The 56,064-nt window shown below is 48.6% G+C and carries 58 protein-coding genes, 4 tRNA genes and 1 pseudogene (1 of these 63 only partly in view); 34 read left to right on the forward strand and 29 right to left on the reverse strand.

Annotated features, from left to right (window positions below; all coding sequences use genetic code 11):
- Window positions 1-125: 125 nt before the first annotated feature.
- The 3 genes from DU002_RS00005 to DU002_RS00015 all read left to right on the forward strand — a co-directional run bounded on the left by DU002_RS00005 (window position 126) and on the right by DU002_RS00015 (window position 1,467).
- Window positions 126-449 (forward strand): YrhB domain-containing protein, encoded by a 324-nt coding sequence (locus tag DU002_RS00005; protein WP_199405127.1) that lies wholly within the window; start codon window positions 126-128, stop codon window positions 447-449.
- A gap of 86 nt (window positions 450-535) precedes the next feature.
- On the forward strand, window positions 536-925 hold the full coding sequence (locus DU002_RS00010; protein ID WP_147271749.1) for a hypothetical protein: 390 nt from the start codon (window positions 536-538) through the stop codon (window positions 923-925).
- Between the two features lie 110 nt (window positions 926-1,035).
- Entirely contained in the window at window positions 1,036-1,467 is a 432-nt protein-coding gene (locus DU002_RS00015) for a flavin reductase (RefSeq protein ID WP_114336307.1), read from the forward strand.
- A 319-nt stretch (window positions 1,468-1,786) separates the two neighbouring features.
- Here the strand turns inward: DU002_RS00015 and DU002_RS00020 are convergent, their stop codons facing one another.
- Window positions 1,787-2,440, reverse strand: coding sequence for a hypothetical protein (locus DU002_RS00020; RefSeq protein WP_114336308.1), 654 nt, complete (start codon window positions 2,438-2,440; stop codon window positions 1,787-1,789).
- A gap of 158 nt (window positions 2,441-2,598) precedes the next feature.
- Here DU002_RS00020 and DU002_RS00025 point away from each other — a divergent pair, with 158 nt between their 5' ends.
- The 3 genes from DU002_RS00025 (at window position 2,599) to DU002_RS00035 (ending at window position 5,653) form a co-directional block, all read left to right on the forward strand.
- On the forward strand, window positions 2,599-2,865 hold the full coding sequence (locus DU002_RS00025) for a hypothetical protein (protein ID WP_114336309.1): 267 nt from the start codon (window positions 2,599-2,601) through the stop codon (window positions 2,863-2,865).
- A 347-nt stretch (window positions 2,866-3,212) separates the two neighbouring features.
- Entirely contained in the window at window positions 3,213-5,087 is a 1,875-nt protein-coding gene (locus tag DU002_RS00030; RefSeq protein WP_147271750.1) for a GGDEF domain-containing protein, read from the forward strand.
- Between the two features lie 215 nt (window positions 5,088-5,302).
- Window positions 5,303-5,653 (forward strand): hypothetical protein, encoded by a 351-nt coding sequence (locus tag DU002_RS00035; RefSeq protein WP_114336311.1) that lies wholly within the window; start codon window positions 5,303-5,305, stop codon window positions 5,651-5,653.
- Between the two features lie 79 nt (window positions 5,654-5,732).
- On the opposite strand, the pseudogene DU002_RS00040 reads toward DU002_RS00035, so the two are convergent.
- Both DU002_RS00040 and DU002_RS00045 read right to left on the reverse strand, forming a co-directional pair.
- Window positions 5,733-5,906 (reverse strand): annotated as a pseudogene (locus DU002_RS00040) (IS30 family transposase); the annotation flags it as partial.
- A 575-nt stretch (window positions 5,907-6,481) separates the two neighbouring features.
- Window positions 6,482-7,156 carry a glutathione S-transferase gene (locus DU002_RS00045; RefSeq protein ID WP_114336312.1) on the reverse strand — a complete coding sequence of 225 codons (675 nt, stop codon included), beginning with the start codon at window positions 7,154-7,156 and terminating at the stop codon, window positions 6,482-6,484.
- 130 nt (window positions 7,157-7,286) lie between these two features.
- On the opposite strand from DU002_RS00045, the gene DU002_RS00050 reads away from it, so the two are divergent.
- Window positions 7,287-9,617 carry a peptidase U32 family protein gene (locus tag DU002_RS00050; RefSeq protein WP_114336313.1) on the forward strand — a complete coding sequence of 777 codons (2,331 nt, stop codon included), beginning with the start codon at window positions 7,287-7,289 and terminating at the stop codon, window positions 9,615-9,617.
- Window positions 9,618-9,660: 43 nt separating this feature from the next.
- On the opposite strand, the gene DU002_RS00055 is transcribed toward DU002_RS00050, so the two are convergent.
- From DU002_RS00055 to DU002_RS00065, 3 genes are all read right to left on the reverse strand, one after another.
- A complete protein-coding gene (locus DU002_RS00055; protein ID WP_114336314.1) occupies window positions 9,661-9,843 on the reverse strand; it encodes a hypothetical protein in 183 nt (60 codons plus the stop codon).
- Window positions 9,844-9,848: 5 nt separating this feature from the next.
- Entirely contained in the window at window positions 9,849-10,973 is a 1,125-nt protein-coding gene (locus DU002_RS00060) for a sterol desaturase family protein (RefSeq protein ID WP_114336315.1), read from the reverse strand.
- Window positions 10,974-11,283: 310 nt separating this feature from the next.
- On the reverse strand, window positions 11,284-13,320 hold the full coding sequence (locus DU002_RS00065) for a carbohydrate-binding module family 20 domain-containing protein (RefSeq protein WP_233496348.1): 2,037 nt from the start codon (window positions 13,318-13,320) through the stop codon (window positions 11,284-11,286).
- 365 nt (window positions 13,321-13,685) lie between these two features.
- On the opposite strand from DU002_RS00065, the gene DU002_RS00070 reads away from it, so the two are divergent.
- The 5 genes from DU002_RS00070 (at window position 13,686) to DU002_RS00090 (ending at window position 17,216) form a co-directional block, all read left to right on the forward strand.
- Window positions 13,686-14,240, forward strand: a complete 555-nt coding sequence (locus DU002_RS00070; RefSeq protein WP_114336316.1) for a hypothetical protein — start codon at window positions 13,686-13,688, stop codon at window positions 14,238-14,240.
- Between the two features lie 53 nt (window positions 14,241-14,293).
- Window positions 14,294-14,845 carry a GNAT family N-acetyltransferase gene (locus DU002_RS00075; RefSeq protein WP_114336317.1) on the forward strand — a complete coding sequence of 184 codons (552 nt, stop codon included), beginning with the start codon at window positions 14,294-14,296 and terminating at the stop codon, window positions 14,843-14,845.
- Between the two features lie 83 nt (window positions 14,846-14,928).
- Window positions 14,929-15,459, forward strand: a complete 531-nt coding sequence (locus DU002_RS00080) for a hypothetical protein (RefSeq protein WP_114336318.1) — start codon at window positions 14,929-14,931, stop codon at window positions 15,457-15,459.
- Entirely contained in the window at window positions 15,449-16,003 is a 555-nt protein-coding gene (locus DU002_RS00085; protein WP_114336319.1) for an NUDIX domain-containing protein, read from the forward strand. The genes DU002_RS00080 and DU002_RS00085 overlap by 11 nt, the downstream gene beginning before the upstream one ends.
- Before the next feature lie 97 nt (window positions 16,004-16,100).
- Window positions 16,101-17,216, forward strand: a complete 1,116-nt coding sequence (locus DU002_RS00090; RefSeq protein WP_114336320.1) for an META domain-containing protein — start codon at window positions 16,101-16,103, stop codon at window positions 17,214-17,216.
- 9 nt (window positions 17,217-17,225) lie between these two features.
- On the opposite strand, the gene DU002_RS00095 is transcribed toward DU002_RS00090, so the two are convergent.
- Both DU002_RS00095 and DU002_RS00100 read right to left on the reverse strand, forming a co-directional pair.
- Window positions 17,226-19,172 (reverse strand): diguanylate cyclase domain-containing protein, encoded by a 1,947-nt coding sequence (locus DU002_RS00095; RefSeq protein ID WP_158537907.1) that lies wholly within the window; start codon window positions 19,170-19,172, stop codon window positions 17,226-17,228.
- Between the two features lie 133 nt (window positions 19,173-19,305).
- On the reverse strand, window positions 19,306-20,334 hold the full coding sequence (locus tag DU002_RS00100) for a Glu/Leu/Phe/Val dehydrogenase family protein (RefSeq protein WP_114336840.1): 1,029 nt from the start codon (window positions 20,332-20,334) through the stop codon (window positions 19,306-19,308).
- Between the two features lie 180 nt (window positions 20,335-20,514).
- Here DU002_RS00100 and DU002_RS00105 point away from each other — a divergent pair, with 180 nt between their 5' ends.
- Entirely contained in the window at window positions 20,515-20,940 is a 426-nt protein-coding gene (locus tag DU002_RS00105; RefSeq protein ID WP_114336322.1) for a DUF4826 family protein, read from the forward strand.
- Between the two features lie 12 nt (window positions 20,941-20,952).
- Here DU002_RS00105 and DU002_RS00110 read toward each other — a convergent pair whose 3' ends face one another.
- From DU002_RS00110 to DU002_RS00140, 7 genes are all read right to left on the reverse strand, one after another.
- On the reverse strand, window positions 20,953-21,417 hold the full coding sequence (locus tag DU002_RS00110) for a GNAT family N-acetyltransferase (RefSeq protein ID WP_114336323.1): 465 nt from the start codon (window positions 21,415-21,417) through the stop codon (window positions 20,953-20,955).
- A complete protein-coding gene (locus tag DU002_RS00115) occupies window positions 21,418-22,578 on the reverse strand; it encodes a cupin domain-containing protein (RefSeq protein WP_114336324.1) in 1,161 nt (386 codons plus the stop codon).
- Window positions 22,579-22,760: 182 nt separating this feature from the next.
- Window positions 22,761-24,131, reverse strand: a complete 1,371-nt coding sequence (gene purB / locus DU002_RS00120) for an adenylosuccinate lyase (RefSeq protein ID WP_114336325.1) — start codon at window positions 24,129-24,131, stop codon at window positions 22,761-22,763.
- Window positions 24,132-24,150: 19 nt separating this feature from the next.
- The gene (hflD, locus tag DU002_RS00125) at window positions 24,151-24,777 is read right to left on the reverse strand and encodes a high frequency lysogenization protein HflD (protein ID WP_114336326.1); all 627 of its coding nucleotides are present in this window, start codon (window positions 24,775-24,777) and stop codon (window positions 24,151-24,153) included.
- Window positions 24,778-24,789: 12 nt separating this feature from the next.
- The gene (mnmA, locus tag DU002_RS00130; protein WP_114336327.1) at window positions 24,790-25,893 is read right to left on the reverse strand and encodes a tRNA 2-thiouridine(34) synthase MnmA; all 1,104 of its coding nucleotides are present in this window, start codon (window positions 25,891-25,893) and stop codon (window positions 24,790-24,792) included.
- A gap of 98 nt (window positions 25,894-25,991) precedes the next feature.
- Window positions 25,992-26,462 (reverse strand): NUDIX hydrolase, encoded by a 471-nt coding sequence (locus tag DU002_RS00135; RefSeq protein ID WP_114336328.1) that lies wholly within the window; start codon window positions 26,460-26,462, stop codon window positions 25,992-25,994.
- An 82-nt stretch (window positions 26,463-26,544) separates the two neighbouring features.
- Window positions 26,545-27,159, reverse strand: coding sequence for a pseudouridine synthase (locus DU002_RS00140; RefSeq protein WP_114336329.1), 615 nt, complete (start codon window positions 27,157-27,159; stop codon window positions 26,545-26,547).
- A gap of 90 nt (window positions 27,160-27,249) precedes the next feature.
- Between DU002_RS00140 and icd the strand changes: the two genes are divergently transcribed.
- Window positions 27,250-28,503, forward strand: coding sequence for an NADP-dependent isocitrate dehydrogenase (gene icd, locus DU002_RS00145; protein WP_114336330.1), 1,254 nt, complete (start codon window positions 27,250-27,252; stop codon window positions 28,501-28,503).
- Window positions 28,504-28,659: 156 nt separating this feature from the next.
- Here the strand turns inward: icd and cspD are convergent, their stop codons facing one another.
- Window positions 28,660-28,875 (reverse strand): cold shock domain-containing protein CspD, encoded by a 216-nt coding sequence (gene cspD, locus DU002_RS00150; RefSeq protein WP_114336331.1) that lies wholly within the window; start codon window positions 28,873-28,875, stop codon window positions 28,660-28,662.
- A gap of 235 nt (window positions 28,876-29,110) precedes the next feature.
- On the opposite strand from cspD, the gene clpS reads away from it, so the two are divergent.
- Window positions 29,111-29,431 (forward strand): ATP-dependent Clp protease adapter ClpS, encoded by a 321-nt coding sequence (gene clpS, locus DU002_RS00155; RefSeq protein WP_114336332.1) that lies wholly within the window; start codon window positions 29,111-29,113, stop codon window positions 29,429-29,431.
- Window positions 29,432-29,478: 47 nt separating this feature from the next.
- Window positions 29,479-31,752, forward strand: coding sequence for an ATP-dependent Clp protease ATP-binding subunit ClpA (clpA, locus tag DU002_RS00160; RefSeq protein WP_114336333.1), 2,274 nt, complete (start codon window positions 29,479-29,481; stop codon window positions 31,750-31,752).
- A gap of 65 nt (window positions 31,753-31,817) precedes the next feature.
- On the opposite strand, the gene infA is transcribed toward clpA, so the two are convergent.
- From infA to ald, 5 genes are all read right to left on the reverse strand, one after another.
- Window positions 31,818-32,036 (reverse strand): translation initiation factor IF-1, encoded by a 219-nt coding sequence (gene infA / locus DU002_RS00165; protein WP_016401030.1) that lies wholly within the window; start codon window positions 32,034-32,036, stop codon window positions 31,818-31,820.
- Window positions 32,037-32,118: 82 nt separating this feature from the next.
- Window positions 32,119-32,829 (reverse strand): arginyltransferase, encoded by a 711-nt coding sequence (locus DU002_RS00170; protein ID WP_114336334.1) that lies wholly within the window; start codon window positions 32,827-32,829, stop codon window positions 32,119-32,121.
- Entirely contained in the window at window positions 32,813-33,547 is a 735-nt protein-coding gene (gene aat / locus DU002_RS00175) for a leucyl/phenylalanyl-tRNA--protein transferase (RefSeq protein ID WP_114336335.1), read from the reverse strand. The genes DU002_RS00170 and aat overlap by 17 nt, the downstream gene beginning before the upstream one ends.
- A gap of 101 nt (window positions 33,548-33,648) precedes the next feature.
- Window positions 33,649-34,599, reverse strand: coding sequence for a thioredoxin-disulfide reductase (trxB, locus tag DU002_RS00180; protein WP_114336336.1), 951 nt, complete (start codon window positions 34,597-34,599; stop codon window positions 33,649-33,651).
- 116 nt (window positions 34,600-34,715) lie between these two features.
- Entirely contained in the window at window positions 34,716-35,828 is a 1,113-nt protein-coding gene (ald, locus tag DU002_RS00185; protein WP_114336337.1) for an alanine dehydrogenase, read from the reverse strand.
- Window positions 35,829-35,968: 140 nt separating this feature from the next.
- On the opposite strand from ald, the gene lrp reads away from it, so the two are divergent.
- The 5 genes from lrp (at window position 35,969) to serS (ending at window position 42,357) form a co-directional block, all read left to right on the forward strand.
- Window positions 35,969-36,448, forward strand: a complete 480-nt coding sequence (lrp, locus tag DU002_RS00190) for a leucine-responsive transcriptional regulator Lrp (protein ID WP_114336338.1) — start codon at window positions 35,969-35,971, stop codon at window positions 36,446-36,448.
- 44 nt (window positions 36,449-36,492) lie between these two features.
- Window positions 36,493-38,952 carry a DNA translocase FtsK gene (locus DU002_RS00195; protein WP_233496351.1) on the forward strand — a complete coding sequence of 820 codons (2,460 nt, stop codon included), beginning with the start codon at window positions 36,493-36,495 and terminating at the stop codon, window positions 38,950-38,952.
- The gene (gene lolA, locus DU002_RS00200; protein ID WP_114336339.1) at window positions 38,952-39,605 is read left to right on the forward strand and encodes an outer membrane lipoprotein chaperone LolA; all 654 of its coding nucleotides are present in this window, start codon (window positions 38,952-38,954) and stop codon (window positions 39,603-39,605) included. The genes DU002_RS00195 and lolA overlap by 1 nt, the downstream gene beginning before the upstream one ends.
- A complete protein-coding gene (locus tag DU002_RS00205; RefSeq protein ID WP_114336340.1) occupies window positions 39,595-40,932 on the forward strand; it encodes a replication-associated recombination protein A in 1,338 nt (445 codons plus the stop codon). The genes lolA and DU002_RS00205 overlap by 11 nt, the downstream gene beginning before the upstream one ends.
- A 126-nt stretch (window positions 40,933-41,058) precedes the next feature.
- Window positions 41,059-42,357, forward strand: a complete 1,299-nt coding sequence (gene serS / locus DU002_RS00210) for a serine--tRNA ligase (protein ID WP_114336341.1) — start codon at window positions 41,059-41,061, stop codon at window positions 42,355-42,357.
- Between the two features lie 80 nt (window positions 42,358-42,437).
- Here serS and tusE read toward each other — a convergent pair whose 3' ends face one another.
- From tusE to tusD, 4 genes are read right to left on the reverse strand one after another with little or no spacing between them, the layout of a single operon-like run.
- Window positions 42,438-42,767: a sulfurtransferase TusE gene (tusE, locus tag DU002_RS00215; RefSeq protein ID WP_114336342.1), complete on the reverse strand. Its 330-nt coding sequence runs from the start codon at window positions 42,765-42,767 to the stop codon at window positions 42,438-42,440.
- Window positions 42,768-42,775: 8 nt separating this feature from the next.
- Complete coding sequence (locus DU002_RS00220) at window positions 42,776-43,051, reverse strand: DsrH/TusB family sulfur metabolism protein (protein ID WP_114336343.1); 276 nt, start codon at window positions 43,049-43,051, stop codon at window positions 42,776-42,778.
- Window positions 43,052-43,408, reverse strand: a complete 357-nt coding sequence (locus DU002_RS00225) for a DsrE family protein (protein ID WP_158537908.1) — start codon at window positions 43,406-43,408, stop codon at window positions 43,052-43,054.
- A gap of 13 nt (window positions 43,409-43,421) precedes the next feature.
- Window positions 43,422-43,835, reverse strand: a complete 414-nt coding sequence (gene tusD / locus DU002_RS00230) for a sulfurtransferase complex subunit TusD (RefSeq protein ID WP_114336345.1) — start codon at window positions 43,833-43,835, stop codon at window positions 43,422-43,424.
- A gap of 165 nt (window positions 43,836-44,000) precedes the next feature.
- Here tusD and DU002_RS00235 point away from each other — a divergent pair.
- The 7 genes from DU002_RS00235 (at window position 44,001) to DU002_RS00265 (ending at window position 47,968) form a co-directional block, all read left to right on the forward strand.
- Window positions 44,001-44,091 (forward strand) — tRNA-Ser (locus tag DU002_RS00235).
- 284 nt (window positions 44,092-44,375) lie between these two features.
- Entirely contained in the window at window positions 44,376-45,020 is a 645-nt protein-coding gene (gene uvrY / locus DU002_RS00240) for a UvrY/SirA/GacA family response regulator transcription factor (RefSeq protein ID WP_114336346.1), read from the forward strand.
- A gap of 2 nt (window positions 45,021-45,022) precedes the next feature.
- On the forward strand, window positions 45,023-46,849 hold the full coding sequence (uvrC, locus tag DU002_RS00245) for an excinuclease ABC subunit UvrC (RefSeq protein WP_114336347.1): 1,827 nt from the start codon (window positions 45,023-45,025) through the stop codon (window positions 46,847-46,849).
- Between the two features lie 71 nt (window positions 46,850-46,920).
- Window positions 46,921-47,481, forward strand: a complete 561-nt coding sequence (gene pgsA / locus DU002_RS00250; protein WP_114336348.1) for a CDP-diacylglycerol--glycerol-3-phosphate 3-phosphatidyltransferase — start codon at window positions 46,921-46,923, stop codon at window positions 47,479-47,481.
- 120 nt (window positions 47,482-47,601) lie between these two features.
- Window positions 47,602-47,677: transfer RNA gene (locus tag DU002_RS00255), tRNA-Gly, on the forward strand.
- A 42-nt stretch (window positions 47,678-47,719) separates the two neighbouring features.
- Window positions 47,720-47,793: transfer RNA gene (locus tag DU002_RS00260), tRNA-Cys, on the forward strand.
- A gap of 88 nt (window positions 47,794-47,881) precedes the next feature.
- Window positions 47,882-47,968, forward strand: a tRNA-Leu gene (locus DU002_RS00265).
- A 153-nt stretch (window positions 47,969-48,121) separates the two neighbouring features.
- Here DU002_RS00265 and DU002_RS19320 read toward each other — a convergent pair.
- Window positions 48,122-48,295, reverse strand: a complete 174-nt coding sequence (locus DU002_RS19320; RefSeq protein WP_158537909.1) for a hypothetical protein — start codon at window positions 48,293-48,295, stop codon at window positions 48,122-48,124.
- Between the two features lie 257 nt (window positions 48,296-48,552).
- Between DU002_RS19320 and abiEi the strand changes: the two genes are divergently transcribed.
- Both abiEi and DU002_RS00275 read left to right on the forward strand, forming a co-directional pair.
- Window positions 48,553-49,077 (forward strand): type IV toxin-antitoxin system AbiEi family antitoxin, encoded by a 525-nt coding sequence (gene abiEi, locus DU002_RS00270; RefSeq protein WP_114336349.1) that lies wholly within the window; start codon window positions 48,553-48,555, stop codon window positions 49,075-49,077.
- Window position 49,078: 1 nt separating this feature from the next.
- Complete coding sequence (locus DU002_RS00275; protein WP_114336350.1) at window positions 49,079-49,969, forward strand: nucleotidyl transferase AbiEii/AbiGii toxin family protein; 891 nt, start codon at window positions 49,079-49,081, stop codon at window positions 49,967-49,969.
- Between the two features lie 729 nt (window positions 49,970-50,698).
- Here DU002_RS00275 and DU002_RS00280 read toward each other — a convergent pair.
- Window positions 50,699-51,955, reverse strand: coding sequence for an L-lactate MFS transporter (locus tag DU002_RS00280; RefSeq protein WP_114336351.1), 1,257 nt, complete (start codon window positions 51,953-51,955; stop codon window positions 50,699-50,701).
- Between the two features lie 222 nt (window positions 51,956-52,177).
- On the opposite strand from DU002_RS00280, the gene DU002_RS00285 reads away from it, so the two are divergent.
- From DU002_RS00285 to DU002_RS00300, 3 genes are all read left to right on the forward strand, one after another.
- Entirely contained in the window at window positions 52,178-52,687 is a 510-nt protein-coding gene (locus DU002_RS00285) for a glycine cleavage system protein R (protein WP_114336352.1), read from the forward strand.
- A 388-nt stretch (window positions 52,688-53,075) separates the two neighbouring features.
- Window positions 53,076-53,561 carry a DUF3429 domain-containing protein gene (locus DU002_RS00295; protein ID WP_114336354.1) on the forward strand — a complete coding sequence of 162 codons (486 nt, stop codon included), beginning with the start codon at window positions 53,076-53,078 and terminating at the stop codon, window positions 53,559-53,561.
- On the forward strand, window positions 53,558-53,926 hold the full coding sequence (locus DU002_RS00300) for a thiol-disulfide oxidoreductase DCC family protein (RefSeq protein ID WP_114336355.1): 369 nt from the start codon (window positions 53,558-53,560) through the stop codon (window positions 53,924-53,926). Before DU002_RS00295 ends, DU002_RS00300 begins: the two co-directional genes overlap by 4 nt.
- A 64-nt stretch (window positions 53,927-53,990) precedes the next feature.
- On the opposite strand, the gene DU002_RS00305 is transcribed toward DU002_RS00300, so the two are convergent.
- Complete coding sequence (locus tag DU002_RS00305; protein WP_114336356.1) at window positions 53,991-54,965, reverse strand: NAD(P)/FAD-dependent oxidoreductase; 975 nt, start codon at window positions 54,963-54,965, stop codon at window positions 53,991-53,993.
- Between the two features lie 323 nt (window positions 54,966-55,288).
- Here DU002_RS00305 and DU002_RS00310 point away from each other — a divergent pair, with 323 nt between their 5' ends.
- Window positions 55,289-55,852 (forward strand): SOUL family heme-binding protein, encoded by a 564-nt coding sequence (locus DU002_RS00310; protein ID WP_114336357.1) that lies wholly within the window; start codon window positions 55,289-55,291, stop codon window positions 55,850-55,852.
- A 130-nt stretch (window positions 55,853-55,982) separates the two neighbouring features.
- On the opposite strand, the gene DU002_RS00315 is transcribed toward DU002_RS00310, so the two are convergent.
- Window positions 55,983-56,064: the final stretch of a MipA/OmpV family protein gene (locus DU002_RS00315; RefSeq protein ID WP_114336358.1), read on the reverse strand. Its footprint extends 698 nt past the window's final position; the window shows 82 of its 780 coding nt (coding positions 699-780); its start codon lies beyond the right edge, outside the window; it ends in the stop codon at window positions 55,983-55,985.

The following is a 56,064-nucleotide window of genomic DNA, read 5'->3' on the forward strand; positions in this document are numbered from 1 at the left end:
GCGCATCCCGACTGCCTCCGTGCAGGGTGAGATAGGATTTGTTTTTGGCGAAATTAATTAGATCAAACCACGGGGTGCGCGTCTACTTTTATGAATTTCCTAGGGATTATGAGGGGATTCGCTAGATGCAGGCGTTATGTGCCATAGAACCTATGACGAAAGAAGAAGCATTGAAGCTCGTTGAAGTTGAATTAGGAAGAGCTAAAGATAAGTGCAACCCAATTGATTGTGTTGTCTTAGAGAAGAAAACCATCGAAAAACCATGGGGCTGGGTGTTCTTTTATCAAAGTAAGGAATATGTAGAGACTGGGAACTTTATTTATATGTTAGGGGGCAATGCTCCGTACATTGTAAACAGACACACTGGTGAGTTAAGTGAAACTGGTACATGCGAGCCTATCGAGTATTACATCGAAGAATATGAAAAGTCTTTGCCACGAGGCACATAACAAGAGCTTGCATCTGATACCAAAAGCTGCGCGGTTTTTGTGTCATTGCTGCGCTGAAGCGGGCGTTATATGCAATGGATAGTGTCGTGAAATTTATCAAGGCCTGTGTATTAGTTTCAGGGCTACTCTTTATCACTTTGTTCTATTTGGAACGTCTTGAGAATCCGAGTATCACTTTTCAGAACTTCGATGAACTCCAGGCATCTGGTTTAATCGAGTCTGGCTGGCTCCCTGCTTACTTTCCAAGATCATCCACAAATATCAAAGAGCAGCACAACATTGATACCAATGAGGTGAATGCAACTTTTCAATATAAAGCCTCAGACTTAATCAATCTTCTAAAGCACTGCCACTTGATCGAAAAAACGGAGCAAAGCCAAAAATTGTTGTGTAATTCACGTTCAAAGCGTACTAATACCTTTACTTTAAATAATGATGGTGCCGGTGAATTTCACAGTAGTTACAATGGCATATAACAAGAGCATCAACGCGCCCACTGTAATTGTTGGCCACGTTTCGCTTCGCTACACAGTATAGCCAACAGTCACTCAGCGCTTATGGCGCCGTTATACCTCACGGAGGATTTATGTTTGTAAATGGAGTTGGTGTAGTCCTTTGTGGAAGTGCAGAAGACTATGTCGGTATGTCTATCGCGTGGCTTACGAAGGTTGAAAAGGATCATGTTCTGATCTCAGTACCTAAAGGCGCACTAGGTACTGAAAAACTACTAGAAGAAGGCCGGTTCACGCTTAGTCTTTTAGCTGAAACTCAAACCGAAATTGCACGCCAATTTGGTGGCAGCAAGCAGAAAGTTGCAGTGGAGAAAGATCAGACTTTTTTGTTTTCAACTGACTGGGGTACGCCGGCTGTTGGCGAGTGTAGCGGGGTATTTCTTTGCGAAGTAATAAGTTCTTCTGAACTAAATGATCAAGTGTTGGTTACAGCGCAATTATCTGGGCCTGTTGCTGCCACAGAACTGAGCCCGCTGGTTTTTCGTAAATCAGACTTCTTCGCTTAGCGCGACGTATAACGATACAAGTCACTAACTCGTCGCTTTGCTCCTCGGGGACAAAGGCTACAGCGCTGCAAGCCGCTGCTGGTAACAAAGAGGCACTCTCCCGGCGTTGATAGATCTAACTATATTGAATGGGCTGTTATCTCGGCGTCACGAATTATCGGGCGAACAACTATTCCGGCCACTGTCACTCTTTGTGCAAAAACCGCACGAAAGACGCCAGTAGCCGGAGGCCGTTGGCACCAGCGTTAGATTGTCATGGCTGAACCAATGAATACTGAAGCAAGTTCAACCTATTCTGGTATGTATGCTTCTTTATAAATCATCGTCTGAGGTGCTGATTGGTGGGTCTATTTTTTGTCAGTAAGAAACGAACAAAACAGAGCCCCATTCCTAGTAGGAAAATGCTTGATGGTGTCGGAACAGGCTGGGGCAAAGGTAGAAATTGGTCAATATTTCGCACTTGTATATCGCCGTTAAAACCTGCGCCTGTATCATCATAAAAATTGATGAATGCCGTTTCTGATATTGAGCCATTGGTGACGGTTAGAATGTCACCAAATGTGAAATCCACTCCGTCATCAAAGAAGTCTTCTACATCCATCTCCCAGCTTAAGAAGTTCGCACTGACAGCACCAAAAGTTGAAGTTTCAAAGGGTTCAAAAGAGGCTAGGTTGACCTCATCTCTTTTCCATTTGAGCGTGTAGATCATCGCCTTGCCATCAGAGGTTTTGAGGATCTTTACCTCTTTAGCTTTTTTCTGATCAGCTTTTGAGAAACTCATCTCAACGATGCCATCTCCATTGCTATCTTTTTTGCCTTGGGTTGCTATCTCTACGCCGCTAATGCTGCGCAAAATGGCTGTTGCGTCGGTGTTTTTATCGACACTTATTTTAATCAATCCTGCTTGTGCTGAAAATGGCAAAACAAGTAGCGCCAGCCCCAATACAAGTATGTATTTGCTTATGACGTTCATCAGCATATCTCCAGTCAATTAGAAGTAAGAAAGCTTCCAAGAACACTCGAAATGGAGCATTTAGCACATCAAATAAGAGGTTTTTCTCTGTATGGCTTTTTGAGGCGTAACAACATGCGGCGTTTGCCATTTTCTATATCTGAAATTATAGCTGCTATATGAGTACACTGAGCTTACACCCACGCAAAGTGAACAGCGCTAAGCGCCTTTCATCGCTGTTTAAGTGGTACAGGCAAGTCGCTGCTGGTAACAAAGAGTCACTCAGATCTAACTATACCGAGGCAGTTGTCCTCGTGGCGTCATACTACCGTGTGCGGTGCGATTACTTTGTTTTAGCCTCGCTTGAATTAGAAGAGGTATTTGTCTCATTTGACCAAGCGCTGGAAGCAGTGCAAACAGTGACGGCTAATCCTAAACGACAATAGCGGGGTCTACAGCAGGTTTATAACGGCTCTGCTAAACCTCTGCACATTTGCTTTAGTTTTGGCAAGCACGAAAACTGTTGGTCTAGGGCTTTGCTCTGGTGTGCATTAGAACGAAGCTATTTACTTGGCGGAACCTATTTGCGGCATCAACATCCTGACGATGGCTAAAATTTCATTAGATAGATCACACCTTTGTCATTGAACCGGTTCTGCCGCACCGGGATATCTCTAATAGTGTGAATTACCGCATTCGTTGCCAGATGGGATTTCCCTTATAGTTTCAGCATTCATCGGCAGTTCTCTATTTCACTGTTGATTCGCAACTCTATTTATCGAGATCCTATTTGTTGACCCGAAGAAAACCGATAACCACTTGGCTATCAGCTGTTCTGTTATTGCTATCCATGTTGACCTTTGCGGTAGATGCTGCGGCAGATGATGCTGCGACCTTGGTTGAGATCAACTCGATAAGACAGTTGATCAAAGAGGGCGATATTGGTCATGCCAAATTGCGGTTTCAGGGGGTAGAGCGCCCAGAAGATGATTACGCCAGCTGGATGGCTGAGTACTATCTGACTGAGGCAGAGTTGATGTTTGCCCTGAACCCCACTGAAGTTCGAGAGATCCGGGCTGTGATCGGTTTGGCCCAAGGGGAACTCTCTTTACGGATCGGCTCGCCGCTATATGCGGATGTATGGCTATTACAACTGCGCCTGAATGCGACAGATCGTGAACTGGATTCGGTCATGAGCCAAATTGACCAGGTCGTAGAGTTAGCGGTAAGCCACAAACGTCCAGAGCTTGCGATAGAAGCGCTGTTGTTTGCCGCCGAGTTAACGAATGAATATGGATTCAATTTGCTTGGTTTTGAGCTGCTTCAGCGTGCATCCGCCATTGAGTCAGGTTTAGGCTCTGCGCGGATGGAAGCGGAACTCGCCCTTGCTTATGGTAAGTTTTATGGTTCCACGCTCATTTTAAAACGTTCAATATCAGAGTTGAATCTAGCGCTTGATTACTTCAAGTTGCACGGACCGTTTCGACGCTATATTGATAGCCATATTGCGATTGGTCAAAGCTACTTTCTAACGTCAGATTACCAACAAGCAGAAGCGCATATATTGCTGGCGGAACGGCTGGCCAGTGAATCGGATCTTGCCGCTCAGCACCGCGACTCTGCATACGCATTGGCCAGAATACGTTTGGCGCAAGGAGAGTGGCTACAAGCACGCGAATATGCCCTGAAAGCATTAGCCCTTAGCATTTCTCTGACTGATCAGTTTGATTTCTTTAAGATGCGCAGCAAAATCGCGCTGGCGCAAAACGACCTATGGACGGCAGAAGCCGCGCTAAATCGTGCTTTCCAGCACTACAACCAACTTCCTCAATCAAAGCAGGAGACCCACAGCGGAATTGAAGTGTGGCAATTGTCTGCAATGCTGGCCGCGGGCAAGGAGCGCTTTCAACAGGCTTGGCACTACGCCCAAAAATATGAGGCGCTTGAACAACAGGCGCAACGAAAAGTCGGTACTAGTGGTATCGAAAGCCTATTGATTGAACTGGATGTGACGCAATTAAATAGTCGTAACCGCCGTCTGCTTGATAGCAACCACGAGTATCAAACAAAATTGGCGGTTGCAGCAGAACGCTTGCGTATGCAGAACATCATTGATCTGCTGACGGTAATTCTTGTCGTATTCATGATCGCTTTCTTTGCTCGCCTGGTTTACGAGAAGCGGCGTTTGGCGCTGCTTGCCAATACCGACGCTCTGACCGGACTAAATAATCGTCGAGTGGGTTTGGAGCGCACGCAAACCTGGTTAAGCCAACACCCCGATAAAGAATTAAGCGTTGTGCTTATTGATATCGACTTTTTTAAGAAAGTTAATGACCAACATGGGCACCAAGTGGGGGATCAGGTGTTACAGCAGTTTGCGCAGATCCTGCGTGACCATTGTCGCGGCAAAGATATCGTTGCTCGTTTAGGCGGTGAGGAGTTTCTGTTGGCGCTTCCTTGTGATCAACATAATGCAATGCAACGCGCCGAAGCGTTGCGAGCGAGCTGTGAACAAGCGCAGTTTTCCAATGGCCTACGTGTTACCGCCAGTTTTGGTGTGGTCGTCGGCAAAGGTCATCCGTTCGAACTGCTGTATGAAAAAGCCGACCAAGCGCTCTATCAAGCGAAGCGTGAACGGAATAAGGTGGAGCTGGTTTCGATAGCGTGAGCGTCGTTGAATCTTTCTTGCGTACAGAAACGAACCTCATAACGCCGCATTCTCGTTTTCACCGGCACAGATGGATGCAGGTAGTCTCCTCTTCCTGCTAACTGCTTGATAGTTATAAAGTCGAGAGCGTATATTGGTGAGGTGGTTGATTGGCCGACGCTGCGGCTTGGTGATAATTCTGTCTAATATGCTGTAAGCAGCATCAAGGAGTTTGGATGAACTTTCAGGAACTGTCGGAAAAGGAGATATTGGATATAGCAACTCCAATTATGGACAATTTGATGCAAGCATCAACTGACATTGACCACCCCAAGCATGTTCAAGACTTTACGGATAGAGCTAAGGCAATCGTCACCAAAGAGCATCTTGAATGGGTATGTGAAAAATACCAATCTGAAAAAGGTACATGGGGAAAGCGAGAACTTGTTGCTGTTTTAAAACGCCCAGATTCTGCAGCTGTTATTTGGAAACAATTCTGTTCTAAAGTCGAAGGTGAATATGTAGCCGAGATCGTTTTAGTTCATCAGAATGGTAGGTTTTTAGTAGATCATGCCATGGTGTTCTAATACTCCTAGTATCAAGTTTGAAGTGCAACAGTAGCGGTTAGTGTTCATTGAATACCTCTTCAGATGTTTTGTAGCCTAATCATTTTCTCGGACGGTTGTTCAATCGCTTGGCGATAGATTCACAGTCTGCTTGCGTTATTGATGCCATCGATGTGCCTTTAGGCAGGTACTGCCGTATCAGGCCGTTGGTATTTTCATTAGTGCCTCGCTCCCAAGAGTGGTGAGAATTAGCGAAGTAGAATGTCGTTTTGGTGGCAGTGTTACCCAAGCGTTAATACGGTCTGAGGGTTTTATTATGAATAAAGATCAACTCTGCAGAATGTTAGAACATGACCAAGGTTTAAGTTGTTCAGTGTGTAGGAAAGAGAGCAAGAAGCACTGGACTAACTCAGGTGGCCTAGAAAACGACCTGACCAAGGTTGGTGACGTTGAACCCGAAGATAGTAGGGGGTACGACGAATATAAAGAACAAGGTTCAAACCCTTTTTCGGAGACTGCGCCGCTTAGCCTATCTTATTACCCCTATAACTGTAGTAGCGTATATAAATGTGGCTCCTGTCATGCTGTCATCTTAATCTATTTAGAGACCGGTGGTCATGGTGCAAGGTATCAAGCAAGGTGGGCTCAAAGTGGCTTGGAGATAACGCCCTAATCTAGGCATGTAGCTCAGCCACTGAGTGGCTTAGGCATCTTTCTAGGTTCGTTTTGTATTTACCACTTACGTCAGCACAAAGCGCTGTAAGCTAAGTTTGCCGTTGATGGCTATGCTGGTGGAGCGCTTTATAAATACCTGTGTGGCAGTTTGAGGTATTGTCTGTTCCCTGATCTTTATCCCCCAAAAACAATCTCCTCACGATTCTCCAGCCACAGTGGGTGCTTTGCCATGACTTTGGTGAAAAAGGGGCTCTGCAAGTAGCTGTTCAGCCATCGCCTTAGGTTAGGGTAGGCAGACTGCAAGTACCACTGACGCTCTACTTGGGCGAATTGACGGATAAAGGGTAGCAGGGCGATGTCGGCCAGACCCTCTTGGTTATTGAATAAAAAGGCGTTGTTGATTAAGCGGTTTTCGAGCTGTTTTATATATTTCTCACAATCTATTCTGCACTCAATCATGTTGTCTTCATGATAGCGCTTGGCGCATCTATATTTTTCTAAGCAGGTTTTAAACTCACTGTCGAATATATGAATCAGACCTAGCATCTCAGTTAGGGCATGCGGAATCTCTTTTTGTAAGAGATTATCTGGGTCTGATTGGTGTAGCGCCCAAAGCATCACGTCTAAGCTTTCGTCGATGACGCTGCCATCGCTAAGCACTACAACTGGCACGGTGGCTTTAGGTGAGGCTTCGATCATCTCTTTGGGCTTATCGCTTAACACGACATTTCGCAGGGCGACAGGCTGTTTGGCCTTAAAAATCGACATGCGAGCACGCATCGCGTAGGGACAGTTTCTGAGTGAATAAAGCACGGGTAGCGCGCTAGCCTGGCTGTTGTCTGGGTTCATTGTTTTCGACTTGTTTTGATCTGGGAGTGACCCGCATAGCAAGCCACTTTAAGGTATTAATCAGAGAAATACATGAGTAATATTGCGCCCTTGATACTAAGCCGACTGACTTGCTGGATCCCCTTGCCACATGACTCCTAAAATCGAATTGTTAGCGCCCGGTGGCGACATTGATGCCATTAAAGCCGCAATCATAGCGGGTGCGGATGCCGTTTATTGTGGTTTGGATACCTTTAATGCACGAAATCGTGCCGCTAACATTTCATTTGATGAGTTGGTCGGTGTCATTCGGTTAGCGCATCACTATGACTGCAAAATCTTTTTGACGCTTAATATCGTTATATTGGAGCGCGAGTTTAAGCCGTTAGTTAAGTTACTGAGTCGGTTGGCGAATACCACTCTTGATGGTGTGATTGTGCAAGACTTAGGCTTGCTTTATGTGCTTAATGAGTACTTTCCGTCATTGGATATCCATGCCTCGACCCAGTTAACTACACACAGTGTTGGTCAAATACCTTTCCTTAAACGGTTCGGCGTGTCGCGTGTGAATCTGTCCAGAGAATTAAACCTACGTGAAATCACTGCCATGGCGAGCGCTGGGCGTGAACACGATGTGCTGACAGAGGTGTTTGTTCACGGGTCATTGTGTATCGCCTTTTCTGGCCTCTGTTATTCCACATCCGCCAGCGCTGGGAACTCAGGTAACCGTGGCCGTTGCAGCCAAGCGTGTCGAGAAGAGTATGAAACGACGCCATCGGGTAATAACTTTCCGCTAAATATTAAAGATAATTCAGCCTTCTTCGACTTACCTAAGCTTATCGATGCTGGGGTGCACTCTTTCAAAGTGGAAGGGCGGATTAAAGGCGCTGGCTATGTTCATACGGTGATTGATAGCTTCCGCAAGCAAATTGATGGTTTTGTTGCTACGGGCGAATTGCTCGAGGACGGTGAGCGACTTTATAAAGTCTTTAACCGTGATTTTTCCAACGCCTTCTTGCGTGGTGATCTAAACCAATCGATGTTTATTGAGAACCCGCGCGATAACTCTAAGTCTTACGCCATTGAGCAAAGCAATGCTATCTCTGTTGTTGAGATCCAAGAAGTTGAGCAGACGTTGGGGGATGAGAAAGAGCAAATCAATGTCGATGTATCCGAGAAAATAAAGCATTTATCGATAGAGAAGATATCCCTGCGTATCAAATTTTCTGGCTCCGTCGGTCGCCCTTTATCGATCACTTGCGTTACCCAAGCGTATATTCCCGGCAGTCTCTCGCCAGAGGAAAAAACGGTCACGCTGCAATCTCAGGGCGTGTTGGTGGCAGCGAAAGAGAACTGCATCGATCAAAGCGCCATTGAAAAACGGTTTAATAGCTTTAATAACGCCAGCTTTGACTTGATAGCGCTAGAGTCAGACGGGGTAGAGGAGGGCGTTAGCATTCCTTTTAAAGAGTTATCACGGTTGAAAAGAGAGCTGCATGCGGTTTTGACGAATAACACTCCTGTTTATGCTGAAGTGACTCTGCCCAAGCTGGCACGTCATCGTAAAAATGAAGACGTTAGCGCGGGCTCAGGTGCCAGTGAGTCGGCAGCTAACCCAGCCAAGCTCTCCATTTTGATTTGTGACGATACCGATTTGGATCTGTCGCATGTCACTGATGCCGACATCTACTTCAAGTTGCCTGATGCCTATAAGCGGGGCTGCACCAAGTATGTTGATTTCTTCAATGAAAACCCCAATCTGATTCCGTGGTTTCCTGCTGTATTGATCGGCAAAGATTTTGATGTGGCACTAAATATTCTGGAGCAGGTGAAGCCGCCGCTGATCGTGACAAACAACACCGGGATCGCCAACCGGGCATTTGAGCTGGGCATCAAATGGATCGCCGGTCCGTTCTTAAATACAACCAATTCATACAGCTTGCTGGCGATGAAAGAATACTTTGATTGTGCGGGTGCGTTTATCTCCAATGAGATAAGCCAGCAGCAAATGAAGTCAATTGCCCGGCCCGAAAACTTCAAGCTGTTCTACAGCATTTACCATCCGATTTTGCTGATGACCAGCAGGCAGTGCTTCTTTCAGCAGAGTGTGGGGTGTGAGAAGCCACGTATAGATAATGGTTGTATGTTGTCTTGTGATAAGTCGACCAGCATTACCAACGTGAAGGGAGCGTCTTTTGCTATTGATAAGCAAAAAGCGGGCTACCCCAGTATTTACAACAGTGATCAGTTTTTGAATATGGCGATCATTAGCGAGCTGTCAGATCTGTTTGATGGTTTCATGATCGACCTGACCAATATCGGCTCTGGTGGCAAAGAGATGCCAGACAAAGCCACTCTGATTAAACAGTTTGAACACCTACTCAATGAGCAAGGCTCATCCGCAGCATATGAGACTGCGCAAGCGACCATCAACGATATGGTGATTGAGTCGACCAATACGCAGTATCACAAGGGGCTGTAATCTCCCGAGATTTACGCTTCTGAGTTTAATATGGCTAGCCGGCTTATGAGTCTCCTTTAAGTCGGCTAATGCCTACGTAGAGCAGGCCAATGGTCAGTACTATCGGGAGCAAAGGATTTCTTCCTTCTGCTTCCGGTTGTACTTCGATAAATAGATTGTATCCAATCCACCCGCCAAGTATTAATCCCAAGCCTAAACAGATAATGCCAAATAGTTTTCCTAGCATCTGGTTTACTTCCCTTTAAACGGATAGAGCAACTGGCCAATGAACGTGCGCGGTAACCGTGATGTGGTGCCGTAGTGCGCAGGCCAATGTTGGGTTGGCATGTGGTAGGTGCCAAATAGGCGGTCAAACAGCGGGGTATGGGCGCTGTAGTTGGTATCTAACGCCGGTTTTTCCGAACTATGGTGCCAATGGTGGTATTGCGGTGTGACCAGCAAATACTTGATAGGACCAAATGGAATGCCGAGGTTACTGTGGATGATGATCGCCTGCAGGGCGGCAAAGGTGACGTAGAGATCCAGTGCTTCTTTGCTTGGTGCTAACAGATACAGCGGGATCATCACCAATGAGCGTTCGATAAACACCTGCACGACGTGGCCGCGAGAGCCTGCCAGCCAATCCATGCACTCTACTGAATGATGTACGGCGTGAATTCGCCACAGTTTTGGGAGCTCATGGAAGATCCTGTGTTCCCAGTACAGAACGAAATCAGCACAAATAATGATCAGCACCACCTGTCCCCACAAGGGGATGGATTGGATAAAGCTTTGTAGATCTGCACTGACGGCCCAGTTGAAGTGGCTAACAAAGAAGTTCGCGACCAGCAAGATCACTGAAATCAGTAGATGATTAAAACAGAAATAGAAAAAATCCAATCCCCACTCTTCCCGCAGGATCACTTGTTCTTTGTATTTGGGAAACAGTTTTTCTAGCGTGGTAAACACGATAGTGGAGCCGAGAAACGCCAAGATCAGCCAGTCGACACCTAAAGAAAGTGGCGCAGGATCAACCGGACCCACCGGGATCATATAGCCACCTAAAGCAAAGCTGATCAGGGTTAGGCTGATCCCTGTTGCTCCCATGCGTTTACGTTTGTTGAGGGCAAATGTCATTACGCCAAAAAATAGTGAGAAGTACATGGCGTATTTCAGCAGGTGTTGTAACGATTCTGCATTGTAGGCTGCGCGTAATTCAGGCGTGGTGAGATACGAAGGGTATAGGTAGGCAAGCACCGCCAATAGGCTTAATCCGCCGAGAAACATTGATAGGTAGCCACTGATGCGGCCTTGGCCGACCACAAACATTTTTTCGGTACGCGGGGTAACCTGGCGTTGCTGGTATTGGTAACTCATAAACGATCTATCTTCCTTAATCTAAACGCGTGAGTACGTTGCCTGTTGCTCCGTTGGCGTAACTATTGGCGTGTCCGTGACTTGCGCTGGTTGCGCTACTATAACGACACTGCTGTCTGGGAGACAAATCTAATCTGAATTGCTGATATTTGCAGTTGCCTGTGTGGCGGGTTGTTGCACAGGAAAAAATCAGATGCACGGTCAGCGGAATATTTTGTGATCGTTTCAGGGCGGTTGGGTAAGTATGGGGCTATTCAAATGAGCCCGCAGATGCGGGCTCATTTTATCATCGTGCAGTGGCTAGTTACGATCAGAAGGCGCCGTCGGCGCTCTGAGTTTGACCGGAATTAAAGCCATTGTTACTGCCGTTTTGCCAATTAAGGCCTGCAATAGCATTGTTCTCTTCCCGCTTTAAGCATTTCCATTCAAAGTCAGTGTTATTGGGCAGATTAATACTGCCACTCCAACTGGGGTAGCTGGTGGGATCTAACTTCACTGCTTGGGCTGGGTCCCAGTTGCCGAGTTTGTCATGGTTGCCTACCACATAAACACTTTGTCCCATGTAGGTATCCCCGTTGTGACAGGTAAAGTTGATATCGACCGTGGTTGTTTGTGTGCCTTTAAAGCTAATGGCAGTACTGGTGCCAGCACTGCCGCTATGGAAGAGCTGAGATTGCGAGGATGCCTGCCGCGCATCGGGATCTTGCTCGTCGCGTTTCAGGCAGGCCCAGCTGATATCCATATTGGCGGGTACATCAATAGTACCTGTCCACGTAGGGTAGGCGGTTGGGTCCAGTTTAATTGCCTGCGCTGGGTTATTGTTGCCAAGGGCAGGGGTGTTGCCGGTGACATAAACGCTTTGGCCCCAGTCGGTTTCAGCGTCAGCACAACTAAAGTTGACCGGCACTTCTGGAGGGCAGACACCGCCGTCGCAGCTGCAATCGAGACCATAGACATCACAGGGATCTTGGATCATTGCGCCGACATGGATAGCCGATGCTGACATAGCCGGCACCGAGAAGTGTGCATTACCCGCCCCATCAACCGTAATGATAGGACCTGTACAGGTGAACTTGTTGCTGTTGAAATCGCCATTGATGATGTCACAGTAGTCACCTTGCGGCATGTCGGTCGCAAAGGTTCGATCTAAGGTTTGATTACCTTCCCTGTTAATCGCGACAAAGCCTAAGCCGCCGCGGCTAAAGGCGATCTGATGATTGCCGTTGTCCCACCAACGCGAGGCCACAAACTGTTCTGCGGTATGGTTTCTGAAGCTCACCATATTGGCGATGCCGCGCCAACGATGTTCACATACCCAGTCACCGTCAAAGCAGCCATTGCCACTGTAGGCACCGCTGGATGGTGGACCTTGGTCATGGTCGTCAAAGTAGTAGCTAGACATTACTTTGGGATAACCATAGGGGTAGGCCAGCATGAAAACATTACCCAGATGATAGGCGTCACCATCTTTGTAAGTCAGGGTGTCGTTGGTTTTTTGCCGCTGATCATCGTGATTGTCAGTAAATATCACCGCGTTGTCTGATGGCAGCCAGCCACCCCAATGGGTGTCGATGTTTTTCAGATCTGCGATGGGACCTCGACCTTTAAAATAGTGGCCCATCGTACGTTCGAAGTTGAATTCAGTGACATCGCCCAGGTGCGTGTATTCAGAGGGCTGGATCGGCTCATCGGCCGCGCCAATCACTTCCTGGAAGATATATGGATTACCTTGAACTTTATTCAGGATCGCTTCGATATCTTGCACCGGTATATGTTTGGCAGCATCAATTCGGAACCCTTTGACGCCCATAAAGATCAGGTCGTTAAAGTAGTCGGCGATCTTTTGGCGAACATACTCGTTTTCTGTTGCCAGATCGTTCAGGCCGACCAGATCGCAATTTTGTACCTGCCAACGGTTGCTGTAATCGATAGGCGTGGTGCAGCTATGAAAATGCTCGTTGTAGTAGGGGACGGAGGGAAAGTAGCGGTCGTGGGCTGCCATGTGGTTGATCACCATGTCGGCGTAGATATCAACCCCAACACTATTACAGCGCGCCACCATGTTCATAAATTCGGAGCGGCTGCCGCTACGGCTTTCGATGTTGTAGCTCACCGGCTGATAGCGCGTCCACCATGGTGATCCGCCGACATGTTCCTGTGGCGGTGATATCTGCACCGCACTGAAACCTTTCGGGCCCAAGTGCTGTTCGCACTCGATACCGATTTCATTCCAGCTCCATTCAAATAAGTGTACAAAAGCTGTCCTTGGCGCCGCCTGGACATTGCTTACCATACTGGCAGCGCCCAGTATCAGGGCTGCTGCCGCTGATGGGAGTTTGTTGTTCATTCCATTAATCCTGTTTCTTATGTTTATTTTTTACAGACCTCCCGCCCTTGTGAGCGGTAACATCAGGCTAGTTTTTGACTTGCTCAGCGTCAAAATTTGGTCGTTTGAATTGTGAAGATTCTCTCGGCGGGCAAAATTTATTCGCACTGTGGTGCGTAAGTTCAAGCTTGGTGAGAGGACTTACATTGGCAGAATGGCCTTTGCTGTGCCGCTCAGGTGCTGTGATTTAGTCAAGCGATTGGCGTCTAGTTTGGCTGTGATACGAAACAGATTGTGGCGCTGATATGGGGGCATCAATAGATTCTGTCGGTTTGAAACCATATACTGCTTTGCAGTTGTATTTTAGGCAAAAGGTGTCGCACGGAATGAAGCGAGAATTACTGGTTATGCTGACACTTGTGTCAGTGGTTGCTTGCAGTAGTACAGACGATGAGGTGCCAGAGCAGGTATTTAAAGGAGAGCAGCTTATCCAACCCATGCCTTTGCCTGGTGGAACCTGGGAGCGATTTATCTATACCTACCCTGATGCAAAGAGGATTAACTGGGGTTTGGTCGGTAAAAAGGATGTGCTGGAAGTCGTCGAGTTTTTTGGTGAAGAGTTAGGCGATCTCGCTGCTTATCGGATGCGCCAGGACAAAGCGGATGCGGCCAAATGTGCCAGCTTTGAATCTGAGTTGTTAGATACGGTGGTCAGGAACGGCTATCAGGAGATGTTATGGCAGACTCAGTGTGTAGAGCTGGAAACGGAAAGATCACTATTTAGCTATCATCTGTCTATCTCCGGTCATGACTCTTTTTTCGTACTTTCGCGTCGCTGGCCTGACATGCCTAAGCAATCATCGAAGAATGCGTGGTTGGATTATTTCTCCGACGTCATGTTATGTGATGACCGACTTGAAGCGCGTCCTTGTCCATATTAGTCAGGCATCAATAATCAGGCGGCGTTCACACCTTGGAGTTAAAGAGGAAAGCGATGGATCCTATCTCTATCACCTGTGGCGAACAGCAATTTTCCCTCCGCTTGTTGCATCGTGATGATGGCGCTGCGCTGGCTCGCTACTTTGCTCAAATGGGCGAGGATACGCGCCGCCGCTTTGGCCCTCATCCCTTGACGGAAGCATTTGCTGACGAACTGGTACAGAAGGTTGATGACAGCGCTGACCGCTTTGTGATGACCACCGATGATGGCAGGATCGCGGCTTATTTCATTTTTGAGCGGCAAGCTTTTCCCCATGAGATGCAACGTTATGCAGAGCAAGGCATTGTTTTGGCCGCTGGTCAGGACATCAGTTTTGCACCCTCAGTGGCTGATGCATATCAGAACAGTGGTGTTGCCTCTGCGGCAATGCCGGCACTGATTGGTTATGCCCGCAGTATGGGCGCCAAATCATTGGTGTTAATGGGCGGGACACAGGCCACGAATGAGCGTGCTGTGCGCTTCTATGAGAAGTTCGGTTTTCGTCGTCATGGCGGTTACCAAACCGAACTGTATAATCATGATATGCGGTTACTCCTCACGGAATAGATAAGATTAGGGGAAGGTATACTTGTGTTTGTTACTAAATTAACTGACCCTAGTTTTATTGATCATCATGTGGAGGGCGCGTAATGGACCATGTCACTAACGCTGTAGAACTCTCTGCATTGGAAGTGCCCGATTATTTCCCTTCATGGTTAAAGCCGTTAAGGGCTTTTCCTATTGTTCAGCATCTGATGTCATCTCCAAAGCTTTCTGGGCAGGATATGGCGACTTTAGTGGCGAGCTGGCCTTGGCCTGAACCCGATGCTGAACAGACATCTGATGATAGTCCCCATTTTCGTTATAGAAATACTGACAATGATGAACAGTTTTTAAGCTGGCTTGCGGCCACCGATTGGCCTCAGGCGGGTGAGTGCTGGGTGTGGTTATGTCAGGAGAGTCCACTGTTACGTTGCCCGGTCTCTATGGTCATGCCGCTGTTACAAGAAGTGCGAGAAGCGCTGCATGCCAGCACTGATTTCTCATTGGCGATTGTTGATGTTGATGGTCGCTATGGATTGATCATGGACACTTATGTGGGTTATTTGCCCGGCGACGATGAACTACATGAACCGATTGTTCACGAAGTGACTGATTGGGGTCTGAGCAGTGTCGAATGACAGTCTGAATGACAAAGGGCAGGTGAGTTCCACACTGTGGCGCTATTGCCCACAGTGTGCCAGCCAAAGTATCAGTGTGACTGAGGGCAAGGCGTTACAATGCGGTGATTGTGGCTTTCTCTATTTTCATAATGTGGCGGCTGCTGCAGGGGTTTTGATACGTTGCGGCGATCAGTTTCTATTTGCTGAACGGGCGAAGCAACCTTCGCTAGGTATGCTCGATCTCCCCGGTGGTTTTGTTGATGCTGATGAGTCATTAGAGCAGGGCTTGTGCCGAGAGCTCAATGAGGAGCTAGGGTTAGCGTTAAAGCCCGATGCGTTGACCTACTTGGGGTCTATGCACAACCGCTATCTCTATGCCGAGGTTGAATACTGTACCGTCGATGCGATCTTTTCCCTCACCTTGGCCGACAAACCCAATCTGGTGGCTAAAGATGATATCTCTGCGTTTCAATGGCTGACGCGGCAACAAGCTGCCAGTGTCCGCTTTGCTTTTCCTGCCGTTGAACAGGCGGTTGCTCGCTGGGTGTTATCAGCCAAGTAAGCTAAATGCTTCTGTGGCTTGGTTTGAGCTTTCGCATGAATCTATTTCTATTAAAACAATATAGCGTCTATCACGCTTGACCCCCATCGGAGCAGCAATGCAGTTAAACAGGTTTTGGATGTGGTGTGGCGTTATCTTGTCTGGCACAGTGCTGATCGCTTGTGAGCCAGCGAACAAGGTCACACCGGAGAGTGCCAGCAGTTTGATGGTGCCGCAGGATAAGGCTGTTGTCACCGCTCCTGTCGCCATGATGCAACCTTTGGTGGTTGATCGCTATGTCAGCTTTTATGGTGAGATCCATTGTGATGTTTGTATAGAGAAAACGATGACGGTCACGTTGCGACCCGATTATCGTTATCTGCTCAAAGTGGAATCGGCAGATCCATCGGTTGAAACTGCATTTCAACTGGGTTACTGGCAACAAATGATGGAGAGTGGTCGCCAGACCATCAAGCTGCTTGCTACCCCTTATCAATTTGCCGTTTCATCGTCCCATCAATTGCACCTGATTGCTCCCGCTAGCTTAACCTCTGATGATCCGCAAAATCATAGCGTTTTGGCGCAGAGCAACGAGCACCTGCACTCAAAGCCACTACCGATATTTGCTGTGTATCGATATATGGCAGACGCTGCGATGATGCTGGAGTGTGGCTCTGCATTGCGTTTGCCTGTACTACAGCAGGGAGACAGCCTGGCGCTTGAGCAAGCCTATTTGGCGGCTGTAGAGACACCTGGACAACCTTTGGTGGTGGCGTTACAAGCGTCCATTGTTGCTACGCCAGGAGAGGAAGGTGGCGATGAACGTTGGCTTGTCGAATCGTTTGAAGCGATTAGTGCCTTGAACTCCTGTGAGGCAAAGTTGGCAGAGCCTGGGGTTAGCCACACTTATTGGAAACTGCTATCTATCGATGGTCAGCAGATTCTGACACCAGAAAACCGTAGGGAGATACATCTTGTGTTGGGTGCTGATGGCAGAGCGCATGGTTTTGCTGGTTGTAATCGATTTTTTGCCCAATATGAGTTGTCTGGCGAGCAACTTCAGATTGATGCTATCGGTGGTACTAAGATGGCATGTCCCGATGATATGGCAGCAGAGAAAGCGTTCTTAGCCGCTCTTGGGGTGATTGACAGCTTTAAGATCGAAGGGCAAAAACTGACCTTACTGCAAAACGGTTCGCCGTTAATGCAACTGGAAGCTGTCTATCTTTACTGAGGTAGAGGGCTAGTCGGTTTGTTTGGCATCACTTGGAGCCACAATAAACCGATTCTTGCCTTGCTCTTTTGCCACATACAGCGCTTGGTCTGCAGATTTCACCATGTCGTCGGCCACGAAAGAACCTGGCGGAATGATGGTGACGCCAATACTGACGGTAATGGCGGTGGCGAACTCTTCCAGTTGCAAAGGAGCTGAGATCCGTTGCAGTAGTTGTTCCGCCAAATGATGCACATCGTCCGGCGTTGCCAGTTGCTCTAGCAGCAGTGCGAACTCATCTCCGCCCAATCGTGCGACAGTATCACCTTCGCGTACCACTGCTCGGATCCGCTTACCGACCTGGACTAGTAATTTGTCACCTGCAGGGTGGCCGTGGGCATCGTTAATGGCTTTGAAGCCGTCGAGATCCAGCATCAACAGCGCGGCGTATTGTGTTCTTCGCGTGGCGAGCGTGTGTTCTAGCCGTTCTTGTAGCAGGGCGCGATTGGCAAGCCCGGTAAGGCTGTCGTGGAAAGCCAAATAGGTCAGTTGCTTGGTGCGACTCTTCAGGTGTTTTAGTTCGGTGACATCATGCCCTGATGAGAAGTAGTAGGTTCGATGGCCATCATTCAAACTCTTAAAAGGTGTGATCACTTTCTCTTCGTAGTAAACCGAACCATCTTTGCGTCGGTTAACGAAGATAGATTGGAACGTTTGCCCTGATTCTATTTTTTTCCAAAGCTGTTTGTAGAAAGAGTCATCATGGTAGCCAGACTTCAGCATATTGACTGATCTGCCGAGGCACTCTTTTTGGCTGTAACCGGTGACTTGTTCAAATGCTGGGTTTACATAACTGATATAGCCGCGCTCATCAGTGAGACAGATGATCTCCTGACTCTCTTCGATGATCTGGGCAAGCCGCGCCATCTTCGCAACCGTGCGGCGTTGGCGTTGACTGACAATATGCCAACGGTAGGCAGCAATAATTGCGATTAGAAGGAGACCTAAGAGTATCGGTCCACCAAGCTTTGCCCGCTGGTTTGCGTAAGGGGTGAGGTTGCTTAACGGCATAGTGGAGACGACTTTGAAAAAACTCTCTTCTAGATCCAACGACGCAATGCTCTGATCTTTCGCTAACCGCTGATAGCTAATCACATCGTGGAGGTAGAGGCGGTCTTTGCCCTGGGCTACGCCGCGAGAGTTTCTAACGGGCATCGGCCAGATAGTGCCCAGTTGATCACTTCGAGTATCACTTGTTTCAGCGTCTATTTCACCAAATAACCACAACCCTTCGCCGTTGACGAAACTGAGGTGGCCATCAACGGAATTGTCCAAAGAAACCAGGTGCTGGCGTAGGTGCTCGCCGTTGAGATTGATTACGACCCCACCAACAAATCTGTTGTCGTTGTCATAAAGTGGCATCGAAAAGCGGATCACCGGTCGAAATGGGCGCTCAATTTTGCCGTGCTCACGATTGAAGTCAAAACGGGAAATATGCACAGTCTGCGGACTTACCTTAGCCAAACGCTGAAAATAGCGCTGACCTGATTTACTCTGCAGGCGTTGACCAGTGGTGAGTTTGCTGAGGTTGCCTTTGACTTCTACTCTGACTACCTCTTTGCCGACAGCGTTGATCTGTCTGACTTGATGGTAGCGTGGGTGATGCTTGGCAAACTGCAGCAGCAGGCTCTGCGCTTCATTGGTTTTTTCTGATTCACTGAGTCCTTTCGATTTTGCTATCAGCGACAGTCGGCTTTGTAGGAAACGAACGTCTGAGATGGCGCGGTTGAGATCCTCTTCTAAATTGGTGGTAAGCAGCTGCAGAACTTTGCGTTCTTGAGTCAGGTGGCGATCTTGCTCTAGTTGCTTGGTATAAAAATGCAGAGCAACAGCAATCACCGCCAGGATGATGGAAACAAACCAGAGCCATAAATAACCGCGGCTGGGGGAAGACTCTGTGCCTACCAATTGACTCAATTTAGAATTCTCTTGATTTGAATGGGCGGGGCAAGATGCCCACTTCAACGAAAAATCACTATGATTCATCTCAAATATCATTGAGATAGTAACCAAGCGGGGCTATTTACCCAACTTGATTACTATAGCAATTTTATTTCGCGGCCAGTATTTCTTGCGCAAGTTGATCGGCTAATTCGCCAGTGGGTCGATTTTCTTGGCTGGCACGTTGATAGAGAGTGCTTAGCGTATCGTATATCTTTTCTACTTTTGTATTGGCTTTATTTGCACAGTAGCCGCTGCGCTCAAATGAGATATTGATAATACCTCCGGCGTTAATGACGTAATCCGGCGCGTACAGGATCCCAGCATCGGTGAGCGCCTGATCAATGTCCGGCGTGGCTAACTGGTTATTGGCACAGCCAGCGACGATCTTCGCTTTCAGTCGTGGTAACGTCTGACTATTCAAAGTCGCGCCCAGTGCACATGGGGCGTAGATATCGACCTCTTGATCGTAAATCTCGGCTGGCTCAACGACGGTGGCGCTGAAGTCATTTACAACCCGGTTCAGGTTAGCTTGATTCACATCGGTAACGATCAACTTCGCGCCAGCATTGGCTAAGTGTTTGCAGAGGTAATAACCGACGTGGCCGACCCCCTGCACAGCAACCGATTTACCCTCCAAACTATCACTGCCGGTCAGGTGTTTTACTGAGGCTTGAATGCCGACGAAGGTACCTGTGGCAGTAAAAGGTGAAGGATCACCGCTGGTATGTTCGAGACCAGCAACAAAGTTAGTCTCTTTTGCTACTTCGGCAATATCTGCCGGTGTGATTCCTACATCTTCGGCGGTGTAGTAGCGACCACCAATGCGAGCGACCGCGCGACCAAAAGCCTGCATCATCTCCGGGGTTTTCATGTTGCGGTCGGCGATAATGACCGCTTTGCCGCCGCCAAAGCCAACACCAGCAACGGCGTTTTTATAGGTCATGCCGCGGCTTAGTCGGAGTGCGTCTGTCAACGCTTCCTTATCGTCAGCATAGCGCCACAGTCGGCAACCACCGACAGCGGGGCCGAGTTTGGTGCTGTGTACTGCAATAATGGCCTTTAAGCCTGTAGCAGCGTCACTGAAATAAGCGACTTCTTCATGGTTATCGAATGCATTTAGATCGAAAAAAGACACGTAGTTACCCTTATTTACGCCGAATATGTGAACCATATCACTGTCGGTGGAAAGCATCTACTACAGGTGCTTGGCATTTTTTCTGCGGCTGTCATTCAGGCTTTACAAAAAGGTCATTCGCGCTTGAAGTCAGCGCTACTGTGTCATAAGGTTGCTGGCGATTGATTGGGAGGATGTTTGATGTCGGAAGCAGAAGAAAAACGGGACGCATTGCAGGGTTGGGTGCGAGAGCAGTTTCAGAAGGCGCAAAAACATTTAGCGTCGAAAGGCATCGTGCCCGCTCAAGTATTAGAGAAAGAGAGCCGCTATTTACCGCCTTTGGTTTCTATCTGGAAGATTGTGACTGCTGATAAGCCGGCACAAACAGTTTGGGTGATCAGTGGCGACCTGCCAACTGACCATGTTGAAGTGGGTGCTGCCGCCACAGCGCGTGATGCATTGCGCTATTTTGGTTTACGCTGGCAGCTTCAGGCCGAGCAGTTGTTTCAAGAGCCAAACAAAGATAAAACCAAGGTAGATTTCGCTAATTTGCTGGTGAGCCGAGCGGAAGGGTTGGCACAGCTGCATGAAAATGATGCGCTGTGGGCTAATGAAGGCCAGGCGTAGTTACCTGCTGCTTTAGTGATGCTGATCTGACTGGTCAAGCTCGGTGATTTTGCCGAGCTTGCACTTCATCCGCTGTCTTGGGATCCCCGCTTCCATAAATACTGGGGCGATCGCCTTAAACCCCTGCCGCTTAAAGTTGTCAGTGGCTTCCAGTGCGCTGTTAATAAATACGGCGTCCATCTGTTCCTTACGCGCGATATCTAGCAGCGCGTTCACTACAGCTTTGGCAACCCCTTTGCCCCGTGCCGGTATGATGACGGCGATACGACCAATATGACCGTTAGGTAACAAACGCCCTGAAGCGATTGGGTTTTGCGCTTCATCAACGGCGAGGATATGAAAGGCGTTTATATCCAGATCGTCAAACTCGATAGATTCAGGGATACGCCACTCGCAGCAAAATACTCGGTGACGAACCTGAAAAAGTGCATCTTTGGCAGCAAGCCAGTGGACTTGCCGGACTTCGTAGTGACTCATTTATTCTTCAAACAGTAAACCCTGATTAACAAGTGTAGTCAGTACTTCGGTGAATAGTGAACTATTGTCGGTTAACGCTAAGCGTTCTGCGTCGAACTGCAAGTTGTCGGCCAGGATCTGTTTATCATTTACTGATAGTTTTGAGTCAAAGCGTTCGCCGTTGATATAAAGCTCACCCGGTTGAAACAGCGCCGGCTTGTTGCAATAGAGCGCTTTTACGCCACTGTGCCAAGTGAGTGAGTGACCTTCCGCTAATAGGCTTGCAACATCTTCACTGGCTAGCGCTGGCTCGGGAGTGTCTATGGCAACAGTGCGATTAGGCGTTGATAGCTGTGCCAGTAAAAAAGGATAGAGTAGGGCATCATCTTCTAACAAAGCGCGCATGCTGGCTTTCAATGTTTGCATATCTGCTGTGGATAGTTCGCCGTGGTGGCTAAACAGCGCTTGGCGTCCAGCATCGCTAAAACGCTGTTCACCCAGCTCATTGTCGACCATGTAGTCAGCCAGGCCATTAAAAAGATCGCGCTGACTGGGAGCGCGAAAGCCGACTGAGTAGTTCAGTGATGGCTCAATGGCGTAACCTTCATGGGGGCAGCCAGGAGGAATATAGAGAATATCCCCGGGCAGCAGCTCTGCATCGATAATCGCTTTGAACGGCTTGACCTGAAGCAGATCTGGATGAGGGCAGTGGGCTTGGGTCGGCTGGTGCTCACCGACGCGCCAATGGCGTTTACCTTGACCCTGAATAATAAAGACATCGTACTGGTCGAGGTGTGGTCCAACACCCCCTCCCGGCATAGAGAAACTGACCATTAGGTCATCGATACGCCAGCTGGGGATAAAACGAAATGCGTTAAGCAGCGTTGCCGAATCGGGGATCCAGTGGTCGACCGCTTGCACTAGCAAGCTCCAATCGGTTTCTGTCAGCTGGGAAAAATCATCGAATGGACCATGGCGAACTTGCCAATTGGTTTTGTCAGTGTGGCTGACAATACGGCTGTCTACCTCTTCCTCCTGGGCTAAACCGGCTAAATCATCTGCGTCGATGGGATCGACAAACTGAGCGAATCCCTGTCGGATCAGCAGGGGCTTTTTCTGCCAATATTCAGCAAGGAATTGTTCTAAGTCGAGGGTCAGTTGATAGCGGGCAGAGCTGCTCATGGTAGTAAGCCTTGTTGGTGGCAGGTTGAAGAGGTTTGAGGCGAGTGTCGTGCGCGCCTCATGGGTGCTTGTTTACTGAGGTTATCTAACTAATTGGAATCGCGCCAGTTGTGCTTCTTTTCTGGCTCGTAGGCATAAAAAAACCACCTGAACTCAGGTGGTTTTTTTGCCCAGATAAACGTCTATTTCAGGTCGTCAACAAAAGCGATGGCGCGACCGATATAGTTCGCTGGTGTCATCGCTTTCAGATCGACTTTAACTGACGCTGGTAGCTCCAGGTTATCGATGAACTCAGCCATTGCTTGCTGGTCAACACGCTTGCCGCGAGTTAACTCTTTCAGCTTTTCGTATGGCTTTTCGATGCCGTAGCGACGCATGACTGTTTGAATTGGCTCGGCCAATACTTCCCAGTTCTGGTCTAACTCTGCCAGCAGGTTGACTTCATTCACCTGCAGCTTGCTGATCCCTTTCAGGGTAGCTTGATATGCGATCACTGCATGGGCTACACCAACGCCCAAGTTACGCAGGACGGTAGAGTCAGTCAGATCGCGCTGCCAGCGGCTGATTGGCAGTTTGGTCGCCAAGTGGCCGAACAGTGCATTGGCGATGCCTAAGTTACCTTCCGAGTTTTCAAAATCGATAGGGTTAACTTTATGCGGCATGGTGGATGAACCGATTTCACCGGCAATGGTTTTCTGTTTGAAGTGACCTAAAGCAATATAGCCCCAAACATCACGATCGAAGTCGATCAGTACGGTGTTGAAACGAGCAATGGCATCGAAGATTTCCGCGATATAGTCATGAGGCTCAATCTGGGTGGTGTATGGGTTCCAGGTGAGGCCTAAGCTAGTCACGAACTCTTCAGAAAACTTGTGCCAATCCAGTTCAGGATAAGCAGAGATGTGGGCGTTGTAGTTACCGACCGCGCCATTGATTTTGCCTAATAGCTCAACGGCATTGATCTGGGCGATCTGGCGCTGCATACGGATATAGACGTTGGCCATCTCTTTGCCGAGCGTTGAAGGCGATGCTGGCTGTCCATGGGTACGTGACATCAGCGGAATGCTCTTGTATTCGAAAGCGAGTGCTTTAACGGCATCGCTAACTTCGTTGAGCATAGGTACCAATACCAGGTCGCGGGCTTCGCTAAGCATCAGGCCGTGAGACAGGTTGTTGATATCTTCTGAGGTACAGGCGAAGTGGATAAACTCTGATACCGCAGCTAATTCAGCCAGGCTTTCGGTTTTTTCTTTCAGGAAGTACTCAACCGCTTTTACGTCGTGGTTGGTGGTACGTTCAATCTCTTTGACACGCAGCGCGTCAGCTTCACAAAAGTCAGTGACGATGGCATCAAGCAGGGCATTGGCTTGCGCTGAAAATGCTGGTACTTCCGCTATTTCCGCAGTGGCGGCGAGTTTTTGCAACCAACGCACTTCAACTGTGACGCGGTATTTAACCAAGCCGAATTCGCTGAAGATGCTGCGCAGTGCATCGACCTTGTTGCCGTAGCGACCGTCAACCGGTGAAATGGCGGTTAAACTGGATAATTGCATGTTTGCTCCTGCTAGAGAGTTAGATTACCTGGGTTTGGAGGTAACGGGCTGTGTCCAATATTTTTTTACGACTTAATAGTAATTGTCGACGTTTACCGCCAACTTGTCGCCACAGTACGGCTGCACGTAGGCCTGCCAGCAGCGACGCACGGATCTGGTTCTGACACAGATCCTGCTTCAGATAGGTGGGTGAACCTGCGACCTGGATCCGCGGCCCCAAGGGGCTGATCAAGTCACTGTAGATAGCTGCCATATTGCGCACCACTTGTGCGTCGATCTCCGCGTTGTGATCTACCTGTCTTTTTACTTGAGAGATCCGTTCGCCCAACATGGCTAAAAGGCCACGTTGTTGCGACACCTTACGTTCAAGGCTAAGCAGATTGACAACGTATCGGGTTAGCTCGGCGTCTTTCGAATCACCACTGGGGTTGAGTTGGTTGACCAACGTATTAATTCCCATTTTGAGATTGGCTGAACCGCCGAAGACATCTTCCGTCGATTTGGGATCGGTGACTAAGATACTGCTGAGCGTGGTCTGCAGGGCCTCGTTGTCGGCCTGACCTGTTTTAGCGATCTGTTGTACTAAAGCGGTGGCCTGACAGATGCCAGAAAAACTAATCACTTGGTCAATCAACGGTGTGCTCAAGGTCTACTCCTATTAATCCCTGATAGGTGAGTCGATGATGGCGCCGCCAAGGCAAACATCACCTTGATACACCACGACTGACTGTCCAGGGGTGACGGCTGCTTGCGGCTCGTCGAATCGTACTTCGATTGTATCTTCGCTCAACCGTTTTAGCGTACAAGGCACATCGGTTTGGCGATAACGGGTTTTTACCGTACAGCGTAATGTATCTTGTGGGCCTTTCCGATCCACCCAATGCAACTGGTCGGCGACCAATCCGTTGCTATACAGGCGAGGGTGATCATGCCCTTGGGCAACTAGCAATACATTTCTTTCGAGGTCTTTATCAACCACATACCAGGGGTTGTCATTGCTATTCTTTAAACCACCAATTCCCAAGCCCTTGCGTTGGCCTAAGGTGTGATACATCAACCCTTGGTGTTCGCCAATAATGTCACCGTCGACTGTTTCTATCTTGCCGGGCTGTGCCGGTAAGTAACGCGCCAGAAAATCACGAAACTTACGTTCGCCGATAAAACAGATGCCAGTGCTGTCTTTTTTCTTTGCGGTGACTAGATCCTGCTGTTCGGCGATCCTGCGTACTTCAGGTTTCTCTAACTCACCGACCGGAAACAGGGTTTGTGCGATATGTTGCTCAGCCAACGTATAAAGAAAGTAGCTTTGATCTTTGTTGTTATCTAGTCCACGCAACATCTGCCATTTGCCGTCCACTTGCCCGCGTCTGACGTAGTGACCGGTAGCGATGTAATCAGCACCGAGTGCCTCAGCGGCAAACTCAAGAAAGGCTTTAAATTTGATTTCGCGGTTGCACATGATGTCGGGATTGGGCGTGCGCCCCGCTTTGTATTCAGCGAGGAAATACTCGAATACATTATCCCAGTATTCGGCGGCGAAATTGACCGTATGCAGTTCAATGCCCAATTTATCGCAAACCGCCTGCGCATCTTCTAGATCTTCGGCGGCAGCGCAGTACTCGTCGTTGTCATCCTCTTCCCAGTTTTTCATAAACAACCCTTCGACCTGATACCCCTGCTGGAGCAGCAGGTATGCCGATACGGAACTGTCTACGCCGCCGGACATGCCGACGATAACTTTGGTTTGACTGTTGTCTGTCATATAGGAAAAAACCGCCAAGGATCTAAGTGAATACGTTTTAAGGCGCGGGATTTTACCACAGTGGTAGGGGTCTGTTTAAGATCAAACTTTCAGAAGATTCAACTTGACCGGTCAATTTGTTGATCAGGGCAGTAGTGAAGCTGTGTGAGTGGCGCTCTTTGGCCGGACAAATAGTCTTCAATTCCCTTTAAAACAAGGCCACTGCGATGACGAGATGAGGCGGCGACTAACTCCGCTTTTGTCATCCAATGGGTGCAAGATATCTCTGGATCCAGTGGCTTACTGGCTGGTGGGAGTGAGTCATATTTGTAATAGAAACAAAATCGAAGATAACTGCGGCCTGCTTCCGCAGTCGGAGCTAGGTACACACCGACTAGGCCTTGGGGTGAAATATCGAGGCCAGTTTCTTCCAGTATTTCCCGCTGCGCGCCCTGAATTAAAGACTCCCCCGGCTCTAGATGGCCTGCCGGGTTATTGAGCAGCATCTGCCCCTGCTTTTGCTCCTCAACCAGCAAAAATTTGCCATCGTATTCGATCACGCAGGCGAGGGTCACTTCAGGTTTGTACATATAATCTCTCCTGCAGACTATTGGCTGCACTGCGTTGGTTGCTAAGTCGGCAGTCGCCATTAAAAGTGGTTGTGATCGCCGGTTACTCGATCAGCTTTGCTTCGCCATTAGCGAGTCCATCAATGGTCCAGTTACCAATGCGGTAGCGAATTAGGCGCAGCGTTGGGCAGCCAATGGCGGCCGTCATTCGTCTTACTTGACGATTTCGTCCTTCGGTAAGCGTAATTGATAGCCAGCAGTCGGCAATCGATTTGCGCTCTCTTACCGGCGGAGTGCGAGGCCAGATGTCGGGGGCAGGCATACGCTCAACAACGGCGGGTAAGGTCATCCCATCTTTGAGCTCTATACCTTGGCGAAGTTGCTCAAGGGCTTCATCGGAAGGAATATTCTCAACTTGAACCCAATAAGTTTTACTGGTCTTACGTCCTGGCTGAGTCAATTTCGCCTGTAGTGCCCCATCATTGGTCAGAACCAAAAGTCCTTCGCTATCTCGGTCTAAGCGTCCAGCGGCATAAACACCGGTTTCTGAAACATAATCTGCGAGTGTTGCGCGGCCTTGGTCGTCAGTGAATTGGCACAACACATCAAAAGGTTTGTTAAGTAAAACGACCTTTCTTGGTGCAGCAGGTTTATCCCGTTTGGGGGATTGTTTTTTTAAACGACGGTGATGTGGTTGTTTACGAGAGGGCTGGGGCATGTTAGGCGCTTTGAATCTGTCAGACGATCTATTATGATGGCGCAACTTTAAAAACGCCAACCCTTAGAAAGGGGCCAGGAGAGAAGCTAAATGGAAAGCAAGATTGTTGTGCCTGCAGACGGCCAGAAAATCACAGTGAATGCCGATGGCAGCCTGAATGTTCCTAATAACCCAATTATTCCTTTCATTGAAGGTGATGGCATCGGTGTTGATGTTACTCCTCCGATGATGAAAGTACTTGATGCAGCGGTAGAGAAAGCCTACGGCGGCGAGAAGAAGATCTCTTGGATGGAAGTGTACTGTGGTGAGAAATCTACCCAAGTATACGGCGAAGACGTATGGTTGCCGGAAGAGACTCTGACAGCAGTTAAAGATTACGTTGTTTCAATCAAAGGTCCTTTGACTACGCCTGTTGGCGGCGGTATTCGTTCTTTGAACGTTGCTCTGCGCCAGATGCTTGACCTTTACACTTGCTTACGCCCAGTTCGCTACTATGAGGGCACACCTAGCCCACTGAAACAGCCTGAACTGACTGACATGGTTATCTTCCGTGAAAACTCAGAAGATATCTATGCAGGTATTGAGTTTAAAGCGGGTACCGACGAAGCGAAAAAAGTTATCTCATTCCTGCAGAATGAAATGGGCGTGACTAAGATCCGTTTCTCTGAAAACTGCGGTATCGGTGTCAAGCCGGTGTCAAAAGCAGGTACTGAGCGTCTGGTTAAAGCAGCGATTGATTACGCTATCCAGAATGATCGTCCTTCTGTGACTTTGGTTCACAAAGGCAACATCATGAAGTTCACTGAAGGTTCATTCAAAGATTGGGGCTACGAGTTGGCTCTCAATGAGTATGCCGGTGAACTGCTCGATGGCGGTCCTTGGGTTAAGATCAAGAACCCTAACAACGGTAAAGAGATCATCATCAAGGATGTGATTGCTGATGCATTCCTGCAGCAGATCTTGTTACGTCCAGCAGAGTACGATGTGATCGCTACTTTGAACCTGAACGGTGATTACGTTTCTGATGCATTGGCTGCGCAAGTTGGTGGTATTGGTATTGCACCTGGTGCCAACATTGGTGACGGTATTGCTTTGTTTGAAGCAACACACGGTACAGCACCTAAGTACGCAGGTCAGGACAAGGTAAACCCTGGTTCACTGATCCTTTCTGGTGAGATGATGTTACGCCACATGGGTTGGACTGAAGCTGCTGACCTGATCGTTAAGGGCATGGAAGGTGCGATTGCCGCTAAGACTGTGACCTATGACTTTGAACGTTTGATGGAAGGCGCAACCTTGCTGAAATGTTCTGAGTTCGGCGATGCGATGATTACCAACATGTAATCATTTTTATCATCAGCAAATTAGCTGATGATAAAATAGCGAAGAACGTCAAAAAAAAGACACCTAAGGGTGTCTTTTTTATTTTGCATGTTTTATCTGCAAATAAAAAAGCAGGCTTATGCCTGCTCTTTATTCTCCCACTCCGTCACAGGAAACCTACTTAGAGGCATCCGGTACTTTTATGTCGTGGGCATGCATGCCTTTCGGACCTTCGTGAAGTTCAAACTCTACCGGTTGCCCGGCTTTAAGCGTGCGGTAGCCTTCCATTTCAATCGTTGAATAGTGAGCGAAAATATCTTCACCCCCTTCATCAGGAACGATAAAACCAAAGCCCTTAGCGTTGTTGAACCACTTAACTGTACCCGTTGCCATAAATTCTACTTCCTTACCTCAGTTCCTTAAGACTTGAACTCCTTGAACTCACGGTTGTGATGTTTTGACTCTGCCCATATATATGAGAAAGTAATATCACGCACCAGTGTCAAAAAATAGTCGATCTGGTATGACAGTCAAGGTTTTTACTGGGTTTTTTTAACGTTCGTGGCGAAAAATATATCTGAGCCAGATCAGAGTTCGCGGCGTATCTAAGACGTACTACTATTGAATTATGGCTAAGCAAGACGAGCTAGAGCAGCATCACGGTTTAGAGGTGGCACCGGCAAAACCGAAAGTACAGCCGCCGCCGATGTACAAAGTGATACTGAACAACGATGACTACACCCCGATGGATTTCGTTGTAGAGGTTTTACAAACGTTTTTTAATTTAACTGCCGAGCAGGCCACGGAAGTGATGCTGTCGGTACATTATAAAGGTAAAGGGGTTTGTGGGGTGTTTACTGCTGAGATAGCAGAGACCAAAGTGGCACAAGTGAATAGTTATGCCAGACAGCATGAGCACCCGTTGCTATGCTCTATGGAGAAGGCTTAGTTTGCTGCAGTAGCAGCTGGTATGGTGAACAATTGTGAGGTACGCCGATGTTGAATAAAGACCTCGAGATATCCCTGAACGGTGCCTTCCGCGAAGCGCGTGAAAATCGCCATGAATTTATGACCGTTGAACATTTGCTGTTGGCGTTGCTCGATAACCCAGCAGCCTCCGAGGCCCTGTCTGCTTGTGGCGTAGGTTTAGATAAGCTCCGCACTGAGCTGACCCGCTTTATTGCCGAGACAACGCCACTGATCCCTGAACATGACAACGAGCGGGAAACTCAGCCTACCTTGGGTTTTCAGCGTGTACTGCAGCGTGCGGTATTTCATGTTCAGAGCTCTGGTGCCAGCGAGGTCAGCGGTGCCAATGTATTGGTCGCTATTTTCTCAGAACAGGAATCCCAAGCGGTTTACCTGTTGAAAAAAGAAGATGTCAGTCGCCTTGATGTGGTTAATTTCATCTCTCACGGTATTAGCAAGGTCGACCAGCACAGCGGCCCTGAGCAACCGCAATTAGATCAAGAGAGAGAAGGTGAGGGCGAGAGCGCCAGCGAAGATAATCGCCTGGAAAGCTTCTGCACTAACCTTAATAAGCTGGCTGAAGATGGCAGCATAGATCCATTGATCGGGCGCGACCAAGAGTTAGAGCGGACGATCCAAGTGCTGTGCCGTCGCCGCAAGAATAATCCATTGCTGGTGGGCGAGGCGGGCGTAGGTAAGACTGCCATTGCTGAAGGGCTTGCATTCCGCATCGTCGAAGGCAGCGTACCGGAAGTTATCGAAAAAAGTACTATCTATTCGCTGGATATGGGTGCCTTGTTAGCTGGCACCAAATACCGTGGTGACTTTGAGAAGCGTTTTAAGAATGTGCTGAAAGAGCTGCGTAAGGACCCTGGTGCGATTCTGTTCATCGATGAGATACATACCATCATCGGTGCAGGAGCTGCCTCAGGCGGCATGATGGACGCCTCTAACCTGATAAAACCCCTGCTGTCTGGTGGTAGCCTTCGTTGTATTGGTTCTACAACCTATCAAGAGTTTCGTGGGGTATTTGAAAAAGACCGCGCTTTAGTACGTCGTTTCCAAAAAATTGATGTGCTGGAACCTAGCGTTGCCGAAACCACCAAGATCCTCAAGGGACTTAAGTCTCGTTATGAAGAACACCATGGCGTTCGGTATACGGTCAGCTCGTTGAAGGCGGCGGCAGAGCTATCCGCCAAGTATATAAATGAGCGCCATTTGCCGGACAAAGCCATTGATGTCATTGATGAGGCTGGTGCGCGTTTACGTTTAGCACCGCAAGGCAAGCGGAAGAAAACCATCAGTGTGCATGACATCGAAGATGTGGTGGCACGTATTGCCCGTATCCCCCAAAAAACCATCAACCGTTCAGACAAAGATCTGCTGAAGAATTTGGATAAGAACCTGAAGATGGTGGTGTTTGGTCAGGATGAAGCGATAGATGTGCTGTCTGAGTCGATCAAACTCGCCCGTGCTGGATTAGGTAATGAGCAGAAACCTGTGGGTAGCTTCTTATTTGCCGGGCCAACAGGAGTGGGTAAGACGGAAGTTACGCAGCAGCTCAGTAAAGCCATGGGTGTCGAGCTTGTGCGCTTTGATATGTCTGAGTACATGGAGCGTCATGCCGTCAGCCGTTTGATTGGTGCGCCTCCTGGCTATGTTGGTTATGACCAAGGTGGCTTGCTGACTGATGCCGTTCTCAAGCACCCCCATTGTGTGGTTTTGCTGGATGAGATCGAAAAAGCCCATCAAGACGTTTACAACTTGCTATTGCAGGTGATGGACAATGGCACGCTCACCGACAATAACGGTCGCAAGGCGGATTTTCGCAACGTGATATTGGTGATGACTACCAACGCCGGCGTTCGTGAAACTGAACGCAAGTCGATGGGCTTTAAAGAGCAGGATCGTAGCTTTGATGCGCTGTCAGAGATTAAACGCATTTTCACACCTGAATTTAGGAACCGTTTGGACAGTGTGGTTTGGTTTAATCATTTAGATGAGCTGGTGATCCAGCAGGTGGTCGATAAGTTTATTGTCGAACTGCAAGCACAGCTGGATGACAAACGGGTGTCGTTGGAGGTGAGCGAAGAAGCGCGGTTATGGTTGGCTAAAAAAGGCTATGACAAGGCGATGGGCGCACGTCCGATGGCACGTTTGATCCAGGAACAGTTGAAAAAGCCGCTGGCTTCGCAGCTGTTATTTGGCGAGCTTGCTGATGGTGGTAGCGTTAAAGTCACTGTTGAAGATGATGAGTTAAACATCGACTATCACTGTCAAGACGAAACCTGCTTGGCATAATACAGGCAACAGAATAGTAAAAGCCCGGACATGATCCGGGCTTTTTTAATTTTGTAGCTAGGCGCTTAACGGGCGCGGAAGACGATACGGCCTTTTGATAAGTCGTATGGGGTCAGCTGCACAGTTACTTTGTCACCCGTTAAAATACGGATGTAGTTTTTGCGCATTTTACCGCTGATGTGTGCAGTCACTACATGCCCGTTTTCCAATTCTACACGGAACATGGTGTTTGGAAGTGTATCCAGCACAGTGCCCTGCATTTCAATATTGTCTTCTTTCGCCATCTCTAGTTGATATTCCTGTTACCGCCCAAATTTTAGACCGCGGAATTTTGCCCAAATTTAGGCTTTGTGTAAAGCACAACCCTCATTCATGTTGATGCCACTGCCCATTTTGCAATATTTGATACGGTTTATAGCGTATTTTGTAGCTCATTGCGGGACAGTCATCAATCTGGAAACCCAGATAGAGAAAAGGCTTTTGTTGTGACTTGGCTAATTCCAGTTGCCGCAGTATGGCATAGGTTCCCAGAGATAGCTTGGAATAGTCTGGGTCATAAAAAGTGTAAACAGCAGAAAGACTGTCTTCAAGGGTGTCAGTAACCGCCACAGCCACTAATTCTTCTTGATCATAAAACTGCACGAAAAGAGGGGAGTGCCAGCGGCTAAAAAGAAAATTCTCATATTGTTCGTAACTGACAGGATTCATGCTGCCTTCTGCATGCCGGGTTTCGACATAACGGCAGTAGAGAGGGAACACTTCTTGTCGGTCAATTTCTCTGCTGACAACCGTAGTCAGATGTTGCTTGCCAAGTTTTTCCGTGCGTCGCTGACTTCGACTTGCGACAAAACTCGTGACCGGTAATCGTATCGGCTGGCATGCATTACATTCTGGACAGTGCGGGGCATATAGACTGTCGCCACAGCGCCGAAAGCCGTGTGAAAGTAGATGGCGATATCTGAAATCATCATGTTCCTCTTCAGGATCCATAATGACTAGTCGCTCAAACTCTCCCTCTAAATACTGGCAGGGAACCACTTGGGTGATGCCTAAACGAATACTAACTGAGTCCGACATAATCGAATACCTGATGGGTGATATTGCGGGGTTGCCATAACGTGTTGTCGGTGTTGTAACAGATCTCCATATTGAGCTGTTCGATATAGTCAGCTCTGCTGACCTCTATAGCACCTAAAGAGGTCAGGTGAGGATTGGTAACTTGGCAGTCTATCCACTTCGCGCCGGTACCGTGCATGATACTAATAAGTGCGATTAAAGCGACTTTACTGGCATCGGTCATACGGAAAAACATCGACTCACCGGAGAACTGGCGGCCACTGCAGACACCATAGAGACCGCCCACCAAAGCATTTTCGTGCCAGATTTCGATTGAATGGGCGACCCCCTGTCGATGTAGCTGGTTATACGCCAGCGCCATCTCTGGCACGATCCAAGTGCCGCTTTCCGTTACCCTTGGCGCTGCACAACCTTGTATAACCTGATCAAATGCTTGGTTTACCGAGATGGTGAATCCACTACGGCGGAGGCTTTTACGCAGGCTGCGAGGAGTGCGGAACGTTTCTATTTCAAATACGCAACGGGGATCTGGTGACCACCACAATAGAGGTTCGTCTTCCGAAAACCAGGGGAAAATACCTGATTGATAGGCGCGTCTTAAGCGTTCTGCAGAAAGATCACCACCAATAGCCAGCAGTCCGTTAGGATCCTGTAACGCCTGTTCTGTTGGTGGAAAGGCGTAGTTAGTTGGATCTAATTCGGTAATAAATTGGGTCATAACGTTGGTTGTTGTGAGCCTAATATCAGCATAATTGAGCTGGCGAAAAAGAAAAGCCCGGGCGAGCCGGGCTTTACTAAAGGGGAATCGTTGGTTGTGATCTATTGTGCGTCGAGAAAACGCTCTGCGTCCAAGGCTGCCATACAACCCGTTCCAGCAGAGGTAATCGCCTGGCGGTAAATATGATCCATCACATCACCAGCGGCAAAGATCCCTTCGGTGCTGGTTTGTGTTGCATTTCCTTCTGTACCGCTTTCTACTTTCAGGTAGCCATCTTTCATATCTAGCTGACCAACAAATAGGTCGGTGTTTGGCTTATGACCAATAGCGATAAATACCCCTTGCAGAGTCAGCTCTTCGGTAGCGTCTGATTTGGTGTCTTTAATGCGTACACCGGTGACGCCCATATCGTCGCCTAGGACTTCGTCTAACGTCCGATCCAAGTGCAGCACGATATTGCCATCAGCAACTTTTTGCATCAGTCGGTCAGTCAGGATTTTCTCCGAACGGAACTGATCACGACGGTGGATCAGGTGCACTTCTGCAGCGATATTTGACAGGTACAGGGCCTCTTCAACCGCCGTGTTACCACCACCAACAACGGCAACTTTTTGATTGCGATAAAAGAATCCATCACAGGTCGCACAGGCAGAAACACCACGTCCTTGGAACGCCTCTTCTGATGGTAGACCCAGATACATCGCGGATGCACCGGTACAGATGATCAGTGCGTCACAGGTGTAGCTACCCGCATCCCCGGTTAGTTTGAAAGGGCGCTGGGTCAGTTCAGCGGTGTGAATATGATCGAAAATGATTTCGGTATTGAAGGCTTCAGCATGCTCCCGCATACGCTCCATCAGTGCCGGGCCAGTGAGATCCTTTGGATCACCGGGCCAGTTTTCAACCTCAGTCGTGGTGGTTAATTGACCACCTTGCTGCATACCGGTGATCAGAACCGGGTTGAGGTTAGCGCGTGCTGCATAAACGGCAGCTGTATATCCTGCAGGGCCTGAGCCTAGTATCAGGAGGCGGGCGTGTTTCACGTCACTCATGCTGCTCTCCGAGTCGAGTTACTCAAAAATCGAATCTATAAAAACGAAAGGGGCCGATAATATCGGGCCCCTTTGCTAGGGTAAAGCCTATCGTGAGACTTTATATGTGGACGTGATCACAGGGTTTCAAGGGCCGGAACAAAATCGTAACCCAGCTCTGTGGCAACAGATTCACAGGTCACTTTTCCGTGGCGAACATTAAGTCCTTCTAACAAGTAGTTATCTTGCTTCAAGGCGGCTTCTGCCCCCAGGTTTGCCAGCTTGATGATATAGGGAAGGGTTGCGTTACTTAATGCATAGGTGCTGGTGCGCGCAACAGCGCCCGGCATATTGGCCACACAGTAGTGCACGACATCATCAACAATGTAAGTGGGTTCTGCGTGAGTGGTGGCCTTCGCAGTCGCAAAGCAGCCCCCTTGGTCGATGGCGACGTCAACGACGGCCGCGCCAGGCTTCATCTTTTTCACCATTTCTGCACTGACTAGTTTAGGTGCTGCCGCACCGGGGATCAGCACGCTGCCGATCACCAGATCCGCCGCCAGTACTTGTTCTTCCAGCGCCAGCGAGGTGGAAAAGATGGTCTTAACACGACCATCAAATTCAGCGTCAATGGCGCGCAGCACATCAATACTGCGATCCAGTATGGTGACATCAGCGCGCATGCCGACAGCCATCTGGGCAGCGTTTCGGCCAACCACGCCGCCACCAATGATGACCACTTTTGCTGGGCTAACGCCAGGCACTCCGCCAAGCAACATGCCGCGGCCAGCGCGAGATTTCTCTAATGCATAGGCTCCAGCTTGGATGGACATACGCCCTGCGACCTCTGACATTGGCGCCAGTAGCGGCAGGCGACCTAACGCATCGGTTACGGTTTCATAAGCGATACAGGTGGCTTGGGAGTTAACCAGATCTGCTGTTTGTTCCGGGTCCGGCGCCAAATGCAGATAAGTGAAAAGTGTGTGCTCTTTGGTCAATCGTGCGCGTTCGACTGCTTGCGGCTCTTTTACTTTGACGATCATCTTGGCAGTGGAAAACACTGCTTCGGCGTTCTCTAGGATCTCTGCGCCAGCATGTTGATAGTCGGCATCAGCAAAACCGCTCCCTGTGCCTGCTGTGGTTTCCACTACAACGCGATGCCCATTTTTCACTAATTCAGCCACGCCTGCAGGCGTCATGGCTACTCGAAACTCGTTGTTTTTAATCTCTTTTGGTATGCCGACAATCATCTTGTAAACCTTCATCCAAGTTGGGGTTGATACACTTCAAATTATAGGGGCTCTCGGTTAGGTTTTTCCTTTAAATAACTTGTTAATTTTGTGTAAAACAGCTATAAAATACTCAATGAGTAGTGGAATTCACTAGTTTTATGCAATCAAAGCAGATTAAAACACTTGATCGTACTGACCGAAATATCCTGCGTGAGCTGCAGCAGGATGCCCGCGTCTCCAATGTGGAGTTGGCGCGTCGTGTTGGATTAAGTGCTACCCCTTGCCATGAGCGGGTCAAACGTTTAGAGCGAGATGGCTATATTCGTGGATACCAAGCAGATCTGGATCCGTTCAAGCTCGGCTCTACGCTATTGGTATTTGTCGAGATCACGCTTAACCGCGAGGCGCCAGATCTGTTTGAGAAATTTAATCGTGCGGTCATGTCGTTAGATGTGTTGCAGGAGTGTCATCTGGTCTCAGGTGACTTCGATTACTTGTTAAAAGCCAGGGTAACGGACATGTCGGAATATCGCCGACTGATGAGTGATACCCTATTAAAACTGCCCGGGGTGAGCGATAGCCGCACCTATGTTGTGATGGAAGAGGTGAAACAACGCCCCGCTGTATTGATTACCTGAGCATTCAATGAGATCTTATAGGGATCTGAGTGCAGGGAGTGTGTGTGAACAGGATAACTAAGCCAGCGACCCTTAATGGCGTACAGCGCCTATTGGAAGCGGCATTAATCGTCAGCAGTGTCAGCGCAGTGTTTTTACTACTGGCGTTGTACAGCTATGCGCCTACCGATCCGGGCTGGTCTCAGACCGCATTCGGTGCTGACGTTAAAAATATGACCGGCGCTGCTGGGGCGTTAGTCGCAGATCTACTTTTCTTTATTCTGGGTTACCAAGCGTACTTGGTGCCTTTTCTCGTCGCATTTTTAGGTTGGTACAGTTTCCGCCGTTACTACCATGTGTTTGAAATTGATTACACAGCACTCTCGCTACGCCTGTTAGGCGGCTTGCTGCTGTTACTGGGGATATCAGCCCTTGCCAGTATTAATTTTGATGACTTTTACTTCTTTTCTGCCGGAGGCATGCTGGGCGATGTGATCGCTGCCAGCATGTTGCCAGCGTTTAACTTACTCGGTACCACTGTCGTATTGATGGGCTTGGTGTTAGCCGGATTTACTCTGGCAACCGGTCTGTCCTGGGTAACGATTGCTGATTTCATTGGCGCTACGCTTGTTTGGATTGCTATTCAAGGTATTTACCGTCCAATTCAAGGGTATCTTCAGCGTCGTCAGTCGCAACGCGAAGAGCAGTTTGAGAGTGATGAAGACAATATTGACGAATCACCATTGCGGGTAGAAGAAGCACCGAACCAATCAGCGGTGGAGCCGTCATTGCGTTTGGAGGAGTTAGCGCCTTTTGAGCCGGAAGATATCTCCGAAGAGGAATACGACTATGAGGATGAGTTTGATCCGCTAGCCGTTGAGCCGCCGGCACCTAGTTATTCATCTCACTCTTCAGCACCTGCACCTGCTGCATCGCCAGCTGTCGCTGACGCATATCAACCGCCTAAACAGGTGGTGAATGGTAATCAACCTGCAGCGATCCCCGCTGTCGCGGCATCAGCTGAAGTGACCGATATGCCGACTATCGGATTATTGGATCGTGCAGATAAGCAGACGAATCCAGTCACCCAAGAAGAGATGGATCAGGTCAGTCGCTTGGTTGAGGCGAAACTGTTGGATTTCGGTATTCAAGCAACCGTGGTTGGCGTATTCCCCGGGCCTGTGGTGACCCGTTTTGAACTAGATCTTGCCCCAGGGGTAAAAGTTTCCCGAATCTCTAATCTGTCGAAAGATTTAGCGCGCGCATTGAGTGCCATTAGTGTGCGGGTTGTAGAAGTTATCCCTGGTAAGTCTGTTATCGGTTTAGAGCTGCCGAATGCGCATCGTGAAATAGTGCGTCTATCGGAAGTGATTGAATGCCCAGCTTTCGAAAACAACAAGTCGAACCTGACCATGGTGTTGGGTAAAGACATCGGCGGTAAGCCGGTTGCTGTCGATTTGGCAAAAATGCCACACCTCTTGGTCGCAGGTACCACAGGCTCTGGTAAGTCTGTGGGTGTGAATGTGATGATCGTCAGTTTGCTTTATAAATCGAAGCCTGAAGATGTTCGTTTCATCATGATCGATCCGAAAATGTTGGAACTGTCAGTGTACGAGGGGATCCCTCATCTGCTTACTGAAGTGGTCACCGATATGAAAGATGCAGCCAATGCGTTGCGCTGGTGTGTTGGTGAAATGGAGCGCCGTTATAAGCTGATGAGTGCGATGGGCGTGCGAAATCTGAAAGGGTTCAATACCAAAATCTCTGAGGCGATTGAAGCAGGTGCACCGATAAAAGATCCACTATGGACCGCGGCTGACAGCATGGATACCACTGCGCCGGAACTGGAAACTTTACCAAGTATTGTGGTTGTGGTGGATGAATTTGCTGACATGATGATGATTGTTGGCAAAAAAGTAGAAGAGCTAATAGCCCGCTTAGCGCAGAAGGCGCGAGCGGCTGGCATTCATTTAGTTTTGGCGACTCAACGTCCCTCTGTGGATGTGATTACTGGCTTAATCAAGGCCAATATCCCGACCCGTATGGCGTTCCAGGTATCGAGTAAAATTGACTCTCGTACCATCTTGGATCAGCCCGGAGCCGAGCAGTTGTTAGGGCAGGGCGATATGTTATACCTGCCGCCAGGCACAGGTGTGCCGACGCGTGTTCATGGGGCTTTTGTCGATGACCACGAAGTACATGCGGTGGTTGAAGATTGGAAACGTCGCGGCAAACCTAACTATATTCCTGAGATCCTCAGTGGTGAGATCACCGCTGAAACCGTTTTGCCGGGAGAGCGTCCAGAAGGTGAAGAAGAGCTGGATGTGTTGTATGACGAAGCGGTGGCGTTTGTAACTGAATCACGGCGTGGCTCGATTTCCAGTGTGCAACGCAAATTCAAGATTGGTTACAATCGCGCTGCGCGTTTGATTGAACAGATGGAAATGGACGGTGTCGTATCTTCACAGGGTCATAATGGTAATCGTGAAGTGTTGGCACCACCGCCACCAAGAGACGGATATTAATGATAAAAGTTTTGCTAAAACAGCTGACTTCTAAGTCAGCTCTTTTCGTTTTATTGACCTTGCTCGTGGGCACGGCGTCACAAGCCTATGGGGCGCCGCAGACGTTGCGAGATCGCCTCACGGCTCACCGTTCGTTTATTGCTGAATTTACTCAGCAGGTACACAGTTACGATGGTGAGTTAGTGCAGGAAGGTCAGGGGGTTATTAAAGTCTTAAGTCCGGACCATTTCATTTGGCAAACTGTGTTGCCGGATGAGCATTTAGTGCAGTCTGACGGCAACACTGTCTGGGTATTCAATCCGCTATTGGAACAGGTTAGCCTCTATTCTGCGTCCGAAGTGATGCAGGACAGCCCAATATTACTGCTTGCGGAAAGCGATCCTGAAGTGTGGGCCCAGTACCGCGTGCGCGTGGTAGGTGAACGCTATGAGGTGACGCCACAAGTCACCGGTGGCAACATCGAACGATTTGAGTTGCAGTTTCAAGGTGACAAACTGACTGAGTTGTTGATTATTGATAGCCAAGGCCAACGTAGCCAATTCATACTGACCTCTTTCACCGCCCCAGCCAAGCTGACAGAGCAAGAGTTTCTTTTTACTATTCCTGCTGACGTCGATATCGACGATCAACGCACCCAGCCTGATGCCGGATAATCTCTCTTTTAGTTTCGCTGACACCTCACAACATCAGCCCTTGGCCGCACGCATGCGGCCTGCTTGTATTGATGAATATGTTGGCCAACCTCATTTGCTGGGGGAAGGAAAGCCGCTACGCCGCGCCTTAGAGCTGGGGCAGGTTCATTCGATGATCCTTTGGGGACCGCCGGGGACGGGCAAGACGACCTTAGCGGAGCTATTTGCCAGCCACTGTAATGCCGAAATCGAGCGGCTCTCTGCGGTGACAGCTGGTGTTAAAGATATTCGGGCAGCGATTGAGCGTGCCCAATCAAATGCGACGGATCTTGGCCGTCGAACCTTGCTGTTTGTTGACGAGGTACATCGTTTCAACAAATCGCAACAGGATGCCTTTTTGCCACACATTGAAGCTGGCACTGTTACTTTTATTGGCGCCACCACAGAAAATCCATCATTTGAGCTAAATGCGGCATTGCTTAGCCGAGCGCGGGTCTACGTCATAAAACCGCTTGATGATGCATCGCTACGCTTTCTGCTCAACCAAGCGATGAGTGATGCAGAGCGTGGCCTTGCGAGCCAGCAGTTGACCTTGGCTGAGGAAGCGGAAGAGCTATTGATAGCCTTGGCATCGGGTGACGCGAGGCGCTTGCTCAATCTGCTGGAGATGGCCAGTGACCTGGTTGATGGCGATGATCGTCTGATCACTAAGCAATTGGTTGCAGATGTTTCAGGCAGTCAGGTCGCGCAGTTTGATAAGCAGGGTGATCACTACTACGACCAGATATCAGCGTTACATAAGTCGATACGAGGTTCCTCGGCTGATGGTGCCCTGTATTGGTACGCACGTATGCTCAATGCGGGCTGTGATCCTTTGTATATTGCCAGACGCTTGCTCGCTATCGCTTCTGAGGATGTCGGCAACGCTGATCCTAAGGCGATGGAAGTTGCACTGAACGCGTGGGACTGCTTTCAAAGGGTTGGCCCTGCCGAAGGTGAGCGCGCTATAGCCCAGGCGATTGTTTACCTTGCCGTTGCCCCTAAGAGCAATGCAGTTTATACCGCGTTTAAGCAAGCGCTGCGAGACGCGGTTGAGTTGCCACAATACGAAGTGCCTGTGCATCTGCGCAACGCACCGACCAAGCTGGCTAAATCGATGGGGCACGGTGCTGAATATCGCTATGCCCATGATGAACCTGGTGCCTATGCGGCGGGGGAATCCTATCTGCCGCCGGAATTAAACGGGCGCCATTATTATCAACCGACAGATCGTGGTCTGGAAAAGAAGATCCAACAGAAACTGGCTTATCTGGCCGAGTTGGATGCCACCAGCAATAAAAAGCGTTAACTGTCTGGCTAGCAAGCTTGGTTTCGCCTGTGCCTCTGGTACACTTGGCTGCCAACTAATTTGGCAGGTTGTACATTGGGTACGATCTGCTTGAAATGAATTTCAACTAACGAGTTTAAAAGCAACATGCTGGACGCTAAATTTCTTCGTAACGAGATCGATGAGACGGCAGCGCGATTAGCCACCCGTGGTTATGTGCTGGATGTAGAACGCTTTAAGGCACTGGAAGAGCAGCGCAAGTCGTTGCAGGTGAAAACAGAGCAGCTACAGAATGAGCGTAATACTCGTTCCAAATCCATTGGTCAGGCCAAGTCGCGCGGCGAAGACATCGCCCCACTGCTAGCGGAAGTTGGCTCGTTAGGTGAAGAGCTGGATAAAGCCAAAGCCGAGCTTAGCGAGTTGCTCGAAGAGATTAAAGTTCAGAGCCAAGGCATTCCTAACCTGCCTGATACGTCAGTGCCGGAAGGCAAGGATGAAGAGGAAAACCAGGAAATACGCCGCTGGGGTGAGCCGCGTCAATTCGATTTTGAACCTAAAGATCATGTGGATCTAGGTGACTTCGGCAAGAGTATGGATTTTGAAGCCGCAGTGAAGCTGTCTGGCTCTCGTTTTGTGGTGATGCGTGGCGAGATGGCACGCCTGCATCGAGCGTTGGCGCAATTTATGTTGGACCTGCACACGCAGCAGCATGGCTACCAAGAGATGTATGTTCCCTACTTGGTTAATGCCGATTCTCTGCGTGGCACTGGCCAACTACCTAAATTTGGTGAAGATCTATTCAACACGCAACCTGCGACGGAAGAGGGTGTTGGCATGTCGTTGATCCCGACGGCTGAGGTACCACTGACAAATTTGGCTCGTGACACCATTACAGACGAAGCGGATCTGCCTGTACGCATGGTTGCGCATACACCGTGCTTTCGTTCTGAAGCGGGCTCCTATGGCCGCGATGTGCGCGGTTTAATTCGTCAGCATCAGTTCGATAAAGTTGAACTTGTACACTTGGTAAAACCGGAAGATTCTTTTGCCGCGCTTGACGAACTGACGCTGCATGCTGAGAAAGTACTGCAGCTGTTGAACTTACCCTACCGGACAATGCTGTTGTGTACTGGCGATATGGGCTTTGGTGCCTGTAAGACTTATGATCTTGAAGTATGGATCCCAACTCAGGGCACTTATCGTGAGATCTCTTCTTGCAGTAATATGTTCGATTTCCAGGCGCGTCGTATGCAAGCTCGTTACCGTGCTAAAGGTGCGAAGAAGCCGGAGTTGTTGCACACGCTCAATGGTTCGGGGTTAGCGGTTGGTCGTACGTTGGTGGCGCTGCTTGAGAACTATCAGCAAGCAGATGGCTCAATTGAGATACCAGAAGTGTTGCGCGACTATATGGGTGGTAAAACCCACATTCTTAAGCGTGGTGAGTAATCATCATTTGCTGAGGAATGAGTTAGAAATCTGATAAAAAAGGAGCTAGTTAGCTCCTTTTTTATTGCCTACTGCTGGTGTTAGATACACTTTACTGGTTTGGGTAAGCCAGCGATTTTGGTGGCTTGTTTTGCGGGCCCTTTAGGGAAGAGCTTATACAGATAGCGGCTGTTTCCTTTCTCTTCGCCATATTTCTTAGCCATTGCTTTTACCAGCACACGGATCGCCGGGCTGGTGTTGAATTCGAGATAGAAATCCCGCACAAAATGTACGACTTGCCAATGGCTTGGCGTCAATTCAATATTTTCATTGCTGGCGATCAGGGCGGCTAATGATTCGCTCCAATCATCAATATTTTCAAGGTAACCGAGTTTATCTGTGGCAATCTGTTTGCCATCAAAATCGTACATGGGTTTGTCTACCAACTGATCACGGGTTGATGGGTTAAGGTCAGATCAACCATTTCATCCATGGTGATCAAGTGGAAATCTTGTGAGCCCGATCTGACGCCGCGTGCCGTCGCATCATCGGCTAACACCAAACATTCGCCCGAATGTTGCGTTAACCAAGCATATTGATCGGGCTGATGCAGCATCAGGCAAGCCTCCGCTCTTAGCAGCAGGGTGCTGTCACTTGGCAAACTTGTTGCTGTCGCTGCCGGCAAGGGCTCGGATAGAATAATCAGTGGCTTCATTTAGATACTTATCACGATGTCGAATGTCGGGAGTAGGGCTGCTATCTCAGCCGCTGAACGACTTTCCACCCCAGCTCTAAGTTGATGCTCTGCTAGCCCTTGCAGCGCCAACGCATCAGCGCACACCACTGTTTCCGCTATTTCATACAGCTCAAATGCACCAAATTGTTTAAGAAAGTCGGCAAACCCAGCTCGCGCAGGCTCAGTGGATTCACAACAGGCTAATACCGCTTGCTCAGTAAAGATTAACGATACGGATTGGTCAAAAGCAGCGTAAGCTAAACCTATATCAATGGTTTCTTGTAGCTGGTTGCCTGTGAACGGGGATTGGCGCAGGAGAATCGCTATCTTTTTCATCGCAGGACAGTACTCATTTAAAGTGGATGACGCGATCAACATCTAAAGAGTGAGTCACCAACTCACCTAATCCGCCAAGCCGAAAGGCTGGATGCAGATTAAACTGAGCTGAGTCTATCTGAGCCGCTTCATCTTTATTTAGTATTCCCCGGCGCAGCGCAGAGGCGACACAGAGCACTAACTGCGTCTGTGCGCCGCTAGCTGTTGCTATCTGTTGTTCTGCAAAACTTGCCCAGCGCTGAGCCCAGTTAGTTTCATCGCCGGCAGGAGAGAGCAGGGCAGAGCCCGTGTTAACGCCATCCTGAAAGAAGAATAACTGTTTAATGTCGTGACCTTGCTTCCTAGCCGCCGTCGCGAACTGGAAAGCACTATGGTGAGCTTGGTGGCTCACAGGGCTTGCATTGATGATGATAGAGAAACTAGCCATGCTGCTATTATCGGCTGGCTAGGAAAAATTGGAAGTATTTAAGTGATTGTCGGAAAAATTGATGCACTTATAGCCACGCTTGGCTAGATATTGAGCAAACGATATTGTTAGTTAAAATAGGGGCTTTACAAGCGTAATTATCCGCCGTATTATTCGCCGCGTTCCGGAGGGGTGCCAGAGTGGTTGAATGGACCGGTCTTGAAAACCGGCGTAGGCTTATACCCTACCGTGGGTTCAAATCCCACCTCCTCCGCCAAACAACGGAAAGGCCGTCTATTTAGACGGCCTTTTTGCTTTCTGCGATTAGCAAATTTTTGCTTGAACCAATATGATGCGATAGTTGATCAGCTTCACAACACTGCTATAAACCTCTGTGATCTTTTGGCAGACGTTGGTGATAGCGCAAGTTTCAGCGTCGAATGGCTTTATTTCTATCACCGCATTTCGCTATGATGTTGCCACGGATTTGTTAATGGATATCCGTGTTGCCAACGGATTAGAGGCGCAGTTTTCTCGTTTTCTTTTTTTGGAGTGCCATCCGTGATCCGAGTTTATCTCGTTGATGACCATGAACTTGTACGTACAGGTATTCGTCGCCTTTTAGAAGATGTGCGCGGTATGCAAGTCATTGGTGAAGCTGACAGTGGTGAGGCCGCAGTGAAGTGGTCTCGTGAAAATCATCCCGATGTGATCCTGATGGATATGAACATGCCGGGTATTGGTGGACTGGAAGCGACGAAGAAGATCCTTCGACATTCTCCAGACAGCAAGATCATTGTATTGACTGTTCATACCGAAAATCCGTTTCCTAGTAAGGTGATGCAGGCAGGCGCTTCTGGCTATCTGTCAAAAGGCGCAGCCCCTGAGGAAGTGGTGAATGCGATACGCTTGGTTAATAGCGGTCAGCGCTATATCTCTCCGGAGATCGCTCAGCAGATCGCGTTAAGTCAGTTTAGTCACTCCAATGAAAATCCTTTTCAGGAACTGTCTGAGCGAGAGTTACAGATCATGCTGATGATCACCCGTGGTGAGAAAGTCGGGTATATCTCAGAGCAGCTTAATCTCAGCCCCAAAACAGTGAACAGCTATCGTTATCGATTGTTTAAGAAGTTAGAGATCGATGGTGATGTTGAGCTTACCCATCTGGCTATTCGCCACGGAATGTTGGACGCCGAAAAACTCTGATTATGGATTTTGACGCGAAGGCGTTTCTGCGCTCGGTGACAGACCAACCGGGCGTATATCAGATGCTGAACGACAAAGATGAGGTTATCTATGTCGGCAAAGCGAAATCGTTAAAGAAGCGCCTTTCAAGCTATTTCCGCACTAATGTAGATTCCACAAAAACCCGCGCATTGGTTGCGAATATTGCCAATGTGACGGTGACGGTTACCCACACCGAAGCCGAAGCGCTGATCCTCGAAAACAATCTAATTAAGAAGTTTCGCCCGCGTTATAACGTGTTGCTTCGTGATGACAAGAGTTATCCCTACCTGTTGATCTCCGGTCATAAACACCCTCGTTTGGCTTACCACCGTGGCGCGAAGAAGGCCGCGGGTGAATACTTTGGTCCCTTTCCAAGTGGTAGCGCCGTGCGGGAGTCATTGAATCTCCTGCAAAAGCTGTTTCAGGTTCGTCAGTGCGATGATTCGACCTATCGTAATCGGTCGCGACCTTGCTTACAGCATCAGTTGGGACGCTGCACCGCACCTTGTGTGAATGGTTTTGTGTCAGAGCAAGCGTATGCAGACCAAGTGGCTAAAACACGGCTGTTTCTTAAGGGGCAAAGTGAAAAAGTGATTTCGCAGATGGTCTCGGAGATGGACCAAGCTGCGATGGCGTTAGACTTTGAACTGGCTGCCCAGCTGCGGGATCGGATCACCACCTTGCGGCAGGTCCAGGTGCAGCATAGTGTCGAAGCTGGCAAAGATGCGATGGATGTTATTGGTCTGGCGATTAACGGCAACCAATGTTGCCTCCACCTGCAGTTCATTCGTGATGGCAAATTGCTCGGAAACAAGAGCGTGTTCCCGACAGTGCCGTCAGCGACGGAGGCTGAAGAGCTCCTAGTGGCCCTGTTAACGCAATTTTATGGTGCTGAAGGGCGGGGCGGACAGGTACCTGCGATTATCGTGTTGCCGTTTAAGCTGGCAGAGAAAGATGAATTAGCGAATGACCTGTATTTGCTGACTGAGCGAAAAGTTAAGTTGGTGGAGAGTCCACGAGGTGATCGTGCACGGTTCCAAAAGCTGGCGCAAGTGAATGCCGATACTGCACTGCAGAGCCGTTTGGCCCATAAGAAATCAATTCAGCAACGTCTACATCAATTGACAGAAACGCTGGCACTAGACAGCTTGCCAAAGCGGATGGAGTGCTTCGACATCAGTCACACCTCGGGTCAGCAGACTGTTGCATCCTGTGTCGTGTTTAATCAGGAAGGGCCGAATAAGAGCGAATATCGCCGTTACAACATCGCTGGTATTACCCCTGGTGACGATTATGCGGCAATGAAGCAAGCACTAGAGCGGCGCTTTAAGCAGTTGGGCGCTGAAAGTAAGATCCCCGATCTGCTGTTTATCGACGGGGGTTTAGGTCAGCTAGGTATTGCTGAGCAGGTGTTCGCTGAGCTCGACTGGAGTGAAGCGCCACTAAAACCTTTATTGATTGGTGTCGCGAAAGGTGAGTCTCGTAAACCTGGTTTAGAGACACTGATCATCGGGGAAAGCCACGAGACGTTTAATTTGCCGGTCGATTCCCCTGCGCTTTTACTGATTCAGCAGGTTAGGGATGAAGCGCACCGTTTTGCCATTACAGGCCATAGAGAGCGCCGGCGTAAAAATGCTAAACGCTCAACATTGGAAGATATTCCAGGGGTAGGCAGTTCCCGTCGCCAAGCACTGATTAGTTATCTTGGCGGTATGCAACAGGTCAAAAATGCATCGGTTGATGAATTAGCTAAAGTGCCAGGGATCAGCTTAAAGATGGCGCAAACCATCTATGACCAGTTTCATTAGTAAGATTGCGTGGTGATTTGTAACATTTTCGGATATAACTAACAGGTCGTTAATGAGGTATTTCTTCTTACATGTTGACTGTTCCTAATATTCTAACCGTTTTCCGTATCGCGCTTATCCCCGTCTTTCTGGTGTGTTACTACCTCCCTTGGGAGCACGCGATGTTCACCGCGGCTGTGTTTTTCTGGCTAGCGGCAGTGACAGACTATTTTGACGGCTATCTTGCACGTCGCCTTGGGCAGGAGACTGCTTTTGGCGCTTTTCTTGACCCCGTCGCCGATAAGGTGACCGTTTGCGCCGCTTTGATTATTCTGGTGGATTTCTACAACACACTTTGGATCACTATCCCTGCTATCATCATTATCTCCCGTGAGATCCTGATCTCAGCATTAAGGGAATGGATGGCGGAAGCGGGTAAGCGTTCGGAAGTGGCCGTCGCCAATATCGGCAAGTGGAAGACAACGGCACAGATGTTGGCGCTGATTGGCCTGATATCGCATTTTAACGATTTTATTATCTACCTTGCCTATCTGTTGCTGTATATCGCTACTGCGTTGACTCTTTGGTCTATGGTGATTTACCTCAAGGTGGCATGGAAGCAGATAGTCGCCATCGATTCAGTTAAAAAATGAGCAGTTGAACCAAAAGCTGATCGAGAAATAGGCAATCAAACCAAACAGCTGTTGACTCACTTTCATTGTTAGGTAGAATGCAGCCCACGTTTGAGGGCTAACACCCGAAAACAGAGTGATGCGGCACTAGCTCAGCTGGTAGAGCGCGACCTTGCCAAGGTCGAGGTCACGAGTTCGAACCTCGTGTGCCGCTCCAATTTCTCTCTCTAGAGTGATTGGTATTCACAAGCAAGACCCTGGCGGGTTGGCAGAGTGGCTATGCAGCGGATTGCAAATCCGTGGACCTCGGTTCGACTCCGGGACCCGCCTCCATTATTTATCCCTTCGCTGGTTGTTTTCCGTGATTAAACGGCGCCAACGATGAGATTGAACAACAAGTTTAATCGTGGAACTCAGTGTCGCCCGGGTGGTGAAATTGGTAGACACAAGGGATTTAAAATCCCTCGCTTGAAAGAGCGTGCCGGTTCAAGTCCGGCCCCGGGCACCAATTCTTAATCAATATATCCCTTAGTTCATCAGTCTATTTGTGCCCCTTTTAACGGGATGGCAGATGGTTCAGTGTCGTGATCAATTCAAAATATATTTAGATTGTGAGCAGCGGAGTCCGCTTCTCTGCAAAAATCTTTATCCAGTTTGGTTGTTACTGGATTGCCGGACACCAATACGGTATCAGCGTATACAGCCGGTCCACTCGACTCAATATCTGATGAAATAGCTTCGCTGTCCCATAGTAGGCTTGGTGATTTTCCATGCTGTCGAGAAACTGTTTCGGGATGCGATACAGTTCATACGGCAACATTCCTTGGGCAATCATAATATCGCTCGTTCAGTCATCATATTTGATAGCGTCGAGCACCATCTGGCTCAAAACAGGCCATTGTTAAGCCGGATGTTAGCTTTCATTTCTTTCTTAACTAGTCGAGCGAAGTACACTAACGCAGGTTGTTTAGTTGGGAGGGGGCGATTAACAAAATATAACTATTTTAGTTTGGTTGTGTAGACCACTAATTGCTCTCTATAAGTATTAGGTCTACACTAAGTTACATATAAAGTAATTTTGTGTAGACCTAAATGACCAAAGCCAACGAGTTGCTGAGTGTGTTAGCCAATGCCGTTAAAGCGGGCGGCGGTATTCATACTGCTGCTGAGTTGGCATTTATGTTGGAGGCGCCCTGCGATCCGGCCTTTATCAAATTTCTGTCGGATAGGGTTAAAAAGGGTCAGCTTAGGCGTGTCGTGAAAGGCTTGTATGAAAGCACGTTGACGCCACCACCTCCCAATGCTGCGATCTATAAAATCATCAAAAAGATGCGCAGCGGTGTACTTAACTACATCAGTCTGGAAAGTCAGTTGAGTTATACCGGTGACATCTCACAAGTCGTGATGGACAGAGTCACTGTGGTGACTAAAGGACGAAGTGGCGTTTTTTCTACACCCTACGGCGTTATTGAATTTACCCACACCAAAAAGCCAATCGAGCAGATTGCGCCCAATTTGTATTTTGATCCCGACATTCAAATGTATCGTGCGACAACCGAACAAGCGGTAGCAGACCTAAAGCACTGCCGGCGCAACCTGCATATGCTGGAGAGTTAAAATGCTGAAAGAGCAGATCCGCCAAATCGTTCAAGCCAATCCTGATTATGCAGCTGTTGCTCCTGTGATAGAAAAAGAGATCCTGCACCACGACATTATGGATGTGTTGATTAAACAGGGCGCAATGCAAAAGCTTACCTTCATTGGTGGTACCTCATTGCGTATGTGCTACAACAGCGCCCGTTTGTCTGAAGATCTTGATTTTAATGGTGGCCACGACTTTCGACCGGCAGATTTTGATGGATTGGAAACTGAGATCCAACAATATATCCAGCACAAATACGAAACCGATGTCTGGGTAAATAAACCAACAGAAGACAGGCAGGGCGATACCGCATCTTGGAAAATCAGTATCGTCAAAGAAGCTAACCGGCCGGATCTGCCTAGGCAAAAAATGCATATTGATGTGTGTGCTATCCCATCCTTTGATGTAGAGAAAAAGCCTCTGCTGAATCACTACAATGTAGTCGTGCCAACAGAAGGCCTCTTAGTTCCAGTGCAATCGCTGCAAGAGATACTGGCTGACAAGATGATCGCGCTGGCCTATCGCGCAAGAAGGATAAAACCCCGAGATATCTGGGACATCGTTTGGATAAAGCAGCGCGGTATCGCGTTGTCAAAAGCCTTGGTTGATCAGAAATTAGTTGCCAGAAACAAGCAAGCCGATGACTTTCGATCTGCGCTTGCCACTCAACGGACTAAATTGATGAATGACGATGAAGTGCGCAACGATTTCAATATGGAAATGAGCCGCTTTGTTCCGCAACAGATAAAAGCACGGACGCTGGATAATCCCGAATATTGGCCGTACCTGCAGTCCGAAGTCAGCGAGATAGCATCTTTGCTAATCAGTGATGATGTCACCACTAGCAAGTTTGATATGGGGCTGTGACGACCTCGAAGAATGCAGCGTTTACAGCGTAGCGTGACAGCCCCTCATTCCTGGCTGAGCTAAATCAGCCTGTTTGAGTTCTTCAAAAGGCAAGGATGCTTATATGACCTGCTCCCGCTCGGGATTAGATTTACCCACCGTTCCCCTTTCTTATCACTGTGTTTACTGTCGAATTGTGTGCTTATGCGGTGACTTCCAATCATTGTCATTTAGTAGACAGAGAAGTATCTGAACGTGGGCAGTCATTATGGTGGGTCACTCTCTAGCAGGAACGCTCATCAAGGATGCGGAAAAGTTGGTCGTTGTCGATATCATCCCGAAATGAGGTCGTTAACAAGCCTCAAGTCATTTTTTAGCGCTAGCGCTATTGAATCAATCTTACTCGAAGGTGATGATTTGCTTTCATCTAGAGATGGCTGTTCTTGGTGCTTGGCGTTTTGGTGTTTATCACGCTAGTTCAGATCCTACTATCCAGCAAACCGATGCCTCACAGTGATATCCGCGTGATTTTCAGTGTGAGTGAAGCGTGTAAGTATTGATGCTGCACTTTTCTATGATTAGATATGCAATGGTTTTCTTGAGTTGTGCGCCCTTTGTCGCTGGCGCAGTCATCTTCGCTTCAAGGCAAGAGTGACGAAATTGGGGAGCTGCCAGCTTTGGATCATAAATGAATAACTAATTAAAAAGGAGCGCATCGCGCTCCTTTTTCCCTAGCTAAAAGATGCAGGTTTATGCGTGCGCTGTATTTCCTGTTATCTCTCGTTCTGCTCGCGCTTTATTCACGTAACGCTTCATCAGTATGGATACGATCAATGCGAGAATAAACACGGCAGCAAAGATGTAGAGTGTCATCTCATAACTTCCCGTCACTGTTCGCACATACGCTGCGATTTGTGGGCCTGCTAAGCCTGCCGCTGCCCAAGCGGTAAGGACATAACCATGAACCGCACCAAGTTCTTTGGTGCCAAATAGATCGCCGATATAGGCGGGTAGGGTAGCGAAGCCACCACCATAGCAGGTGAGGATGATGTACAGGACAACCTGGAACAGGATAACGCTGGTGATGTTGGGAAGCAGGTAGAAGGCGACAATCTGTATGATGAAGAATGCCATGTAGGTGCTGGGGCGCCCCAAGTAATCTGACAGTGATGCCCAGGCTATTCTGCCCAGGCCATTGAATAGCGACATCAGACCGACGACGGCGGCAGCTTCCAAAGCCGACAGGCCGATACTTTCTTGTGCCAGCGGTGAAGCTGAGTAGATCACGGCAATGCCGCAGCTAATGTTTATAAACATCATTATCCAAAGCCCATAGAAAGGGCCTGTTTTGGCTGCTTCATTTGCGGTTAACTGGGACAGGTCTTCTACTTTTTTTTGTTTACCAGATTCAATGGCTTCTTTCATATGCTCAGGCATCCACCCCTCTGGCGGACGTTCTAGGTAAAGTGCGGATGCATACATCAACACCATATACACGCCGCCCATAATGAAGAAAGTCATTGGAATACTGAGGGTGTCCATAATGGCGTTGAAGATGGGAGCGCCAATCATGGCACCAAAACCAAAGCCCATGATGGCGAGCCCCGTGGCCATACCGCGCCGATCAGGAAACCATTTAACTAAGGTTGATACCGGTGTGATATAGCCGATGCCAAGACCAATGCCCCCGATTAAACCGTAACTCAGCCAAAGCATTTCCAGACTGCCAAGCGAGGTTGCAACCCCTGCGCCTAGCATGCCTAGTCCCCACATCGTACCGGCAACTAAGCCGGCGATTCTGGGACCTCGTTTCTCGATAAAATGGCCGCCAATAGCAGCTGATAAGCCAAGGAAAAAGATGGCAAAGCTAAACGTCCAAGCCACTTCGTTTTTTGACCAGCCGAATGCTTGTTCCAATGGAAGATTGAAAACGCTCCAGGCATAAACAGATCCAATTGACACATGAATGCCAACTGCGGCGGCGGCGATTAGCCAACGGTTTTTCATTGTAGGGCCTTTTCTTATTGGTGTTTATTTGTACTGAAATGTAGCGGAAGTATTAACTATGTTGGGTTGATGTTGATCAACCGATCAAAAACTGACCAGATTAAACTCGTTAACAGTTGTAGTAAGTCACAAATGTGTTTGCCGTGACGTGCAGCTAGTGGATTTACTTGGATTAAAAAATGCCTACCCCAAGGCGAATTCTAATAATTAGGGACAACACGTATGACGGTCGTTACTTTGGTAAGTTTTGTCGGTAGTTCGCGCCCTGGACTACTTAAAGACCTCGCAGAACAATGCCACCAGTTAGGTGCGAGATGGTTAAATAGTAAGGTGAGTTATCTTGGCGGACAAATCGCAGCATTGATCCGAGTTGAGATGCCAGAAGAAAAAGCAGTGCAATTAGAGTCTGTTTTCAGGGGATGTGGTTGCATCAATGTGCGATTTTCAGAGATTCAACAAGAGAAACGGCAACAACGCTCACAACTGAAGCTATCGGTCGATGCTGAAGATCGTCCAGGGATTGTCAATGAACTCACCCAACTATTTGACCGGCAGGGGGTTGAGGTAGTCGATCTCGAAAGTCACAGGATGGGCGTGGCGGAGCTTGGTGGGAACGTTTTTACTGCTGGTATCACGTTGAACTTACCTCCCGAAATTACCCAGGAGCAATTGGTCACTGAGATTGAGTCCATCGCGGGTGGTCTGGTGGTGCGTGACGCTGTGCCGGCTTAGCTCTACTTTATGGAGTGTGCCAAATTAAAAAGCGCCGAACAGTGTTCGGCGCTTTTTTTTACCTAACAGGTATCTCATACAAGACAAGTGACAGACGCAAATCACGCTGTTCGCGACAGTATTTGCCATTGCAATCAATGTGTACTTGTTGATGGGTGTTTGCTGATAGGTGGCAGCCACCATATGGTTGCGCAGTTCAATCACTCACCTTAAAAATGGCAGATTTGCTTCGATATACAGCCTGTTTAAGCCATCGTTAAAGCTTTATTGCCAAGTGGCCACTGCTTGTTTAATAAAAATGAAATTGATACTTAGTCACGGATAAACTGATCGCTCAGCGGCAGCACACGTACCTTGTGTTAACTCTTTATTCTGTTGAGCGAGAAATATGAGCCGTTCTCAAGCTGTTTCTGTGAGCCTGGGCTATGCGGGATTAATACCGTTTTTTATCGCCATCGCTTTGATCTTGATGGAGCAAACGATATGGGGTGTTGAGGGCTTGCTCCTCTTCACCTCTTACAGTGCGATTATCCTTAGTTTCTTGGCGGGCGCTCTGTGGGGACGTGTTATCGATCGCTCATCTGTTTTGCCCATCAAGCCTGCCATTTTGATCGTCAGCAATTTGTTCGCCTTATGGGCATGGGCGGGGATGCTTGCGGGGCGTGCCGACGCCGCCATTATCGTGTTAGCCATTGGTTTTGCCTTGTTGATTGCGGTAGAAACTTATCTGTTTAAAGAAAATGAGCCGGCGACTAAGCCGCTCGAACTCCAAGCTATTGATGAAGAAGCGCAGGGCCGTTTTTGTTACGCGCAATTACGCAGAAATTTGACGGTCATGGTGGTCGGTTTGCACGTAGGGGTCATAGCGTTATGAGCATGCAAGCGACAGCGATAGAAACGCTGTACTTCGATGGTCGCTGCGCCATGTGTAGTCGCGAGATCGCTTTCTTAAAACGCCATGCAGACAGCGAGATCCGTTTTGTCGATATCCATGCCGGCGCGTTGCCGGACGGCAGTGATAAACAAGCCATGCTTGAAGTGCTTCACATGCAAGGTGCCGATGGTGGTTGGCGTATGGGGATTGATGCAACCTTGTTGGCTTGGTCACACACCCCATTTAGTTGGATCGTCAGCCCATTAAAAATAGGGTGGCTCAGGCCGTTTTTCGAAACCTGCTACGCCAAATGGGCAAAGCGACGTTACTGTCGGTTGTATATGACGCAAGCTAAACAAAAATAGGCGTTGGCGGCCAACTTGCTGAGTTGCCGTCATATAGTTTTTTTATTGATGGTATCGCGTGACGCTATTTGAAATGCCGTGCAATCAGATCCATTGCCGACAAATAAGCTCCTTCAACTCGTCCACCCGAACACCAATCCCCAATGAGCGCGATGTTCACATCAGGGTTAACCTTTGGACTTGTACTTTCAACGTCCTTATCTAGGTGGGCGTAGCGCCAAAAATGAAGATACTCATGTTCAACAGCTAACTCTGTTCCAAGCACATGACTAAGCCAATCCGCGCCGATTGCTGCCACGCGCTCTCTTGCGTCTTTGCCATGAGACTTAGACCACTCAGGGGAGAAGTGAAGGGTCCACAGATCATCACAACCATCGGGAACTGTTCGTCCCGGCTTGGCCGACAGTCGTGATACCCAGGAGATCACATCATCGCCAAATACGCCTTGGATCTCTGGGTTCACATCACCGGCGGTGCCCAGCACCAATGCCCAGCAGGGCTTCATTAAAGATTCCTCAGATGCAATTGGCAGTGTGTTGCTTGGCATTAATTTTTGAGCCTGCGCGGCGGGGATCGCTAAGACCACCCAGTGGTAACCCTGCCACGCCTGCTGCTTCTGATCTACAAGCGACCAATGGCTATCGCGCCTATCTATCTGTTCTATCTGAATGTTCAGGTTAACAGTTAGGCTGTCAGCCAGATGGTGTGCCATGCTGTTCATGTTCGGCGTCCCAACAAACCGCAAAGTGTCGTCTGGTGATGGCTGAAGTTGTCCATCGATTAGTTTGTGTGGGGTAAATGGCCACAAAGCGGCGACGCCTGTGTTGCACCAATGCTCAACTTCTTGGATGAATCGTGGATCCCGCGCTGTAAAATACTGGGCTCCGGTGTCCGCTGCGCCCCAATCCAATCGCTTGGTTGCTAATCTGCCGCCACGGCCACGGGATTTTTCAAATATATCGACATTGTGCCCAAGAGTTTGCAGCTCTCTAGCAGCTATTAAACCTGATAAACCCGCGCCAATCACTGCGATCTTCATACGTTACGCTCCGACAGTCCGTTGGAAACAACCTTTTTATCTCCCATCAGTTACGCGATGAAACGGTGAGTTGATCAATCAGTGCTGAATTTAGCTACTCACTCATGTTTCTCCCATGCTATATACGCATACTATTTATTATCTGTCTCGTGGACGCAGTTCGCGGCACTGACTGAGCCAATAAAATTAGCGATCCAACACCCTCTTCATGACGTAGCTTTGGTAGAGATAAAAACATCCTCACGCAACTCACTTATTGAAGTGGTGATATATCAATGTATCGAATAGTCGGTTTACTGCTGTCCATATTTACTGGAGTGGCCATGGCAACTGAAGAGCCCAAATACACAGTTTTGGAAACATCAGAAGCGTTTGAACTGCGTGCCTATGCCCCAATGATCATTGCTGAAACGCTGGTTGATGGGCAGATGGATGACGCATCCAGCGCCGGGTTCAAGGCCATTGCCAATTACATTTTTGGCAATAATACGGCCCCCTCTGGCAAAGCAGAAGAGATCAGTATGACAGCCCCTGTTGCCATGGCTGCAGGATCTGAAAACATCAATATGACCTCGCCGGTAACTATGCAAAGCGTTGACAGCAAGTGGCGAGTTCATTTTGTGATGCCCAGTGAATACACCATGGCAACCCTGCCAAAACCAAATAGCCCAGCGGTAAAGATCCGGCAAATTCCGCCAACAAATTATGCAGTGATCCAATTTTCCGGTTTTACCGGAGAAGAGAAGGTAGCTAGCCAGACGACACAGTTACTCGAGTGGATGAAAACTAAGGGGATCACGCCGCGGGGGACACCTCAACTTGCTCGATACAACCCGCCGTGGACATTGCCCTTCTTGCGCCGCAATGAGGTGATGATCGCTTACTGACTTTCGGCACATGGGTGTTGAGTAGGCCGCGGTCTCGAAAGGGGAGGCCAGCTGTTCCATTCATATAGTAGTGCAGAGATAAGGCAAGGGGTACGCCCCATCTCTATCACTTACGTGCCGCCGGTAGGCACTACCAAAATTTATAGCTCACACCAGTAAATATAACGGTTTCATTGTCTCCACTTATCATGGGACTGTCTTTGATATTTGAG

The organism is Corallincola holothuriorum (genome assembly GCF_003336225.1).
GTDB classification, from domain to species: Bacteria; Pseudomonadota; Gammaproteobacteria; order Enterobacterales; family Neiellaceae; genus Corallincola; species Corallincola holothuriorum.

What these genes read in the sequence shown, in the direction of transcription:
- DU002_RS00005 (WP_199405127.1), top strand. Translation starts at nt 126, where the DNA reads ATGCAGGCGTTATGTGCCATAGAACCTATGACGAAAGAAGAAGCATTG.
- DU002_RS00015 (WP_114336307.1), top strand. Translation starts at nt 1,036, where the DNA reads ATGTTTGTAAATGGAGTTGGTGTAGTCCTTTGTGGAAGTGCAGAAGAC.
- DU002_RS00020 (WP_114336308.1), bottom strand. Translation starts at nt 2,440, where the DNA reads ATGAACGTCATAAGCAAATACATACTTGTATTGGGGCTGGCGCTACTT.
- DU002_RS00025 (WP_114336309.1), top strand. Translation starts at nt 2,599, where the DNA reads ATGAGTACACTGAGCTTACACCCACGCAAAGTGAACAGCGCTAAGCGC.
- DU002_RS00035 (WP_114336311.1), top strand. Translation starts at nt 5,303, where the DNA reads ATGAACTTTCAGGAACTGTCGGAAAAGGAGATATTGGATATAGCAACT.
- DU002_RS00045 (WP_114336312.1), bottom strand. Translation starts at nt 7,156, where the DNA reads ATGAACCCAGACAACAGCCAGGCTAGCGCGCTACCCGTGCTTTATTCA.
- DU002_RS00050 (WP_114336313.1), top strand. Translation starts at nt 7,287, where the DNA reads ATGACTCCTAAAATCGAATTGTTAGCGCCCGGTGGCGACATTGATGCC.
- DU002_RS00055 (WP_114336314.1), bottom strand. Translation starts at nt 9,843, where the DNA reads ATGCTAGGAAAACTATTTGGCATTATCTGTTTAGGCTTGGGATTAATA.
- DU002_RS00060 (WP_114336315.1), bottom strand. Translation starts at nt 10,973, where the DNA reads ATGAGTTACCAATACCAGCAACGCCAGGTTACCCCGCGTACCGAAAAA.
- DU002_RS00065 (WP_233496348.1), bottom strand. Translation starts at nt 13,320, where the DNA reads ATGAACAACAAACTCCCATCAGCGGCAGCAGCCCTGATACTGGGCGCT.
- DU002_RS00070 (WP_114336316.1), top strand. Translation starts at nt 13,686, where the DNA reads ATGAAGCGAGAATTACTGGTTATGCTGACACTTGTGTCAGTGGTTGCT.
- DU002_RS00075 (WP_114336317.1), top strand. Translation starts at nt 14,294, where the DNA reads ATGGATCCTATCTCTATCACCTGTGGCGAACAGCAATTTTCCCTCCGC.
- DU002_RS00080 (WP_114336318.1), top strand. Translation starts at nt 14,929, where the DNA reads ATGGACCATGTCACTAACGCTGTAGAACTCTCTGCATTGGAAGTGCCC.
- DU002_RS00090 (WP_114336320.1), top strand. Translation starts at nt 16,101, where the DNA reads ATGCAGTTAAACAGGTTTTGGATGTGGTGTGGCGTTATCTTGTCTGGC.
- DU002_RS00105 (WP_114336322.1), top strand. Translation starts at nt 20,515, where the DNA reads ATGTCGGAAGCAGAAGAAAAACGGGACGCATTGCAGGGTTGGGTGCGA.
- DU002_RS00110 (WP_114336323.1), bottom strand. Translation starts at nt 21,417, where the DNA reads ATGAGTCACTACGAAGTCCGGCAAGTCCACTGGCTTGCTGCCAAAGAT.
- DU002_RS00115 (WP_114336324.1), bottom strand. Translation starts at nt 22,578, where the DNA reads ATGAGCAGCTCTGCCCGCTATCAACTGACCCTCGACTTAGAACAATTC.
- purB (WP_114336325.1), bottom strand. Translation starts at nt 24,131, where the DNA reads ATGCAATTATCCAGTTTAACCGCCATTTCACCGGTTGACGGTCGCTAC.
- mnmA (WP_114336327.1), bottom strand. Translation starts at nt 25,893, where the DNA reads ATGACAGACAACAGTCAAACCAAAGTTATCGTCGGCATGTCCGGCGGC.
- DU002_RS00135 (WP_114336328.1), bottom strand. Translation starts at nt 26,462, where the DNA reads ATGTACAAACCTGAAGTGACCCTCGCCTGCGTGATCGAATACGATGGC.
- DU002_RS00140 (WP_114336329.1), bottom strand. Translation starts at nt 27,159, where the DNA reads ATGCCCCAGCCCTCTCGTAAACAACCACATCACCGTCGTTTAAAAAAA.
- icd (WP_114336330.1), top strand. Translation starts at nt 27,250, where the DNA reads ATGGAAAGCAAGATTGTTGTGCCTGCAGACGGCCAGAAAATCACAGTG.
- cspD (WP_114336331.1), bottom strand. Translation starts at nt 28,875, where the DNA reads ATGGCAACGGGTACAGTTAAGTGGTTCAACAACGCTAAGGGCTTTGGT.
- clpS (WP_114336332.1), top strand. Translation starts at nt 29,111, where the DNA reads ATGGCTAAGCAAGACGAGCTAGAGCAGCATCACGGTTTAGAGGTGGCA.
- clpA (WP_114336333.1), top strand. Translation starts at nt 29,479, where the DNA reads ATGTTGAATAAAGACCTCGAGATATCCCTGAACGGTGCCTTCCGCGAA.
- infA (WP_016401030.1), bottom strand. Translation starts at nt 32,036, where the DNA reads ATGGCGAAAGAAGACAATATTGAAATGCAGGGCACTGTGCTGGATACA.
- DU002_RS00170 (WP_114336334.1), bottom strand. Translation starts at nt 32,829, where the DNA reads ATGTCGGACTCAGTTAGTATTCGTTTAGGCATCACCCAAGTGGTTCCC.
- aat (WP_114336335.1), bottom strand. Translation starts at nt 33,547, where the DNA reads ATGACCCAATTTATTACCGAATTAGATCCAACTAACTACGCCTTTCCA.
- trxB (WP_114336336.1), bottom strand. Translation starts at nt 34,599, where the DNA reads ATGAGTGACGTGAAACACGCCCGCCTCCTGATACTAGGCTCAGGCCCT.
- ald (WP_114336337.1), bottom strand. Translation starts at nt 35,828, where the DNA reads ATGATTGTCGGCATACCAAAAGAGATTAAAAACAACGAGTTTCGAGTA.
- lrp (WP_114336338.1), top strand. Translation starts at nt 35,969, where the DNA reads ATGCAATCAAAGCAGATTAAAACACTTGATCGTACTGACCGAAATATC.
- lolA (WP_114336339.1), top strand. Translation starts at nt 38,952, where the DNA reads ATGATAAAAGTTTTGCTAAAACAGCTGACTTCTAAGTCAGCTCTTTTC.
- DU002_RS00205 (WP_114336340.1), top strand. Translation starts at nt 39,595, where the DNA reads ATGCCGGATAATCTCTCTTTTAGTTTCGCTGACACCTCACAACATCAG.
- serS (WP_114336341.1), top strand. Translation starts at nt 41,059, where the DNA reads ATGCTGGACGCTAAATTTCTTCGTAACGAGATCGATGAGACGGCAGCG.
- tusE (WP_114336342.1), bottom strand. Translation starts at nt 42,767, where the DNA reads ATGTACGATTTTGATGGCAAACAGATTGCCACAGATAAACTCGGTTAC.
- DU002_RS00220 (WP_114336343.1), bottom strand. Translation starts at nt 43,051, where the DNA reads ATGAAGCCACTGATTATTCTATCCGAGCCCTTGCCGGCAGCGACAGCA.
- DU002_RS00225 (WP_158537908.1), bottom strand. Translation starts at nt 43,408, where the DNA reads ATGAAAAAGATAGCGATTCTCCTGCGCCAATCCCCGTTCACAGGCAAC.
- tusD (WP_114336345.1), bottom strand. Translation starts at nt 43,835, where the DNA reads ATGGCTAGTTTCTCTATCATCATCAATGCAAGCCCTGTGAGCCACCAA.
- uvrC (WP_114336347.1), top strand. Translation starts at nt 45,023, where the DNA reads ATGGATTTTGACGCGAAGGCGTTTCTGCGCTCGGTGACAGACCAACCG.
- pgsA (WP_114336348.1), top strand. Translation starts at nt 46,921, where the DNA reads ATGTTGACTGTTCCTAATATTCTAACCGTTTTCCGTATCGCGCTTATC.
- DU002_RS19320 (WP_158537909.1), bottom strand. Translation starts at nt 48,295, where the DNA reads ATGATTGCCCAAGGAATGTTGCCGTATGAACTGTATCGCATCCCGAAA.
- abiEi (WP_114336349.1), top strand. Translation starts at nt 48,553, where the DNA reads ATGACCAAAGCCAACGAGTTGCTGAGTGTGTTAGCCAATGCCGTTAAA.
- DU002_RS00275 (WP_114336350.1), top strand. Translation starts at nt 49,079, where the DNA reads ATGCTGAAAGAGCAGATCCGCCAAATCGTTCAAGCCAATCCTGATTAT.
- DU002_RS00280 (WP_114336351.1), bottom strand. Translation starts at nt 51,955, where the DNA reads ATGAAAAACCGTTGGCTAATCGCCGCCGCCGCAGTTGGCATTCATGTG.
- DU002_RS00285 (WP_114336352.1), top strand. Translation starts at nt 52,178, where the DNA reads ATGACGGTCGTTACTTTGGTAAGTTTTGTCGGTAGTTCGCGCCCTGGA.
- DU002_RS00295 (WP_114336354.1), top strand. Translation starts at nt 53,076, where the DNA reads ATGAGCCGTTCTCAAGCTGTTTCTGTGAGCCTGGGCTATGCGGGATTA.
- DU002_RS00300 (WP_114336355.1), top strand. Translation starts at nt 53,558, where the DNA reads ATGAGCATGCAAGCGACAGCGATAGAAACGCTGTACTTCGATGGTCGC.
- DU002_RS00305 (WP_114336356.1), bottom strand. Translation starts at nt 54,965, where the DNA reads ATGAAGATCGCAGTGATTGGCGCGGGTTTATCAGGTTTAATAGCTGCT.
- DU002_RS00310 (WP_114336357.1), top strand. Translation starts at nt 55,289, where the DNA reads ATGGCAACTGAAGAGCCCAAATACACAGTTTTGGAAACATCAGAAGCG.